At 42.6% G+C, this 56,553-nt stretch carries 60 protein-coding genes (1 of these 60 only partly in view); 27 read left to right on the top strand and 33 right to left on the bottom strand.

Going from position 1 to position 56,553, the window contains the following annotated elements; all coding sequences use genetic code 11:
* Positions 1-421: the 3' portion of a histidine kinase gene (locus V7K27_RS00300; protein WP_334943201.1), read on the top strand. The gene continues 380 nt to the left of window position 1, outside the view; the window shows 421 of its 801 coding nt (coding positions 381-801); its start codon lies off the left edge, out of view; it ends in the stop codon at positions 419-421.
* A gap of 286 nt (positions 422-707) precedes the next feature.
* Here V7K27_RS00300 and V7K27_RS00295 read toward each other — a convergent pair whose 3' ends face one another.
* The 5 genes from V7K27_RS00295 to V7K27_RS00275 form a co-directional block, all read right to left on the bottom strand.
* On the bottom strand, positions 708-929 hold the full coding sequence (locus V7K27_RS00295; RefSeq protein ID WP_334943199.1) for a hypothetical protein: 222 nt from the start codon (positions 927-929) through the stop codon (positions 708-710).
* Between the two features lie 59 nt (positions 930-988).
* Entirely contained in the window at positions 989-1,180 is a 192-nt protein-coding gene (locus V7K27_RS00290; RefSeq protein ID WP_334943197.1) for a YqaE/Pmp3 family membrane protein, read from the bottom strand.
* A gap of 119 nt (positions 1,181-1,299) precedes the next feature.
* Positions 1,300-1,698, bottom strand: coding sequence for a phage holin family protein (locus tag V7K27_RS00285; RefSeq protein ID WP_334943195.1), 399 nt, complete (start codon positions 1,696-1,698; stop codon positions 1,300-1,302).
* 488 nt (positions 1,699-2,186) lie between these two features.
* The gene (locus V7K27_RS00280) at positions 2,187-2,528 is read right to left on the bottom strand and encodes a 2Fe-2S iron-sulfur cluster-binding protein (protein WP_334943193.1); all 342 of its coding nucleotides are present in this window, start codon (positions 2,526-2,528) and stop codon (positions 2,187-2,189) included.
* A gap of 13 nt (positions 2,529-2,541) precedes the next feature.
* Complete coding sequence (locus tag V7K27_RS00275) at positions 2,542-4,701, bottom strand: Tex family protein (protein ID WP_334943191.1); 2,160 nt, start codon at positions 4,699-4,701, stop codon at positions 2,542-2,544.
* Positions 4,702-5,250: 549 nt separating this feature from the next.
* On the opposite strand from V7K27_RS00275, the gene V7K27_RS00270 reads away from it, so the two are divergent.
* The 5 genes from V7K27_RS00270 (at position 5,251) to V7K27_RS00250 (ending at position 10,144) form a co-directional block, all read left to right on the top strand.
* Positions 5,251-5,505: a hypothetical protein gene (locus V7K27_RS00270; protein WP_334943189.1), complete on the top strand. Its 255-nt coding sequence runs from the start codon at positions 5,251-5,253 to the stop codon at positions 5,503-5,505.
* Between the two features lie 1,656 nt (positions 5,506-7,161).
* Positions 7,162-7,545, top strand: a complete 384-nt coding sequence (locus V7K27_RS00265; protein WP_334943187.1) for an EamA family transporter — start codon at positions 7,162-7,164, stop codon at positions 7,543-7,545.
* A 36-nt stretch (positions 7,546-7,581) separates the two neighbouring features.
* Complete coding sequence (locus V7K27_RS00260) at positions 7,582-7,938, top strand: EamA family transporter (RefSeq protein WP_334943185.1); 357 nt, start codon at positions 7,582-7,584, stop codon at positions 7,936-7,938.
* Positions 7,939-8,008: 70 nt separating this feature from the next.
* A complete protein-coding gene (locus V7K27_RS00255; RefSeq protein ID WP_334943183.1) occupies positions 8,009-9,313 on the top strand; it encodes an NAD(P)/FAD-dependent oxidoreductase in 1,305 nt (434 codons plus the stop codon).
* Positions 9,314-9,358: 45 nt separating this feature from the next.
* On the top strand, positions 9,359-10,144 hold the full coding sequence (locus V7K27_RS00250; protein WP_334943181.1) for a glycosyltransferase family 2 protein: 786 nt from the start codon (positions 9,359-9,361) through the stop codon (positions 10,142-10,144).
* A gap of 126 nt (positions 10,145-10,270) precedes the next feature.
* On the opposite strand, the gene V7K27_RS00245 is transcribed toward V7K27_RS00250, so the two are convergent.
* The 9 genes from V7K27_RS00245 to V7K27_RS00205 all read right to left on the bottom strand — a co-directional run bounded on the left by V7K27_RS00245 (position 10,271) and on the right by V7K27_RS00205 (position 18,165).
* A complete protein-coding gene (locus V7K27_RS00245; RefSeq protein WP_334943179.1) occupies positions 10,271-10,873 on the bottom strand; it encodes a HEPN domain-containing protein in 603 nt (200 codons plus the stop codon).
* Positions 10,874-10,883: 10 nt separating this feature from the next.
* A complete protein-coding gene (locus V7K27_RS00240) occupies positions 10,884-11,942 on the bottom strand; it encodes a ParA family protein (protein ID WP_334943177.1) in 1,059 nt (352 codons plus the stop codon).
* 319 nt (positions 11,943-12,261) lie between these two features.
* Positions 12,262-12,564 (bottom strand): hypothetical protein, encoded by a 303-nt coding sequence (locus V7K27_RS00235; RefSeq protein ID WP_334943175.1) that lies wholly within the window; start codon positions 12,562-12,564, stop codon positions 12,262-12,264.
* Between the two features lie 9 nt (positions 12,565-12,573).
* On the bottom strand, positions 12,574-12,951 hold the full coding sequence (locus V7K27_RS00230) for a hypothetical protein (RefSeq protein WP_334943173.1): 378 nt from the start codon (positions 12,949-12,951) through the stop codon (positions 12,574-12,576).
* Positions 12,952-13,536: a hypothetical protein gene (locus V7K27_RS00225; RefSeq protein WP_334943171.1), complete on the bottom strand. Its 585-nt coding sequence runs from the start codon at positions 13,534-13,536 to the stop codon at positions 12,952-12,954. It lies immediately after the preceding gene.
* Positions 13,537-13,631: 95 nt separating this feature from the next.
* Complete coding sequence (locus V7K27_RS00220) at positions 13,632-14,606, bottom strand: hypothetical protein (RefSeq protein WP_334943169.1); 975 nt, start codon at positions 14,604-14,606, stop codon at positions 13,632-13,634.
* Positions 14,607-17,399 carry a hypothetical protein gene (locus V7K27_RS00215; RefSeq protein ID WP_334943167.1) on the bottom strand — a complete coding sequence of 931 codons (2,793 nt, stop codon included), beginning with the start codon at positions 17,397-17,399 and terminating at the stop codon, positions 14,607-14,609.
* Entirely contained in the window at positions 17,396-17,812 is a 417-nt protein-coding gene (locus V7K27_RS00210; RefSeq protein WP_334943165.1) for a hypothetical protein, read from the bottom strand. The genes V7K27_RS00215 and V7K27_RS00210 overlap by 4 nt, the downstream gene beginning before the upstream one ends.
* A complete protein-coding gene (locus tag V7K27_RS00205) occupies positions 17,812-18,165 on the bottom strand; it encodes a hypothetical protein (protein ID WP_334943164.1) in 354 nt (117 codons plus the stop codon). Before V7K27_RS00205 ends, V7K27_RS00210 begins: the two co-directional genes overlap by 1 nt.
* Before the next feature lie 225 nt (positions 18,166-18,390).
* On the opposite strand from V7K27_RS00205, the gene V7K27_RS00200 reads away from it, so the two are divergent.
* Together V7K27_RS00200 and V7K27_RS00195 are read left to right on the top strand one after the other, a co-directional pair.
* Positions 18,391-18,975 carry a tyrosine-type recombinase/integrase gene (locus tag V7K27_RS00200; protein ID WP_334943162.1) on the top strand — a complete coding sequence of 195 codons (585 nt, stop codon included), beginning with the start codon at positions 18,391-18,393 and terminating at the stop codon, positions 18,973-18,975.
* On the top strand, positions 18,944-19,120 hold the full coding sequence (locus tag V7K27_RS00195; protein ID WP_334943160.1) for a hypothetical protein: 177 nt from the start codon (positions 18,944-18,946) through the stop codon (positions 19,118-19,120). The genes V7K27_RS00200 and V7K27_RS00195 overlap by 32 nt, the downstream gene beginning before the upstream one ends.
* 118 nt (positions 19,121-19,238) lie before the next feature.
* On the opposite strand, the gene V7K27_RS00190 is transcribed toward V7K27_RS00195, so the two are convergent.
* Complete coding sequence (locus tag V7K27_RS00190) at positions 19,239-19,493, bottom strand: hypothetical protein (protein ID WP_334943158.1); 255 nt, start codon at positions 19,491-19,493, stop codon at positions 19,239-19,241.
* A 498-nt stretch (positions 19,494-19,991) separates the two neighbouring features.
* Between V7K27_RS00190 and V7K27_RS00185 the strand changes: the two genes are divergently transcribed.
* Entirely contained in the window at positions 19,992-20,327 is a 336-nt protein-coding gene (locus tag V7K27_RS00185; RefSeq protein ID WP_334943156.1) for a hypothetical protein, read from the top strand.
* Positions 20,328-20,405: 78 nt separating this feature from the next.
* On the opposite strand, the gene V7K27_RS00180 is transcribed toward V7K27_RS00185, so the two are convergent.
* From V7K27_RS00180 to V7K27_RS00155, 6 genes are all read right to left on the bottom strand, one after another.
* Complete coding sequence (locus V7K27_RS00180; RefSeq protein WP_334943154.1) at positions 20,406-21,035, bottom strand: DUF4102 domain-containing protein; 630 nt, start codon at positions 21,033-21,035, stop codon at positions 20,406-20,408.
* Between the two features lie 59 nt (positions 21,036-21,094).
* The gene (locus V7K27_RS00175; RefSeq protein ID WP_334943153.1) at positions 21,095-22,081 is read right to left on the bottom strand and encodes a hypothetical protein; all 987 of its coding nucleotides are present in this window, start codon (positions 22,079-22,081) and stop codon (positions 21,095-21,097) included.
* Positions 22,082-22,158: 77 nt separating this feature from the next.
* Positions 22,159-22,347 (bottom strand): hypothetical protein, encoded by a 189-nt coding sequence (locus V7K27_RS00170; protein ID WP_334943151.1) that lies wholly within the window; start codon positions 22,345-22,347, stop codon positions 22,159-22,161.
* Positions 22,348-22,371: 24 nt separating this feature from the next.
* Positions 22,372-22,542, bottom strand: coding sequence for a hypothetical protein (locus V7K27_RS00165; protein WP_334943149.1), 171 nt, complete (start codon positions 22,540-22,542; stop codon positions 22,372-22,374).
* Between the two features lie 102 nt (positions 22,543-22,644).
* Complete coding sequence (locus V7K27_RS00160; RefSeq protein ID WP_334943147.1) at positions 22,645-23,283, bottom strand: hypothetical protein; 639 nt, start codon at positions 23,281-23,283, stop codon at positions 22,645-22,647.
* A 71-nt stretch (positions 23,284-23,354) separates the two neighbouring features.
* A complete protein-coding gene (locus V7K27_RS00155; protein ID WP_334943145.1) occupies positions 23,355-23,768 on the bottom strand; it encodes a hypothetical protein in 414 nt (137 codons plus the stop codon).
* Between the two features lie 275 nt (positions 23,769-24,043).
* On the opposite strand from V7K27_RS00155, the gene V7K27_RS00150 reads away from it, so the two are divergent.
* The 13 genes from V7K27_RS00150 (at position 24,044) to V7K27_RS00090 (ending at position 35,520) form a co-directional block, all read left to right on the top strand.
* The gene (locus V7K27_RS00150) at positions 24,044-24,229 is read left to right on the top strand and encodes a hypothetical protein (RefSeq protein WP_334943143.1); all 186 of its coding nucleotides are present in this window, start codon (positions 24,044-24,046) and stop codon (positions 24,227-24,229) included.
* Positions 24,230-24,381: 152 nt separating this feature from the next.
* Complete coding sequence (locus V7K27_RS00145; protein WP_334943141.1) at positions 24,382-24,711, top strand: hypothetical protein; 330 nt, start codon at positions 24,382-24,384, stop codon at positions 24,709-24,711.
* A 67-nt stretch (positions 24,712-24,778) separates the two neighbouring features.
* Positions 24,779-24,994 carry a hypothetical protein gene (locus V7K27_RS00140; protein WP_334943139.1) on the top strand — a complete coding sequence of 72 codons (216 nt, stop codon included), beginning with the start codon at positions 24,779-24,781 and terminating at the stop codon, positions 24,992-24,994.
* Positions 24,991-25,173 (top strand): hypothetical protein, encoded by a 183-nt coding sequence (locus tag V7K27_RS00135; RefSeq protein WP_334943138.1) that lies wholly within the window; start codon positions 24,991-24,993, stop codon positions 25,171-25,173. Before V7K27_RS00140 ends, V7K27_RS00135 begins: the two co-directional genes overlap by 4 nt.
* Positions 25,157-25,318: a hypothetical protein gene (locus tag V7K27_RS00130; RefSeq protein ID WP_334943136.1), complete on the top strand. Its 162-nt coding sequence runs from the start codon at positions 25,157-25,159 to the stop codon at positions 25,316-25,318. The genes V7K27_RS00135 and V7K27_RS00130 overlap by 17 nt, the downstream gene beginning before the upstream one ends.
* A 108-nt stretch (positions 25,319-25,426) precedes the next feature.
* Positions 25,427-26,638: a hypothetical protein gene (locus tag V7K27_RS00125; protein WP_334943134.1), complete on the top strand. Its 1,212-nt coding sequence runs from the start codon at positions 25,427-25,429 to the stop codon at positions 26,636-26,638.
* 93 nt (positions 26,639-26,731) lie between these two features.
* Positions 26,732-27,187 carry a hypothetical protein gene (locus V7K27_RS00120; RefSeq protein ID WP_334943132.1) on the top strand — a complete coding sequence of 152 codons (456 nt, stop codon included), beginning with the start codon at positions 26,732-26,734 and terminating at the stop codon, positions 27,185-27,187.
* A 2-nt stretch (positions 27,188-27,189) separates the two neighbouring features.
* The gene (locus V7K27_RS00115) at positions 27,190-27,684 is read left to right on the top strand and encodes a hypothetical protein (RefSeq protein ID WP_334943130.1); all 495 of its coding nucleotides are present in this window, start codon (positions 27,190-27,192) and stop codon (positions 27,682-27,684) included.
* Positions 27,677-27,904: a hypothetical protein gene (locus V7K27_RS00110; RefSeq protein WP_334943128.1), complete on the top strand. Its 228-nt coding sequence runs from the start codon at positions 27,677-27,679 to the stop codon at positions 27,902-27,904. Before V7K27_RS00115 ends, V7K27_RS00110 begins: the two co-directional genes overlap by 8 nt.
* 254 nt (positions 27,905-28,158) lie before the next feature.
* Entirely contained in the window at positions 28,159-29,343 is a 1,185-nt protein-coding gene (locus V7K27_RS00105; RefSeq protein ID WP_334943126.1) for an IS110 family transposase, read from the top strand.
* 70 nt (positions 29,344-29,413) lie between these two features.
* Positions 29,414-30,886, top strand: coding sequence for a TldD/PmbA family protein (locus V7K27_RS00100; RefSeq protein WP_334943124.1), 1,473 nt, complete (start codon positions 29,414-29,416; stop codon positions 30,884-30,886).
* Between the two features lie 150 nt (positions 30,887-31,036).
* Complete coding sequence (locus V7K27_RS00095) at positions 31,037-32,377, top strand: TldD/PmbA family protein (protein ID WP_334943122.1); 1,341 nt, start codon at positions 31,037-31,039, stop codon at positions 32,375-32,377.
* 881 nt (positions 32,378-33,258) lie between these two features.
* Entirely contained in the window at positions 33,259-35,520 is a 2,262-nt protein-coding gene (locus V7K27_RS00090) for a cation:proton antiporter domain-containing protein (protein WP_334943120.1), read from the top strand.
* 179 nt (positions 35,521-35,699) lie between these two features.
* On the opposite strand, the gene V7K27_RS00085 is transcribed toward V7K27_RS00090, so the two are convergent.
* From V7K27_RS00085 to V7K27_RS00060, 6 genes are all read right to left on the bottom strand, one after another.
* Entirely contained in the window at positions 35,700-37,127 is a 1,428-nt protein-coding gene (locus V7K27_RS00085; RefSeq protein WP_334943118.1) for a TolC family protein, read from the bottom strand.
* Between the two features lie 118 nt (positions 37,128-37,245).
* On the bottom strand, positions 37,246-37,917 hold the full coding sequence (locus tag V7K27_RS00080) for an ABC transporter ATP-binding protein (RefSeq protein WP_334943116.1): 672 nt from the start codon (positions 37,915-37,917) through the stop codon (positions 37,246-37,248).
* Positions 37,918-37,954: 37 nt separating this feature from the next.
* On the bottom strand, positions 37,955-39,235 hold the full coding sequence (locus V7K27_RS00075; RefSeq protein ID WP_442947570.1) for an ABC transporter permease: 1,281 nt from the start codon (positions 39,233-39,235) through the stop codon (positions 37,955-37,957).
* Between the two features lie 250 nt (positions 39,236-39,485).
* Positions 39,486-41,063 carry an efflux RND transporter periplasmic adaptor subunit gene (locus V7K27_RS00070; RefSeq protein ID WP_334943114.1) on the bottom strand — a complete coding sequence of 526 codons (1,578 nt, stop codon included), beginning with the start codon at positions 41,061-41,063 and terminating at the stop codon, positions 39,486-39,488.
* A gap of 315 nt (positions 41,064-41,378) precedes the next feature.
* Positions 41,379-42,014 carry a hypothetical protein gene (locus tag V7K27_RS00065; protein WP_334943112.1) on the bottom strand — a complete coding sequence of 212 codons (636 nt, stop codon included), beginning with the start codon at positions 42,012-42,014 and terminating at the stop codon, positions 41,379-41,381.
* Between the two features lie 299 nt (positions 42,015-42,313).
* A complete protein-coding gene (locus tag V7K27_RS00060; protein ID WP_334943111.1) occupies positions 42,314-42,952 on the bottom strand; it encodes a TetR/AcrR family transcriptional regulator in 639 nt (212 codons plus the stop codon).
* 297 nt (positions 42,953-43,249) lie between these two features.
* Between V7K27_RS00060 and V7K27_RS00055 the strand changes: the two genes are divergently transcribed.
* On the top strand, positions 43,250-44,137 hold the full coding sequence (locus V7K27_RS00055) for a tetratricopeptide repeat protein (RefSeq protein WP_334943109.1): 888 nt from the start codon (positions 43,250-43,252) through the stop codon (positions 44,135-44,137).
* Here the strand turns inward: V7K27_RS00055 and V7K27_RS00050 are convergent.
* From V7K27_RS00050 to V7K27_RS00040, 3 genes are all read right to left on the bottom strand, one after another.
* Complete coding sequence (locus V7K27_RS00050; RefSeq protein WP_334943108.1) at positions 44,127-44,285, bottom strand: hypothetical protein; 159 nt, start codon at positions 44,283-44,285, stop codon at positions 44,127-44,129. The genes V7K27_RS00055 and V7K27_RS00050 overlap by 11 nt on opposite strands.
* A 119-nt stretch (positions 44,286-44,404) precedes the next feature.
* Complete coding sequence (locus V7K27_RS00045) at positions 44,405-44,809, bottom strand: response regulator (protein ID WP_334943106.1); 405 nt, start codon at positions 44,807-44,809, stop codon at positions 44,405-44,407.
* Between the two features lie 254 nt (positions 44,810-45,063).
* Positions 45,064-45,195, bottom strand: a complete 132-nt coding sequence (locus V7K27_RS00040) for a hypothetical protein (protein ID WP_334943104.1) — start codon at positions 45,193-45,195, stop codon at positions 45,064-45,066.
* A gap of 152 nt (positions 45,196-45,347) precedes the next feature.
* On the opposite strand from V7K27_RS00040, the gene gyrA reads away from it, so the two are divergent.
* Complete coding sequence (gene gyrA / locus V7K27_RS00035; RefSeq protein ID WP_334943102.1) at positions 45,348-47,903, top strand: DNA gyrase subunit A; 2,556 nt, start codon at positions 45,348-45,350, stop codon at positions 47,901-47,903.
* 496 nt (positions 47,904-48,399) lie between these two features.
* Positions 48,400-48,585 carry a chlorophyll a/b-binding protein gene (locus tag V7K27_RS00030; RefSeq protein ID WP_300414870.1) on the top strand — a complete coding sequence of 62 codons (186 nt, stop codon included), beginning with the start codon at positions 48,400-48,402 and terminating at the stop codon, positions 48,583-48,585.
* Between the two features lie 385 nt (positions 48,586-48,970).
* Here the strand turns inward: V7K27_RS00030 and rpoD are convergent, their stop codons facing one another.
* Both rpoD and gyrB read right to left on the bottom strand, forming a co-directional pair.
* Positions 48,971-50,140 carry an RNA polymerase sigma factor RpoD gene (gene rpoD, locus V7K27_RS00025; RefSeq protein WP_069073375.1) on the bottom strand — a complete coding sequence of 390 codons (1,170 nt, stop codon included), beginning with the start codon at positions 50,138-50,140 and terminating at the stop codon, positions 48,971-48,973.
* A 1,600-nt stretch (positions 50,141-51,740) separates the two neighbouring features.
* On the bottom strand, positions 51,741-53,678 hold the full coding sequence (gyrB, locus tag V7K27_RS00020) for a DNA topoisomerase (ATP-hydrolyzing) subunit B (protein WP_292760938.1): 1,938 nt from the start codon (positions 53,676-53,678) through the stop codon (positions 51,741-51,743).
* Positions 53,679-54,027: 349 nt separating this feature from the next.
* Between gyrB and miaA the strand changes: the two genes are divergently transcribed.
* Positions 54,028-54,969, top strand: a complete 942-nt coding sequence (miaA, locus tag V7K27_RS00015) for a tRNA (adenosine(37)-N6)-dimethylallyltransferase MiaA (RefSeq protein ID WP_334943100.1) — start codon at positions 54,028-54,030, stop codon at positions 54,967-54,969.
* A gap of 56 nt (positions 54,970-55,025) precedes the next feature.
* On the opposite strand, the gene V7K27_RS00010 is transcribed toward miaA, so the two are convergent.
* A complete protein-coding gene (locus V7K27_RS00010; RefSeq protein WP_334943098.1) occupies positions 55,026-55,775 on the bottom strand; it encodes a Uma2 family endonuclease in 750 nt (249 codons plus the stop codon).
* 107 nt (positions 55,776-55,882) lie between these two features.
* Here V7K27_RS00010 and V7K27_RS00005 point away from each other — a divergent pair, with 107 nt between their 5' ends.
* The gene (locus V7K27_RS00005) at positions 55,883-56,479 is read left to right on the top strand and encodes a nucleotidyltransferase domain-containing protein (protein ID WP_334943096.1); all 597 of its coding nucleotides are present in this window, start codon (positions 55,883-55,885) and stop codon (positions 56,477-56,479) included.
* Positions 56,480-56,553: the final 74 nt, after the last annotated feature.

Below are 56,553 nucleotides of genomic sequence, written 5' to 3'. Positions count from 1 at the left end.
AGAGACGGGTAAGGAAAAATCTGCTAGTACCAAAACTGCAATTGATTCTGCTGTCAATGCTATTAAAGATAGTGAAGAAGTCGGATTGTTAAAGAAACGTTACGCGCAACTGCAAGCGCAGCTAGCGATTGTCCGAGCTAACTTAGCTGCACGCTATGGCGGACGTACTCTGGAGGTTCAAGATTATCTAGACGAGGCTAAACACTGGTATGATAAGGCTCGTCCCCAAGCAGAGGCTGTAGCTGCACAGGTAGGAGAGAAGCGATCGCAACTAGAAGATCAATTAGGTGAAGCTGGCACATCTCTAGCAAGAAAAGAGCGCCAAATCAAACAAACGTTGAGACAGTTACTCTTAACGGCGGCTGACTTGTTCAAAGATAAGCAACCTGCTGATAAAGAGCGTGAGACTATTCATAAATAGACTGTTTTGGTATTTAATTGATTTAGAAAAGTAGGGTGGGCAATTTCCACCCTATTTTGTTGGATAATAAAAATTTAATTACAGCAGTTTTCATTTAATTGAACCACATTTGTTGTAGGGTAACAGTATTGCTCATTGGTGTCAAATTAAGCCTTGGCGAATAGAATTCGCGGCTACACAAACAAAGTCCACCTTCGTGGACTAATGCAAAATCAAGGGTTCTTAACCCACGTTCGCCCTTGGCGTTCCGTAGGAAAGGTGGGTTTTGTCTGTGTAGACGCGGTTTCTAACCGCCCTTTAGTCTAGAAGCAGCTTTTAGAGATTGTCTCGTTCCCAGTCGGAGACTGGGAATGCATTCCGAGACTTGCGGCAGAGCCGCTATGAGGTGCATTTCCAGCCTCTGGCTGGAAACGAGGTTTGAAAATGGTTTTGCCTTAAGTTGACACCAATGAGCTTTTTCTGTGTCCCTACCAAATCCTTGTATTCCCACAGTAATTATAAAAATCATAAATGGGTAATGGTTGCACACAATTACCATTACCCATTACCAGTAATTAATCTTACGTATTAGTAAATACGTCCTCCTTCATTAACTTGTTCTTCATGCTTGGCAATAACCCAAATTGCATGAATACTACCGGGTAGCCAACCTAGAAATGTCAGCAAAATGTTAATGAACAAGGTGGGGCCAACTCCAACTGTCAGGAAAACGCCTAAAGGAGGCAATAACAAACCTAGAAGAAAACGAACTATTTTCATGATGTTACAACTTTGTGATTTTGTTTAATTTGAAGATGCCGAATGAGGAAATCCACCTTCGGATATTTTATTTGGAGTAGAGACGTGATTAAGATGAGTATTTCTACTCCCTCTAATACTTATCTTGAAGGTAATTCACCTTGGCTTTTTGCATTACTACTGCTGGTTAAAAGGTTTCTTTCAACAAAGTAGTTGTTAATGAAGGTGTTAGCAAAAGACAGAATTACTGGACCTAGAAGAAAGCCAATAATTCCGTGAACTGAGAACCCAGGAATTAGCGCTGATGCTAACCAGAAACAAAAACCGTTGACGATCAGCGAAAATCCTCCAAATGTCACAAAGTTAAGTGGTAGAGAAAGAGTAGACAGAACTGGTTTAAATGAACCGTTAATTAGACCAATTCCTAACCCGGCAATCAAAGCTGCGGGAAAATTAGCAATATTAACGCCTGGAACAATTAAATCAACAATCAACAGGCTCAAAGCTGTAGCTAGCGCGGTTAATAATGGTGTCAACATTGTTTTTACCTAATAAGATATTTTTTGTTTGAGACTTCTTATCTCATCTTTAACTATCTGCTAGGTTTTAACCTCTCTTGCAAGATAGAATTTAGTTCTACCATTAGGTCTATCATTGAGAAAACTATAGCGGTTATAATATAGATGCAATGTTTTTAAGGTTGCGTTATGGCACTTCTCTGTTGAGTCCAATATAGACCTAACCCCCAACCCCTTCCCTACTAGCGTTGGGGAGTAAAATTCAAAGCCTCTCTCCTTTCAATACGGTTCGGATAAGGTTTTTTGATGACACACCCTAGATCGCAAAGACGCGATAAATCGCCGTCTTTACAATAATCAGTCCGTTGTAGAGACGGCGATTTATCGCGTCTCTTGCCTTAACCGAACCGTATTGTCTCTCCTAAAAGGAGAGAGGTCAAGGTATATTGCATACAAACGAAAAGTGCCATAAACGAATTTAAGATTAATTTAATCTCACAGTCCAACAATCACTCCGATTTTCCAGACTCAGGCTGATAGTAAAGGGCTGATTTATACAAGACTTGTTCTTGATGGGTTTCTAAAGTGCAATCAGACAAAGGGTAAGTTACACAAGTAACAATATAACCTGCTTGTATTTCACTTGGACGCAGAAATTTTTGCTCACTTTGATCAACTTCACCGCTAATGAGTTTGGCGATACAAGCTGAACATTCGCCTTGTTTGCACCCAGATGGTAGGCGGATACCAGCTTCTTCTGCCATATCCAGAATATATTGATCATCTGGTACTTGAATGGTGCGATCTAACCCAAGTGTAAGATTGATGAATCGAACTTGATAAACTACCATCTGCTGTTTATAATTATTGTTTAACTGCTTTCATCGACAAACTAATCCGCTTGAGTTTCTCGTTGATTTCTAACACTTGCACTTTAACTACTTGTCCGACTTTGACAACTTTGTTGGGATCGTCTACAAATCTATCAGCAAGTTGGGATATATGCACTAAACCATCTTGATGTACGCCGATATCAACGAAGGCGCCGAAGTTGGCGACATTCGTCACGATTCCTTCTAGTTCCATTCCCACCTTTAAGTCCCTGATTTCCTTAATTCCTTCTCTGAAGGTGGCATACTTAAACTCAGCACGAGGATCTCTACCTGGTTTTTCTAGTTCGCTGAGGATGTCGCGTAGTGTGGGTTCGCCAACGTTATCGGTAACATATTTCTTCAGGTTGGTCTTTTTGAGTTTTTCGGCAATTTGCGTCACCTGATTTAATGGCACATTTAGATCAGATGCGATCGCTTCTACTACAGAATAACTCTCTGGATGCACTGCTGTATTATCTAATGGGTTGTCACCGCCGCGAATCCGCAGAAAACCTGCTGCTTGTTCAAAGGCTTTCGGCCCCAGCTTCGCAACTTTCAAGAGTTGTCGGCGATTTTTAAAGGCTCCATGCTGGTTGCGATAGGCGACAATGTTATTGGCAACTGTTGCCGTAATTCCAGAGACGGAAGTCAGAAGTTCTTTGGAAGCGGTATTTAAATCTACGCCGACGTAGTTCACGCAGCTTTCTATGGTGTCATCCAATTTCTTTTTCAACAGCTTCTGATCGACATCGTGTTGATATTGTCCCACACCAATGGATTTGGGATCAATTTTCACCAGTTCCGCTAAGGGGTCTTGCAAACGGCGACCGATGCTAATCGCACCGCGCACAGTAATATCTAAATCGGGAAACTCTTCCAACGCCACAGTACTCGCAGAATATATAGATGCGCCAGACTCATTTACCATCACCTTAACTGGTTTGCGTTCTATGGTTTCTAAAACTTGCGTCACAAATTCCTCTGTCTCGCGGGACGCTGTACCGTTACCGATGGCGATTAACTCAATTTTGTACTTTTCAATCAGATTTTTGACAGTTTGCGCTGCTTTGAGTCGTTGTTCAGCCGCTTGATGGGGAAATACCGCTTGGTATTCCAAAAATTTTCCAGTTTGGTCGAGGACTGCAACTTTACATCCAGTTCTAAATCCAGGGTCTATCGCCAGCGTTGGTTTCATCCCGGCTGGTGCAGACAGCAGCAACTCTCGCAGATTAGTTTCAAATGTCTTAATTGATTCTATGTCTGCATAAACTTTCTTCTCAGAAATTACTTCTCCCATGAGAGAGACTTTCATCAAACGGTTGAATGCATCCTTCAACATCGCCTGATAAAAATCCCGAATTGTGCGGACTTTGCTTTTAATTTCTTTCGACTCAAGATAGTAAAGTATTGTATCCTCATCAAAAGCAATTTCAAAGCTTAATATTTTTTCAGTTTCACCCCGACACAACGCCAACATATTATGGGGTGCAATATTTTTTACCCTAATTTGATAGTTACGGTACATCTCAAACTTGGTTGTACCTTCGGGATAATCATCTTTGATGCGGGACACAAATACCCCTTCTTCTAAAAGATAGTCGCGGATATATGCGCGGAACTCAGCTTTTTCAGCTACTTCTTCCGCTAAAATATCAGCAGCACCTTTGAGCGCTTCTTCTGCTGTTTTTACTCCCTTAGTTTCCGAAATATACTTAGCCGCCTCTTCTTCTAAGGAAGCCGTTGCAGCATTTTTGACATTTAGCGACTTGATGAACTCCGCCAGTGCTTCGAGTCCTTTTTCTCTGGCGATGGTGGCGCGGGTGCGTCGCTTTGGTCGATAGGGTAAGTATAAATCCTCAAGTTCGGTTTTTTGTAAGCAGGATGAGATTTTGGCTTTGAGTTCATCTGTAAGTTTACCTTGTTGAGCGATCGCACTTAAAATCACCGATTTTCGTTCTTCCAGTTCTGTTAAATAAGTATATCGATCAGCCAGTTCACGTAGTTGCACTTCATTCATCTCATCAGTGCGCTCTTTGCGGTAACGTGCAATAAAGGGAATTGTTGCACCCTCCGCCAAAAGTTCCAGCGCGTTTTGCACCTGATGGGGTTTGAGGTTTATTTCAGTTGCCAGTAATTGAGGAATGTTCAGCATTGGGTGTCTAAAATGAAAAAATTAAAATGCTACTTCTAAAGGTAATATGCTAGATCCTGATCTTGGCGCAAGGCCAAAGTTTTAAGCCAATTTACCAGATGATTGCTCACAAGAGTGCAATTGGCGAAATAGACAAAACCTACCTACGCAAGTTTTAACCCCTTTCAATCCGCGTAGGCGAATGAGAATTTGTATAGCATAGCGCAGCTAAACTGAGTCAGGAGAGCAACACAACGAGCATCACGGAATAAATTGTGTGTTTATATACACTATATACTACGTGTAGCATCTCGTATCCCTACTCTTAAAGCAAGCTTACGCGCAGCATCAATCACAGAAGAAGGAGTTATTCGCCAAGCTTTTCGGTGCTTCATCTGTCGCAATAATTATTCCAATTGGGGTAATATACAACGTTGCGTAATCTTGACTTTCTATAATATTTATTTCGATCGACTGTTGTGGCTAAAACCTGATTGAATGTAAAATTAAGCTTAATTCCAAAAAGTTTGTTTGATAAACACTACGACCTTTAGTTCAGAGGTGAGTAAAATGCCTTTGTTTTTCTTGATACCACTATGCACTGCTTTAGCCACTGGCTACTTATTTAAAAAGAGTCATGATGAAATTGCATATCTTGCAGGTGTATTTGCAGCTGTTAGCTTGATTTTAAGCTTAGTATTAGCACCCTGGCAGATTCAGTTTGGATTGTTAATCATTGTCTTCATCATTACCAACAAACTTTTGCAGCAAAATGAGTTAAAACAAACTGAAGCCAGAAGAAAACAATCTAGAGAAATTAAATAATACCAACTACCACTAAATAATTTTTTCTCAACTTTAAACTCCTGGGAATTTTCAGACACCTAACCCAGGAATGCCTTTAAACACGGAAGTTGGTAATTTTTTATGGGGAATTATTCTGTATGAGTATAGTTTTGGCCATTTAATTATACTTACCAATTGATAATTGACAATTGACAATTGACAGCGAAAAACGCGGTCTTGGTGTCAAACCAAGAGGAGCGATTTTTCAACACAATTGGTTCATTCAAGGTTTAAAGCCTCCCCTTAAAAAGGGGAAAAAGATAAAACTTTTCCATTTTCTCTCTTCATCTCTCTTCAATCAAGAGTGCCTTTTAGGGAGAGGTAACTGTCAATTGTACATTGTTCATTGTCCATTGTTGAAAATCTTCAAATAAACTTTGATGAGAGAATTTATAAATAGGGTTTTCCGACTTACTTAGTGTCTTAATTAACTCTCAACCAAGTCTTGTCTGAGATTTCTAAATTTGAAAATTTTCGTGGATAAATAAAAAACGATTCAGACTTTCGGTTGCATTTATAACTTGCCTGTGCTGTAAATCATGTATTTTTGTAGTACAGTCTGCCACTACTTCCACTGTTGTTCAAATTTCAATTCTGCTTTCTCAAACTCTTAGCTTTGCACTTCTAGAGTCTGAGACTAAATCGCTACTTTTGCAAGTTTCTTAGCCAGAAAGGACTTCAGGGAACATCCCAATTTTGCCAAAATAAAATTTGTAGTGGGAGCATCTTGCTCCCTAATGTCCAGGAAGCGGGCTTCTAGCCCGCACTACAAAAAATAAATTTACACATTTGGGATGCTCCCGGACTTCATCAACCTACAAATCCTTAAAAATGAAGATTCATCTAGAGGAAAGTTTAGATTTGATGAAGTTTCTGTTTAAGTATATTGCCGATAAATGAATTTTTGATGAAGTGCGGCGATAAATTTGCAACATGCTTTTCTCATGGTATTCTAATAAGTAATTACATGTAACAATAAATTTAAAGTAAACCTGTAGTTAAAATTTCATGTAATTAAGAACAAGTTAAGCCAATCTAATACTAAGTAATGTAAAAACATCTCAAATCAGATGCAATGAACATTAACTGCGAGTTGATCAGCCAACGCTAGTTTACATTAGCCGTTAGTGCGATCAAAAATTCAATTTTGACATTCAGTAAAATTCTCCAGAAACCTGTAAAGCGCATTCCTTTAGACTGATTTATCTATGGTTTCCGCAGCCAAGCAGACTTCTGTAATTTATTGTGTTCAAATTTACCAAAACATTACGTATACATACTCAATTTGAGTACAAATTTTTATGAATCGGCTTAGTTCCCAGCCGAGGTTACAGAGTGTGTGAACCTAGAGAAATTCTATGGTGTCAGAGCAAATTTGTAGCAACACCCTCAACCTTGACTATATCTATATCCTTTATAACCTAGATATTGCGATCGCGCCAAAATGTATTCTTGAAGCATAACTGGCTGACACGGAAGATTTCAACAGTCATTTTGATATCAGTCACTTCATAGCTATTTATTGAAGTGGAAGTCGAATTGCACAGAAGGTATTACCGACATCCGAAACGTTCAAAACAACGGGCTGTTTACTGTCAGGTTCATACCTACTATCTCGATTGAGGTAAATGTACTATGAAATCTATTTCGCAAATTTCCAAATTGAAAATAATTCCTTATATCATCCTGTTTGTCAGTATTTTATTTAGTATTTCTGGGCAATTGCTGATGAAGCATACCATGAGTAATCCAAATGAGGGATTATTTACTTGGGTATTTATTCAACAATTAACATTAGCTGTGAGTGTTTATTGCTTGGGAGTAGGAAATTGGATATTGGCTCTGCGTTCAGTTAAATTGAGTATTGCTTATCCACTCACTAGTTTAAATTATGTTGGCATACTTTTCGGTTCATACTACTTTTTTAATGAGGTGATTACACTAACCCGAATAGCAGGAGTTATCACTATTTTTCTGGGTGTTATTTTAGTGGTTATTCCCATGAAAAAATCTATATAAATTTCCTCTAGTAAATTCCACAAAAAGTATTGACAAATGAACATCATTACTTGGCTACTTTTAATGCTTGTAGTTTTATTCGGAACAACAGCTAACTTGTCACTAAAATATGGACTTTACATTTCTAGCCCTACTAAGGGAGAAAGCGCATCTATCAAAAATCTATTATTATCTCCTTATTTTTTGATTTGGTTTATCTGTTATACATTTATGACTATATTGTGGCTTTATGTATTGCGGACAATTCCTCTGAGTCAAGCATTTCCAGTTCTCGGATTAATGTATGCACTTATCCCAATTGCTTCTCACTATCTTTTAAAAGAGGAAGTTATTTTTAGCCAATGGTTAGGAATTTCCATTATTATAACTGGCGTAATTCTGGTTGTACATTAACAGCTTAACAGGCAATTAATCAGGTTATTAATATTAAATCTCAAAAGCATCCCTACAAAAATCTAAATTTATGAATATAGGCATCATTGGCGGAGGCATAACTGGGCTAGTGTTAGCCCAACGTCTTTCACATCAAGGACATATAGTAACTGTATTCGATAGCAACAAGCAGCTTGGTGGACTTACCACCTATCATGATTATGGGTTATTTACCTGGGATCGATTTTATCATGTTATCCTACCTTCTGATACTCACTTAATAAATTTTATCAGAGATATTGGTCTTGGAGATAAACTGCGTTGGCATCGAAGTTTAACAGGTTTCTACGACAATCAAAAATTTTATTCTATTAGTAATACTATAGAATTTCTGCGCTTTCCTCTGTTTGGACTTATAGGTAAAATCAGATTAGCTTTTACTCTTCTGTATGGTTCACGCCTTAATAACTGGCGGCGCTTAGAGAAGATTTTAGTTGAAGATTGGCTATTGAAACTCGGTGGTAAAAACACATACGAAAAGCTCTGGAAACCCTTACTTTTATCCAAATTAGGAGAGAACTATAAGCGAATATCAGCAGTTTTTATCTGGGCTTATATCAAACGACTATTTTCAGCGCGGGATTCTTCATTAAATAAAGAACAACTTGGTTATGTCTCAGGAAGTTACAAAACTGTTTTTGACCACATAGAAAAATTAATTTACGCGGCTGGAGGTCATATTCGCACAGGAGTGACGGTGGAATATATTGCACCTCATCCAGGGGGTGGAATTTGGGTAGAATCTCAAGGGAAAAAGGAACATTTTGATAAAGTCATTTTTACTGGCCCAGTTAATATTTTGCAAAAGGTTGTTGCTGATGAACTGGTGAAAGTTTCAGACAGTGGTGAAACAGTAGAATACCTGGGTGTAATCTGCATGTTACTGATTACTCGTAAGGCTCTAGTTCCTTATTACGTAGTAAATATTGCCGATAGAAATATTCCCTTTACCGGAGTTATCGGTATGAGTAACTTAGTTTCTTTGCAAGAAACAGCAGGATATCACATGACATTCCTACCAAAATATATACTTTCCACTGACCCGTTGTTAAAACAGCCAGATGATGAATTGCGCCAAGTATTTTTCCAGGGTATACGTTTGATGTTCCCAGAACTCAAAGCAGATGATATTGTGGCAGCACACATTAATCGAGCTATTAAAGTACAGCCACTACAAGTTTTAGATTATTCAAGTCTGGTTCCAAAAGTGAGTAGTGAAAACGATGATTTTTTCGTCGTCAATACCTCACAGTTGGTTAATGATAGCGTCAACAACAACGCAGTTGTGCGACAAGTCGATGAATTTCTGAAAAAATCAACATTACTGAATTCTTGAAACTTAAGTAATGATATTTTATTTGCAAAATCACAGGAGGTCTTTATGAGTCTTTATGTTCTTTTACCCGCATACAATGAGCAAGAATCAATTCGCCCTTTGTTCAAAAGGTTTCAGACATTGCAGGAAATCTCTAATATGGAGATAGAACTGATTCTTGTTGATGATGGTAGTAGTGATGCAACTGCTCAGACTGCTTTAGAAGAATCTCAATCACTGGGTATATTACTAAAATTAGTCCAACATCCCAAAAATGCTGGTTTAGGTCAAGCAATTAAAACAGGTTTCACGACTTTCTTAGAAATTTCCCAAGAAGGCGATTTTTTAGCTGCGATGGATTGCGACAACACTCAACCACCAGAACTGTTAATCAAGATGTATGACACCATGATAGCTGGTAGCTATGATATTGCGATCGCATCTAGATATCGAAAAGGCTCTAAAGTCATAGGCTTATCAAAATTTAGAGAGCTGATGAGTTACGGAGCCAGTTGGCTTTTCAGAATTGCAGCCCGTGTATCAGGTGTAAAAGACTATACTTGTGGTTACAGGCTATATAACCGTACTTTCGTTACTAAACTGGATATGTATTATGGCGACAGTTTATTTACTGAAAGTGGATTTGCTTGTATGATAGATTTACTGCTGAAAGCCAAAGTACTCAAACCAAAAATCGTAGAAATCCCAATGGTTTTGAGATATGACCAAAAGCCAACTGCCAGCAAAATGAAAGTTATTAAAACTATTACTCGAATACTAAAGCTCTTGTTTAAGAATCTATTATCGACGGGACAAACTTCCAATTTAGGTGAGACTTTCAATGAGCAATAAATAGCAATAATTCCCTTGAAAATGGCAAATCGTAAATAAACCTGAGAAGGAATGTTTGCTCATTCTCTGGGTCTAAAACATTATATCCAGTATTGCAACTGATTCTCTAAATATTCTATTCATTTATTACCAGGGTGTAACTATGCCATAGAGAATTTGAATATTTTGCTTCATGCCAAGGTCAGTAACAGCGACAAGATATTGTAATAACGCATCAACATCCTTAATAGCTTTAGCAGTAAGCCGAACCTTTCCAGTTGGTGTTTGTGTCCAAGAACATGCGGGAATTGGAAAACCATGAGCAAAACTGTGTCTGACTTGCAGAATATCGTTTAGCATCTGTCGAGTGGCGAGTGCATTCATACTTCTTTTTGACCAAACCCAATCGTTAATAGGGTCATAGCCAGTATATTGAAACAAAAGGTTACGTGAATTATCTGCATTTGGTGTGTTAAATTGTTTAAGCGATCGCTCTGCTGCATTTTTAGCAATAGAATGTACAGCATGAAACTGAGGATCTAAGGGATTTGCAGTTACATCAAAAAAGTTGCGAACTAGTTCCTCAATATAAGCCTCCCATCCAGCAACAAACATCGCTAAAGCTGAATGGTAATAGACTTGAGTTTGGCTATTTAATATTGGACGTAAGCGGGAATCTGTCGCAGTATCACGTAGGACACGAGCCTTAGAAGCCGCTTTATCGTACCTTAATGCTGCTGGTGATGGCACGGCGATGCTCTCAAAGGCAATTCACAAATTCTTCAAGTGCATCTCGATATCTCTGTAATGGCTCTAAATATAATTGTACTTGCTGTTCACCAATTTTTTTTGGGCCTGGTTTAAGTTTATGTAAAGGGGTGCCAGTTGCTGTTGCAACTATAGCAACAGCATGAGAAGCAGGAATCTCAATTAGACTTTTACTGGGAATTTCAATAAAACTATTACTTGGTAAGTCTTTGGGATTAGCAAAAATATGACGATTTTTTTGATGTATATTATTGAGAGTTTTCTGAATCATTTTGTTTATAGCTAAGGATGCAGAGGCAGGTCTACTTTCATACATTGTTACCTGATTAAGAACAAATGCATATAATTTTGGCACAGATACGCCTTCTTCTTTTGCACGTTTAGCAAAGCTAATTTTTGCATATGGTGCAGTATTGGGATCAGTTATGCCATATAAAAGTGCAACCACATTTTCAATCGCATGAAGTGAACTTTCTGCCGCAGTAAATGGAACAACTACACCCTCTGCTCCAACTAGACCAAGCTGTGTATAAATAGCAAAACTAGGGCTACAGTCAATTAAAAATACAGTATCTCTCTCACCACTATATATACGCAGAGAAACTGTTAAATCTCGAATCCAACTAAGCACCTGTTTCCAAGCATCATTTGGTATTTGTAGTTCAGATGTTTGCCTAATTGCTTCAGAAATTATTTCGAGAAGATTGTCTCCACATACGAGTTTCAAATTTTCTGGTATTTGTGGGTTAAATTCTGTTGGCTCACAAATATAAGGAGATACATCGCTAATCATTCGGAAGGGAGAGTTAAGACGTGCTTCCAGGTAGCCAGCCACTGTCGAGCGTGGTGTCTTACTGCTTAAAGAATCTAGTGCCTTTGGACTATTAAGATATCCCCCTAGTAAAATTTCTGAAACGTTGGCTTGGGGACACAGGTCAATTACATAAACATCTGTATCGGGGTAACGGTGAGCATATTCAGCAGCAGCCACAAAGCAAAGAAAGCTCTTTCCCACGCCACCTTTGGTGTTCCAAAAAGCATACGAACTCATTTGATATATTCCTTTTCTAGGTAAAACAGTCCCTGCGGGTATTAGCAATGCTGTGGAACTTTTACCCCTATTGTCGCAAAATGGAACTGTATTCTATCTCGACTCTACATGAAGTGCGTAGTTTAGCGCCGTAGGTCTTACCCTGAGCCTGTCGTTCGCGGAGCGTCTCGTAGAGAAGGGCATCGCTCTTGAAAGGGCGTTACTGACAATATTTCGCTGACGCTTAAGAGGGGGAAGTGAGTTTCCCAGGTGAGGAAACCCCTACTACTTAATTGCCGACTCTGGCTTTCGCTCATTTGTTAGACTGAATCCCCAGAGATTAGAATTTGTCATCGCGGATCTGAAACCCAGTTTTTCGGTGTAGAAACCCGGCGATCTGAGTTATCCAGTTTGCCAGACGAGTAAATTTGTGTTCAATTGTCTTGTCAAGGTCATTCAAGCGGTATAAGTATATGTATTCTTTATCGCCTGCGTACTGGGTCAAAAGTATTTCTAATTTTTTATTAACATCGTCTATTTTGTCATTAATTTTTGCTTCAATTTGGGCAAGACGATAAATTGCTCCAAACACAGCAAGTAAGCCGACAGCAATAGTTAAAGCATTATTGATGTCAATTTTCATTATATTAAATTAAACTAATTCCTCTACCTTTAAATTCCATTTTGCAAACCCTGTAAGGAAATTTATCTTCCCCACCCATCGGGATGAAAGCCTACAGCTAATCAAGCGGATCATGTAACCTTGTTCTTTGAGTTGTGTGGGTACTGCTAACTCGTAAATAATTACATCTTCTGACACTGGGATATAATTTTTTTTTGATTTTGTGAGCAAAGGATCAGGATAAATGAATTGAAGATAACTACCACTTTGTATTCGTTGGGATTCCCAACCTACAATGTCAGTTATTGTTGTTGTGATTCGGAAAACATCAGAGGTAACAGGCAAAGATAAAATCTTCCACGTATCTGTTACCTCAACTTCATCAACCAATGACCACGATATAGTCATTTAAGCTGATTCACGAGCTAGAACAGTGTAATTATTGCCGTAACCAATTACTAATTCTGCTCGACCTTTAGCACCAAGTAATTCTGTTTTCTCTCCAGCAGTATTTAATTTTGCTTTGAAAGCAACAATAGTTGCATGTAGGTCAGGTGTTAGTCCAGAGGCCACAAAAGGGATCTGATGAAAAGACTGTCCACCTTTTTTATCGTAGAACTTTATCCACCGCCCATGCATTGCATTTGCTGCGACTGGTATTGGAGTTTCGTCACCAAAGTACCATCTAACTTTTACAATAGCAATTTTACTTCCTCGCCCAATCTCAACTACTGCCTTTCCTGCTGTTGCTGCTCCTGATAAGCCTGTTTTCGCAACGCCACCCCAAGCCGCTAGAGTTAGATTTCCAACTCTTACTTGCAATTCTCTTTCATTATCTAATGGATCAAGATAAAAAAGACTTGTGTAATCTTCGTCGGGTCTGGCAACGTAAGGGCTTGGATTTGCGGTTTTATGTTCGGCTCTTGCGGCTAATTGCGCTCGTTTGATTTTTAGTAATTCTTCTAATTCTGCAACACTTTTTCGGCGTGACATAAAAAATCTCAATTTGAATACTTTATGTATAGCAAGCTTTTAGGGCTTAATTTTTGACGGAAACCTTAAGGCTTCAGTTGTTTTTTAAACTAGTTTCAACTTGAAATTTTTACCAAAGGATTGTATCTGTACGTTGTATCTACCAAAAACAAAGGCTGTGGTTCGCCAGGAATTAAAGCGTAAGCATACCTAAAGCGAACACTCGCTACACGGCGATAAGCTTTTTTCTTTCGCGTTTTACCCATAATTATCTGGGTTTCTATTACTTCACCCGTAGTACTATTTTTTTTTGGATTTGTAACACTAATTTTATTTTCATCAAAAATTTTATCAATAACATTACACATTCTTTTGTAAATATCTATAGCATCGGCTTCAGTACTGGCGAGTATTTTTCTACCACTAGAAAAACCATTTTTAGTGTCTTTATAAATAATTCCCAAGCTTCCTTTTATTAAAACAATTCCTCGTTTATTTTCAACAAACTGTACTTTTATCTCATTAGCTATTTCTGTTAATTTCTCTTTTAGATTTGTAGAACTATTTTCTAATTCCATTAATCTGATACTGTATTCTGCGTCAGCCTTTCGGCTTTGCTCTGCGGATAAAGTGTGAGAATCTTGAGAAAAATAAAATACTATTTTGGGATGCCCTTCGACAGGGGGATCTATGCTTTCATTTGCACCATAATAAACAACTAAGTTCTTTTTTCCATACCCCAATAAATCAAATAATAGATGATGCCTTAGACTCATCATCGATTGATTGTCATTGTCTAGCATCGTGCAAGCAACCCTTAAGCTGCTGCGAGCCGATGCAATATTGGGCTTCCAATCATCGGCTAAATCACTAAAATATCGCTTGACAAGTGCATTATGCTGGGGGATGTATATTGCTTGCAAATGCTCAAATGGATCAAAATTATCGGGTAAAGCTACCTCCGATGGAGTTTTAGCATTTATTGCAGTTACGTGGGGCGTAAGCGTTCTACCAGTTGTTACGTCAGAAGTGGGGGGAAACTGTCGCCCAAGCTGATCTCTTGGCGGAATAAATTGAGGCGTATCAGTCATTTAATCTCCTCCGTCAAAAATATCTTCTAATGTAGCCTCGATGATATTTGTGCTATCGGCTTTGGCTTGTTCACCCGCTTCAGTTGTTTTTGTAGGATCGGGAACAGTGACACCAGGTTCATGTTTCAATGGGTTGCCAAGCTTATCTTTGAGAGGATGCCCTTCTTTGTCTTTAGGATCTTCCTGGGTTAGGTTTTTTCTCAGGTCTGCGAAAGCGTCATTAACCCCAATCGTCGCCTCTTTTATTGCTATTGGTATGGCGATAACAGCCGCAATAGTCGAGGCAGCTCCGCTAGCATTTTGTAAAAAATTAAAGAATTTGCCTTGCAAATTTGGCTGTGGATTCATATATCCGTAGGCATCTTCAAGTAATACACCGCCCCTTTTTAAAGCATTGCCAATTTTCCCAACGTTCCCGCCGATTACTTCCATGCCTCCAGTCAAAACACTCATCATGTTAGTTAACTGGTTATGAACATTTATAGTTGCTTGATAAATTCTATTGGCTTTAGCCCAATTTTCAGTAATTTGAGCATAGTTAGCAGCGCCTATAGTGTCCTCTATGATTGTTTTAGCGGTTTTACCCAACACTGTAGCAATGCTTATAGATTCACCGTTCAAACCTTTAGGTAATATAAAGCCCGTGACTTGATCGATGATCGTTCCCAGCGTCATCGCCAGATCATTACTAAGCATTGCTGCGTTGTGCATTGTTGCAGCAAATGTCATGATATTTATTGCCGTATTCACTATGGCATTCGCTGCAAATGCTGTAACTAAAGCAGTCAAAGCGGCGAACTGTGCAACCATGAAAGTTTTTACGCTTCCTATTGCGCCGGTAGTCGCAGCATTTACATTTATTCGCGTTGCGGCGTGCTGCTGAACTATCAAAGCTCTTAAGCCCGCATCGTTATATGGCACTGCGTCTATTCCATTTATTCCATTTATTCCATTTGTTCCATTTTTACCCGGTGTGCCAGGGCGTCCAATGCCGCTAATACCGTTAATGCCGTTTGTTCCATCCTTTCCTGGTGTACCGGGAATTTGCACTACTGTTGTTATTCCATTAGTGCCATTAATCCCGTTTGTCCCGTTTCTTCCAGGCAACCCAGGTAATCCAGGGCGTAACCTCAGTAGAGAGATTAACGATAAGGCTGTTAACCCTAGTCCGATTGCCTCACCCGCTTTACCTAATGCTTCACCCGCTTTTATATCTGCTTTGGTAGCAGTTTGTGTAGCCGTTTCAGCTTTTGTGCTAGCTTGGGTTGCGACATTTTCGGCGGTGATCGCTTTCTTATATGCAGTGGTAGCGTTATCATTTGCGGTGCTTGCATTGCGTACAGCACCATCAGCCGTTGTTTGTGCTTGATTTGCTTTACTCAATGCTGTGTTAGCTGTTGTTTGCGCTCCAGCAGCGTCTTGTATTCCCTGACTTGCTAATATTTGCACTCCCTCGCTATGACTTTTCGCGTCCTGTGCAATGCCTCTTACTTCTGTTATTGATACTTCATTTCTGCTAATACGATTTTGTAATCCTAGCAACCTGCCAAGAATGCCTGATATATCAGCGCCAAGCATTACCAAACCGCGTTCTATAGCATCGATTCTCGCTCCTAACAATTCTCTGGTAGCTATCCCGTCAAGGATAGTAAAGATAGTGGCAATGAGGTTAAATATCGTTAATATCTTTCCTCCTAATCCGACTATCTTACTGAGTGCGTTTTCGCTGATACCGATTGCTTTCGCCGCATTTACCGCAACTTCTCCTACAGACCTCTCAACTTTTCCGATTGCCTCCCCAAGGCTGTTAATTCTAGATCCAATCCCGTTCACGACACCCCGCAGTCCTCCTACCTCATTAGCAGTGTTCAGTGCGGTTGTGGTTGCTTTGGATGCTTCCGATATTGCTGTGCCACTTTGATTAACGGCTTTCCCTGCTTTAAAGTCGGATTGATTGGCAACACCCGTTGCCAATTCTGATTCTATAGATGCTCTCCTGGCAACATCCATCGAACTAGTGGCTTTTTTGTCGGCTGTGAAAGCATCATTCTGAGCCTTATAGGCTGCATCGTTGGCTCGATTAGCGACGTTAGTAGCTGTCCCGGCGGAGTTCACAGCATTATGGGCTGTAACATCGGCTGCGCTGGCTACGTATCCTGCTCGGTTTGCTGCCACCTCTGCTGCCCCTGCTTTTTTGCTTGCGGCTATGGCTTCCTGGGCACTGTAGTCAGCTTTATTAATCGCAGTATCCGACTTTGTTATCGCCGTCGTCGCCTTGATGCTAGCAGTACTGGCGGTCGATTGCGCTGTATTCGCTGTAGATTTGGCAGTAGTTGCGACTACCTCTGAAGACATCGCCTTGTCATAGGCGCTGACGGCTATTCTATCTGCTTTAGTTGCAGTCCCGTCCGCTATATTTGCTCGTTTCAAAGCAATATCCGCGTCACGGATACCCTGCTGCGCTTTCAAATCAGCTACCGTTGCTCGGCTCCCTGCGCTAGTTGCATTCCCGTCAGCAGTGGTTGCAAGGCTAAAAGCCGAAGTTGCCTTAGAAAAAGCTTCAGATATTTGTGGTTGCAATTTATTGACTACGACAACAATACCCCCTGCCACGGCGGTAGTGATATCTGGCTGTAGAGCGCTTCGTGTAGTTGCTACGATTCTCGCTTCATCTATTCGCGGAATCCGCGCAATCTCAGCTTTTAAATCATTAATTTGTGACTGCAACTTATCGCAACAGTCACACTTTCCAGCACAAGCCAAAGCTTGCTGGAGATTAGAAATAGCGCTCATGTATTACAATTTCTATTCATTATTTGATTAGATAAACTTTCGATTTGCGCCCAGTCAGCATTGCTTACACACTTGCCACTACAGCCAGTACCACAGGCTACTTCGCAATCACTCAAAGAAGCATATAACCCATTTGTGTTGTGAATAGTAGCTAGGGTGCAAGCTCCATTAATGCAGTCGTATTTTGGGACTACTACTACACAAGTTGTCGAGACGACATAAGCATCAGGATAAAAAATGTAGCCATTTCCCTGATCTACTCCATCCAAGAAAAAACGTTTACAGGGACAACCAAAATAAGAAGAATCCTGAAACGTTGCTAATCCAGAGAACGTATAATCGCCTTCGTTCGGTAATTTGCCGCAGCCATTTGTATTCAGTCCTGCCCCGTGAACTGTGGTAGTGCAAGACATTAGTAATCATCCGGGTCAATTGTCGCGCCGCTATCAACCTTTGAAAGGCTCAAACTTATTTGGTCTTGCCTATATTCAATATTGTCGGCTCCCCTTGTCGTAAAACTTGAGAATCCTTTTGCAACTGTTAAAGATTGGTCGATATTTGCATCAAAATTAGCTTGAGTAAGGTAACTTTTGGCGTTAAGTGTAATTGCGACTAAAACCCCTTCAGCAGTTGCTGTTGAAGGGGTAGCCCCTCCAGTTGTTAAAGCTGAATCAGGAATGAATAACCCAGAGGTTGATGTAGTCGCGCCACTAGCTAGTCGGGTTGTTCCCGTTCCAAAAACTTGTACTAGAGTTGGTTCTGCCATTTGAAAAAGAACGGATTAGTGAGGTGTATGAATCCGTTGTATTGTTTATTCAAACTTCTGTAAATGTTCCAGTTTTATGTAGAAGTGGTACATTCTCTGATGCCGTGTATCCTTTACTGGGAATAGTATTGAGCCAATCTTTACTAATAGTGAATATTTAAGGAATTCCGCTTTTACCTTTGATTCAGGCAAAAGCGGAATAGACAAAGTTCATTTTTTATATCTATGGCAAAGACTAACAGAAAAGGAAAAGCTTCTGTAATTACAAATGGTGAATATTCCAAAATCCGGCAACAAATTTTAACAGAAAAATACAAATTGCTTTTAGACATCGGATGGTTTACCGGCGAACGCTGGGGAGCTTTGGTGCAGCTAAAAGTAGCCGATGTTTATCAGGAACTAGGCAAAGCTAAAACAGATATCATCTTCCCTGCAATGATCAGAAAGCATAGACCAGACGGGTCAGCGGATACTACAGAAATTCCGGTACATCCAATACTGAAGGAGTCTTTGGAACGATATCAACCACAAACAAGTAGCGAGTGGCTGTTTCCTTCAAGATGTGGCACAAAGCCAATTTGTTGGAAAAATGCCTACAACATTTTGATGGCTGCGGTAGAAAAAGCAGGATATGAGGCTAAGGGTATTTCTACCCATACCATGAGACGGAGTTTTGTAAACCGATTGAGAAAAAATGGAATTCCAAAGGAAACTATCCGCACCTTTACTGGACACCGCGACAATAAAGGACTTGACCCCTACTTTGAAATAGAGACGGATGAAAGAAGAGGAGCGATCGCAACCCTATGAACGCCAAACTCCTATTCCTCCAAATCGAAATCTTCTTTGGACGTTTGCAGGAGGGGGAATACGACCTCTCTACCTAGCTATGGCACTGGAAAATCTTGCTAGTCAGGCTTGGGATGAAGTTGATGCGGTTTATCCCAACCTATGACAAATTTCACTGTGGCGGATAGGCTGAGATCGGAAAAGCGCGTTTGTTAGAACCCTTTAATTTATGCGATCGCGCTTTTTGTGGCTAAGAGCGCGATCGCATTTTTCATGCATTGCTTCTAAGCAGCTGCCGGCACAGGCCCAGGAGGTAAAACCGCCAACGCTTCATCAATCAAGGCTTGTATCTGTGGGTTGTTAGCCAAGATTGCGCTAGCTGTGGCTTCATCTACTTTTAGTAATGCAGCCACTTGCACAAAAGCCTGATCTCTATCAGCTTCAGCCGCAGAAACACGCTGAATGGAAGCGCGGATAATTTGCGAGAAGCTATTAAGTAGCAGGGCTTGAGATGCCAAGGCATCGTCTGTTTTACTCATATTCAGAGAAATGATTGGACGGCTCTGTTGTAGCATATTAACTGCGATGGCACTTTGATCAATGGCTAGTGCGAGTAGAACGGCATCAAGGATGCCACCGCATTTTCATTGGTGAGGTACTTTCTTCAGCTCGACAAACTCTTAAAAAGTATTGAGCAAATAACTATAAGCCCGATGGCTTCAGCGAAGTCAATTTGGCGAACTGATGGGAATATGCTTGGGATAATTAGATTCCAGAGAATCATCAGGGGCAGACCTGAAACTAAAGCTATAAATAATGCTCCTCCTATGAACACTAACGCCGCAAGTAAAAATTTTTCCATAATTGAGTTGTCACCCAACAGTTGTCAGTCCTATCATTCCCCATTTCTGGTAGCAAATTGGGCATTAGGCATTGGGTACTCCCCACTCCCCACCATTAACTCCTAACTCGGAAAAATTGCATTTAATTTCAAAACGCTGTATCCTGCCTTGACACAGGCATTTCAGGAGACAGACATGGGGCAGCCGCCGGGAAAGAATAACACCAGCTGGCAACCAGCTTGGAATAATGGCAAGACCAGAACCATCCGCGTACCGATCGCACTTGCAGAACAAATTTTGGATTACGCTAGAACGGTAGATGCGACTTTAGCAGAGAATACACCTGAAACCATCCCCGAACTCCTGCAAGGCGATTTTTTACAGATAATTGACCGCTACATCGCCTGGAGAACCAACAACTACCGCTCTACGCAGCTTTTCTTAAAACCAGACATTACCGCTCGTACCTGGGATGAACTGCGGAAGCTTCAAGACCTACTGCGGCAATCTCCAGAACTGTTGCAGGACTGAAGCCTTTGCGACATCTTTGACAATACCATCTTTGAACCAGGGTATTGTCTGATAATTTATAGCTACCGTTTTTAAAGATTAGTGTTTGGTGGTGGCATCTTGGGCATGGGGGGGCGCATTCTTCCAACCTCGGATCAAGTCCTTTATCTCACATGGTAATTTACCATCTGCGATCCAAACTTCTACATCTGCTTTTCTCCGTTTGGCGATGATACTGCTCACGCTACCAAGATGACACCGCTTTTTCTTCCTGCCAGACATCCAGCAATAGCGGTAGTACCAATATTTATTGCCTGACCTTTCTACCCAGTACTTCTCTACCCAGTGGGTAATGTGTTCGGGCGCAATTTTTTTAGTATCTAATTTGACTTGCGCCCCAACAGGTGATTCTACTGTGCTTGAGGTAACTTGCGCCCGAACAAGTATTTCCCACTGCTTCAAAGCTTGTTCGTAATCATCTAGGTTTAAATAGTCGTCTGGGTCTGGTGGCTCATGACTGTCATCATAGAAAATTGTCAGTTGTCCATCTGAGTCTAATTTGTGCGGGACTTCCCCAAAGTCAGCTTCCTTCCACCTCTGTTCTGGTTGGGGATGTTCGGGCGCAATTATTTCATCCCAATAAGGATCGTGAATGGCAGTTCTCGGTTCAAATGCTGGGACAACAGTTAACAGTGTCAACTGTCCCGCGACTTCTTCTTTATGTTTCATAATGTTTGTGGATTAATAGAATTCCCGGCCGTGACAGCGGCCTTTTTTTGTATCAACTATCAATCAGGTTGATGATTGATAGTTGGTGAACTGATAATGCTGATAATTCGATCGAATATTTCGGGTAAATTGTTACGGTAAATTCCGTATAGATTCTCGAATTTCTCAAAGAATAAACGCTTGCATTCTTCGGTTAGGTTTTGAACAAGTCTTAGTCTTGCATCATCAATTCTCCAGTTATACGTTGTAATAAATGATTCCTTGAAACCCAGGTCAGGATTTTGTTGTTTACTTCTTTCTAAGCTGCGTTCATGCACTCTTGCTAGTCGATCCGCTTCTTTAGTGCCACAAGAACGCAACTCAAGAATTTTCGCTGTAGTTTCTTCTTCAAAAGTTGGTGCAAGAGTTGGAACTTGCTCCACAAGTTCCGACTCTTGCATTACAACTTCATCAGTAACTTCTTTGAGAAGTTCCTGAGAAGATCCTGAAGAGTTACTGAGAGGCTCTGAAACCCCAGTATTTACAAGGGTTTCACTAGAGATAGGCAGCGGATTTGCGCGGGATATCGTCAAATTTGCGCGGGATATCGGCGTATCTGTGACGGATATCGTCGCGGATTCACCGTCTATCGGTGTATCTGTGACGGATATCGGATCAGAATTCCAAAACTCTTTTATTCGCCTAGCACCATGTAAATTTATGATTAACCAGCCTGCTGTTTTCCGAGTGTCTTGTGTACAGGTATCTCGCTTAAATTCAAATAGTCCGGCGGCGTATAAAACTCTTCTTGCTACTCTGAAAGCTGTATCTTTTAAACTGGTTGTTAGCTTGACAAATCGACTGCCATAAGGGTCTGATTGCCAGCATTCATTCCATAAACTTTGTATGGTCTTAGCTTGATTTAACACCCATGTCATATCCGCTACTGGGATGATGCAGTGGGGTTTATTGTATTTAGGTTGTTCTCTTGAGGGGGCGTTCTTAGAGCTAGAGACAACTTGAAGCCGTGGATAAGATGCTTGATTTTGTATGCTATTTTCTGGCATAATACTATTAGTTATTCTTCAAGGAGCCACCACGATCGCTAAATCTAGTGGTGGCTTTTTGGTTTTCTTTGGGTCAATTAACTTTTCGCTAATTCTTGATCAATGCGGTCTTTAGCTGCTTGTAAAGCTTCAGTCTCTGAATCTGAACCCAGATGATCGCGCATTTTGACTTCAGGACTGCGGGGATAAATATCGTAGAACCAGCCAAAGCATTCTTGCTCCCAAAAAATCTCAACAGTGTAGTCTTTGTATTGAAGTTTAGTCATTGGTCATTGGTCATTGGTCATTGGTCATCGGTCATCGGTGAGGAATAGCGCCGCCACCAGATCCACCTCAAGGGTGGCTTGAGCGGTTTTCTTTGAAAAAGCAACCGCCGTGTCAATAAAGAAAGTTTCCGAATATTGGTCATTAGTTACCCCGATCCCCCACCGCGATCGCGCTCCAGGTGGTAACAACCGCACAGAAAGCACTGAACAATAGCTAAAAGGCTTTCATGGTATAGGTTTTACGGGCGCACAAATTGAAGTTGACGCCCCCCAAGGAAGCGCGATCGCTTGGGTTAATCAAGCACGCCGATCGCGTTTTAAATCGCCAATAACTTTTTCTAAAATCCAGTTATCTAACCTGTCTGGGTTTAATTGCTGCTGACGTGTAATCAACCGATTGGCAGTTTCTTCATTACCGTTGAGTAAGTGAAGAAATTCTTTGTACATTGGGCTATTTTTGGATACTGCTTTTGGTTTACTAGGCTGTCTCTTCGTTGGTAATGGCATATCTTTAGGTGGAAGCGGAGAAAGTTGGGTTTGTGGTGTTTTTGATTGTCGTTGTCTGTATGGATTGAATTGGGGTGGAGGTGGCGGTATTAGTTGTTGGGTCGGTTCAGCTTTGGGTTTATCTATTCCGTGTTCTTTGAGTAATAATTCGTACTCTGCTATGTCTTGTTTAAAAAGCTCTGTAGCTTTCTGGTATCCGGCTATAGCTTTCTGGTATCCGGCTATAGCCTCCTCGTAACCGTCTACAGCTTCTTGGTATTGGTCTACAGCCCGTGTAAACACTTTTGTAGATTCTGCGTACAGTTTCAAAGCTTTCTTTTGTCTAGCCAGGAAGAGGAATGCAATAAATAAAGCAATCGTGAGTAAAATTTTCATGGTGTAGTGAGTTGGTACTCTCTCCACCATGTACGGGTTCGCTGATGCTTGCATCAGAGGATACCCGTATCTTTGCTTGATAGATCGCCCAAAGCAAAACCGCCCTAACCACAGTGAGGACGGTTTTATTCAGGTTCTTCAGGATTATCTGATTCGTTTTCAATTTGCTGGATCGCAAGTGCTTTTCTAAGCCTTAGTTCAAGCCCTTCAGCGTTAGTTAAAAATTTCTGTTCTTGCTGCTTACTTTCGTCGAGCCTTGCTTCTAGCCTGCCTTGATGTGATTTTACATAGTCGAGAAATTGCTGTTTTAGAAGCAAAACCTCTTCTAGAATTTTCCCAGCATCGCCGTGTCCATCCCAGGCGATGGTTGTCCTAAAGATATCTTCTCCTGAGCTATCAGCCGAAGTAGCTCCGATCTGTTCAGTCCCATTGATTGGGCTATCTTGTCCATGTTTTCCCAGTCGTACTGACTCATCCTTACGTTTACCGTTTTTGCGTCGTCCGCTAAGGTCTTGGGTCGTGCCATTGCTTGTTTTCATAGAATTATCTCCATTTTATCTTTACAAAACTTTTTTGTATAGACATAACGTTGACACATTACGTCTTTGCGTAATACGATATTAGTGCAAAGACAAAACTTTAGCAACCCGCTCCCCCACGCCTAACCCTTTGCGTGGCATCACCGGAGCAAATCACCCGCGCCTAGACCTTGCGCGGAAACACCCTAAAAATCACCTGTAGCGATCGCGGAGAATGAGTTTTCCGCATGGTGATTCGTTTTGACCGAACGCAAACTTATAAACCTAGGAGAAACATGACAACGACAATCCGAGAATTGCTTCACAACCTGAAAAACTACCCTCTTGAGACGGTGGTAAATATCCAGGGTGCCGACAATGCGGAATTTGCGATCGATGATTATAAGTTTTCAGAAAACGAGCTAACTATCGAGATCCGCGAAAAGTCAGATGACGACGAAGACGGGGAGGATGGCGAGTAAACCTATTACCCCGTAAGCGTTTCATTAAAATGACGCGGCGCGATCGCAGTAGTTAAACACCTGCATACACGGCTAACAGTGCCACTTAAGACCTATTTAAGTGCTACTTAAGCGTGACTATACAGGGACTTCAGACCCACTATGCAAGGACTATGGAAACACTAGAAGCTATTACTAATGGCACTAAAGCAGTAGTAAAGACCGAGGATAAGCCCAAAAAAGACAAACAAAAGCGGCACTTACCGTCTTTGCCAAGTGCCGCCTCTGCCGCAGACATGAACCCAGTAACTTTTTCTGGGTTGTCAGACAAAACTGCTGTGGAATGGAGTTCTTTAAGAAATTACGAGATGTTCAGCTTATCGCCTGACGGCTCGTTCCCCATGATGAAAGTCAGCCGCTCGAAAGCAGTCAGACTCGCCGACCGTCAAGTGATGATGGTCGGCTCTGGACGCTGCTACCGCGTTTCACTGTCTAACCACTGATACCCAAGCCCCAGTACAGCGCTAGGACTTGTTCTCAAAAATCCACTACCTAACTTTTGACTTTACCATGACTGACACCCGACCGCTAACACCCAAACAACAAAAAGTAGTTGAGGAATTTGAAAAAGCTCGTCCGGGACTCGGCGCGATCGCAGAAAATAACATTCGCCATAATGACAAAACTGGCTGGGCTGACGTTATCGCCGACACTCCCGAATCCGAGTTAGTAGTCCGCGACGGTTCCTCTAGAAATTCCTTCATGTACCGGAGGATCGGCGGATGAAACCACTTATCAAACTAATTAATGAAGCCGCACGGCTAATGGATGAAATAGCCATTCATCCAGACTACAAACTGCTTGTAGCCAAAGGATATTTGCCAGACCTGACTTTGGGTGATGCCCAAACAGCACTCGATTACCTTCGCTGTGAAGTTGAGGTGAATAATGACAAATCAGCGTAGTCCGTGGTTAGAAGGAGCGATCGCGATCAGTGAAATGCTCAAACTGGAGCCACCAGAGGTACAGGAATCAATTCGCCGGATGAATCGCAAAACCTACCCAGAAACGAGTAAGGCGATGTTCGAGAAAGAACTGGAGGGTAGATGAACCAAGTGATAATGCTTTTCTTCACCATCACCGCTTTGATACTGTGCATAATTGCGCTTTGTAAGCAGGAAAGCGATCGCCCAATGTACCTAAAAATAGAGGTGCAGTATGGGAAATGATCTAATAGATATAAAAGTTGCTTCCCCTCCCAGAACTGCCAACGCACACACCTGGGTAGAGATGGACTTGCCAGACGGTAAAACCTTAGTGCGTTACTGTGCCTGGGGAATAGGTAGGTTATGTTTTTCTGTGTCTTTATTCACCGTAAGCATTAGCCGGAATGCTTTTAAATTCGGCATTTGGCTATGTGACGGCTTTGAAGCTGGGGTCAAGCGCTTGCTGAAAGTGTATGATGCTCTCCCCTACGCCGGAACTCCGATGACCCAAGTCATTGAAGCAAGCGCTGCTGTGGTTGAGGAACCATTGGAAATCATCACCGATATCATCGCCGCGATTGAAGGTAAACAGGTGATGGTGATCGGTGAAATGGGCACCGGTAAATCAACTCTGGCTCAGTACCTCGCCTACACCGTGGGCGGTCGTGTTCGCGTCTATGAATGCGAGGGTACACCGACCGACTGGCAAGGGCTTGAGGTCACTGGTAAGGGCGAGAACTGGGTTGCTATTGACCGAGGAATGACTGAGGATCTTGAAGACTTGTCTAAGCAGATGAAAATCCGCGAGGAGCGAGGCGATGCTGCTTTGGTTGGCACCGAGCGCGTGATTATCGTTGAGGAATACCCCGAACTGGTTTCAAAAGTAGGTAGTTCCGGCGAATGGCTGGAACGTCACGCCCGTAGAGGTCGTAAAGCACGGCGCTTTACAATCTTGCTCTCGCAGTATGACCGCGTGGCCGCCTGGGGTTTGGAGGGTAAGAGCGACTTAGCCGATGCTTTCTTCCGTATTCGCCTGGGTAAAAAGGCTATCGCCCACGCCAAATCCTTGAAAAATGAACAGCTTATCAACTGGTTAAAAGCTGACCAGTCACACTGTTTACTCGACGATCAGCCCTTGAAACTACCGCCATACAGGGAGATGAAAGCCGCAACACTTCGCGGTGGTTCAACCATAGTACAACCATACCTTGACTTCGCGATCAACCCCCAAAAACGGGTTGAAAATGACCTCAAACCCGCTCCAGAAGCGGATTTAGAAGAAAATTGTTCGGCTAACGATCGGGTACTTTGGCGAATAATTCAACGCCTGGGGGGTGAGAAAAGTGATAGTGCGATCGTTACTGAGGTGCTTGGCTTCACTGGCAAGCGCTATGGGGAGGGAGCCGCGCTGCTGGAGCGGTTAAGGAAGCAGTTCGGGGGATAATTTCAAAAGCGATCGCGCCCATCCCAAGAACGCGATCGCTTTCTCGATCCAAACACTCGAAACTGTACAAGTCAAAAATATCACATAACTGTTATGGGAGCTATTGACCGAGGAAAGGAAATTATCAAGGAGGCGATTCGAGCGACTCCATCAGGTAACGAGGCTCGAATCCCGGTAGAAGATCAAGCCAATTCAGCTGTATTTCAACAAGCGTTAAGGTCGGCAGATATTCAGCGAATGCTTGTACAGAAAAATGTGTCAGTTGAGTTCTACATTCCAGAACCGCCAATTGAGCAAGGTAAAAAATGGATGCTGAAATTTATTAATGAAGCTCCAGCAGATATCCGTGAAATTGTTTTTCCGTACAGATCGCGTGACTGTGCTGATGCACAAGCCGCCTTGGAATCGCCTGAAGTACAAAGAGCCTTAACTCGTCGTGGCATTACAGCCTCAATACAGCGAATTGATGACAAGCCATCAATTGTTATAGCCAGCATTGACCAAGTGGTAAGCGGTGAATTGGACAGATATTTAAGGGGACGGGAATAAATATGACAGATAATTCATCATTCAATCAAGAGGAATCTGATAAATATAAAGCTGCTTTTAAACAGCTTAGTAATACAAATACCATTCCTCTACTAATTTCTGAACTAGCTGCTTTTATGCTAATTGCTCAACTTCAATTAGCATTTCGGCATCCAAATAATATTGGTGCAAGTAGGGATGTAGTAAGAGAATCAATTCAGCCAATAGTTGATTACTTTACTGGTGATGTTAGAGAAATCTTAGAAAGAGGTTTTCATCCAGAATTTGACATAGACAATACACCACAACCCGATCCAGCATGGGATTATTACGAAATCTGGCAATCATTGCACACTATCAAAAATAAAATTGATGCCGGAATAAAGTTGATTTCTGGTGAAGAACAGGCAGACGATACAACTGATGAAAAGCTCAAAGAAATACTAGAGCCAGTTTTAGAGCAACTAGAAAGACTTATCGAAAATGATTTAACAAATTATTCAGACGACGATGAGTAAGCCATCAAATGATGAGTCCGTCATTTTGCCCAAGGATTTATATGTTCTAAACACTTTAGCTATGGGAGTAGCGATACAAATTCTTGCCAAACTAACTGGGGAATCTATAGAAGACTGGAAAGCGTATGTAGGGGCAAAAGCTAGCGAACAATACCGTGAATTATCTACTGAAAGAATTCAAGAAATAGTTAAGTCTCTGGATGACGAAATAACCGCCTGATGAATCCCAATTGCGATCGCGCACTTCTGCGCGGGCTACTTGACTCGGTAGCCGAAACGTGATCGTGTGGATCACGTCGCGGACTGGAGTCCAACCCAGACGCAACAGCTAGCGGCTTTGAGACTGAAACAAGCTCTCTGTGGCTTTTGTGTGTTCATAAGCTGCTGTGCTGTTTAATTGCTTTGAGAGTGAATTAGGCCATGTGCCTTTGGGCGATTCCTAAGCACAAAATCAAATCGCCAAACAGGAGGAATATGCAAATTTTAGGACTTGATGTCAGCAAGTCTTCAGTTTCTGCTTGCTTAATTTCTAGCAAGCCAGACAACCCACGTCAATTTTATTATGAATGTCCGTTTTATCGCTTTAGCGCTGATGCAAAAGGCATCAAAGAAATGCTCGCGCTCAAACCGGATATTGCAGTAATGGAACCTACCGGGGTAAATTATGCCCGCTTGTGGGGAACGCACTTGGCACGAAGCGGAATAGAGGTGCGACTTGTGGGACATAAAGAACTGAGGAGTTACCGTGCTTATCATCTGGCATTACCAGACAAGGATGATGATGCTGATGCTTTAGCGCTGGCCTGCTACGGGTTGGAATATTTCAACGATCGTCGCCGCTTTGTGCAAATTCGAGATTGTCTAACAGCAAAGATCCGCGAGTTAGTTTTGCGACTGGCACATTTAAACAGGGTTCAATCACCAATAATCAACCGCATTCGGCAAGATTTAGCTTGGCAATTTCCAGAGGTAGCCCTAGTCAGATCACAAAGAATCAGCGCTAAAGTTCCCCTGCTTTGGGGATGGCTAGCAGAAGAACGCAAAAGCACCAGGTACGAACGACTTTATCAAAATAGTGTTGGCTTAGGTATTTCCAGCACTGTACGATATCATGCGGAGCGCATTTGCAGCCTGCAAAGGGAAGAAGACGAGATAGAGCAAGAGTTGATTCAAATGCTTGCAGAACCTTGTTTTTTACCTTACCTAAAGGTTTTTGCTAGTTTCAACTTTGGCGATCGCCTAACTGCGGTGCTTATTTCTCAGATATATCCGTTTGAGGGATATTTGGGAGAGGATGGTAAACCAGAAATAGCAATTGCTACTGGTAGAAAATCAGGTAAGCTCACGAAGCGCCATTTGTCAGAACGTCGGTTTTTAAAGAGTCTTGGTGTAGCTCCATCGCTGAATTCTTCTGGCGATAGCCACAAGCACCGCGTTATCGGTGGGTCTGATTTGTGCCGCCGCGCTCTGTGGCAGTGGGTGTTTAGTTGCATTGAACCCAAGCGCCGACGACCTAAAAACCCAATTGTTGCCCAATTGGGTAACTACATCGATGCTGAAAAAGCAGCAGGTAAGCCAGTCCAACTTGTGCGATCGCGGACTTCTGCCAAAGGCGCAAAGCTGCTTTTCAAGGAGTTGGTCAAGATGCCATCCGAGTAAATTTGCTAGAGTGAACACACCACGATTTTTCAGTCAAATCTCTGAATTACGCCAGCAGACGAGGCTACCCATGCTTACAAGTACGCTACTTCTCTCGAATCAACTTCCGACCCTCCAATATTCCTCCACACCAGAGCGTTTCGATGAAACCTGGGAAGCCCCCCTGGCTACCCTCCTGGGACTAGGACGCGCGGCTGGTGCTGACTTCATCGAATTATTTTTAGAGCGTCGCAACTATATTAGTTGTCTTGCAGAAGACGATGCCATCACCAGTATTTCACCGAGTCTGTCTACAGGCGCGGGAGTCAGAGTATTTCGCGGCAAAGCTGACTGCTACGTTAGCACCAATGACCTTTCTTTTTCCGGTTTGAAAGCAGCCTTAGAAAAAGGTCTTTCTATCTTGGGATTGCAGCTACCCACTCCGAAAGCTTTCATTCCAGAAATCAACCTGGAATTATTGAGAGATTATGCGACCAAAAGAGGTAAAGATGTTTGGCTACCAGCGTGTAGCTCCATCCGAGAAATGGGAGAAGTCCTCCTTGATGGTACTGCCAACCTGAAGCAAAAAGCTAGCCACGTCCAATCGCGCCGTGCTACCTATTTTCGGGATTGGCAAGAAGTTTTAATCGCCGCCAGTGATGGTACTTTTGCCCGTGATATTCGGCTTACACAATCAGTAGGATTTAACTTGTTGTGTGCCGATGGTGCTAATCGTACCTCAATTGGCGATCGCGCGGGTAATACTAGCGATGCCAACTTCTTGAGAACTTGGGATTCTCAACAAGCCGCCGAAAAAATCGCCGAATCTGCTGGAAAAATGCTCTACGCAGATTACGTGGAATCGGGCACTTACCCCATCATTATGGCCAATCACTTTGGCGGCGTCATCTTCCACGAAGCTTGCGGACACCTGCTAGAAACCACTCAAATTGAACGCAATACCTCTCCCTTTGCAGACAAAAAAGGCGAAAAAATTGCCCACGAAAGTTTGACTGCTTGGGATGAAGGGCGCTCAGAAAATGCCTTCGGGACAATTGACATGGATGATGAAGGTATGCCGGCTCAAAGAACCCTATTAATTGAAAAAGGCGTTCTGAAAAACTTCTTAGCAGATAGAACAGGTTCTGCACGCACCGGACACCCCAGAACTGGAAGTGGACGCCGCCAAAATTACACCTTTGCTGCTGCTAGCCGGATGCGTAATACTTATATTGATTCTGGCGAATACACCACTGAAGAATTATTTACCTCTGTTGATAAAGGTATTTACTGTAAAAAGATGGGCGGTGGTAGCGTTGGTGCTACAGGTCAATTTAACTTTAGTGTTGATGAAGCTTATTTGATTGAAAATGGCAAAATCACCAAACCGTTAAAGGGAGCAATTCTTATCGGTGAAGCCAAGGAAATTATGAATAAAATTTCCATGTGTTCCCAAGATTTGGAACTTGCACCAGGTTTTTGTGGCTCCGTCAGTGGCAGTATTTACACCACAGTCGGACAACCCCACATCAAGGTTGATTCTATTACCGTAGGTGGACGATAAGAATTTTAGATTCAACTCGTTCCCAGGTTCCACCTGGAAACGCCTTCCTTGTGGCTCTGCCACTTATTTTATTTAGGAGGCAGAATCCCTCCATTATTACACTCCCAGACTAAAGCAGGGAGCGAGAAAATCCAAAATCCAAAATTGACTATGCCGAATATCAATGAGATTGCAAATTCTGCCAAGGACAATGCTGATAAGCTTGGTATTAAGAAATTCGACATTTATGGCTCAACAGTAGATGACACTAGCGTGCAAGTAGACCAAGGTGAGCAAAAACAAGTCAAAGCCTCAAATCGCTCTGGTGTTACTGTTCGTGTCTGGAATGAAGATAATACAATGGGTGTCACCAGCACCACAGATGTAGATTCCAAGGGACTGGAATTAGCTTTGAAAACTGCCTATGAAGCCAGTTTCTTTGGTGTTAAAGAGAATGTTCCTGATTTTAGTCCCGAAGCTACTGTTCCGATTCCAAATAAACCTCACGATAAGACACCCCAAGCACCTGTTGCTGAACTCATAGAAAGACTGTTGGTAGCTGAAAAAGAATTACTGGCAGCTCATCCAGCAATCAAAGGTGTACCTTATAATGGTTTATCCCAAAGAGATATTGACAGGTTTTATCTAAATAGTGACGGTGCAGCGAGAACTGAATCTCACTCTTTAGCATCAGTTTATCTTTACAGCAAAACTGAGGAAGAAGGAAAAAAACCTCGCAGTGCAGGCGCTTATAGAATCAACCAAAGTTTAGATAATCTAGACATCAATGGTTGCATCAAAGAAACTGCCGATAAAACTATCAGTCACTTGAATTATGAAAAAATCAAAACTGGTAAATATCGAGTTGTTTTCTCAGCAGAAGCTTTCTTAAGTCTGTTGGGTGCTTTTTCTAACTTGTTCAACGCCCAAAGTATTTTGGACAATCAAAGCCTATCTACTGCTGATGATTTAGGTAAGCAAATTGCTTCTCCTCTGCTTTCAGTTTTTGATGATGCACTGCACCCAGCTAACGTTGGTGCAGAAACTTTTGATGGTGAAGGAACTCCTACTCGTCAGATTTCGCTGATTGAAAATGGTGTTTTAACAAGCTTTCTCCACAGTGCAGGTACTGCTAAAAGGTTTAATGCCCAGCCAACAGGTAATGCCAGTATTGGTGCAAAAGTTAGTGTGAGTCCCAATTTTTATCACGTTTTTACAACAGCAACTCCTGAGCAGGAGTTGAGCTTAGAAACGGCTGAAAATGTGATTCTTATCGATGATTTACAGGCTCTCCATGCTGGAGTTAAATCTTTACAAGGTTCGTTTTCTTTGCCGTTTGATGGTTGGCTAGTTAATAAGGGTGTCAGGACGAGTATTGAGTCAGCAACAGTTGCTGGCGATTTCTTGGAACTCTTGAAGTCAATTATTTATGTAGAAAAAGAGCCAGAGTTAACGCCAGGGGGAGTTTGCCCGAAAATCTGGGTTAATGAACTGTCGATTACTGGTGAATAAAAGTTAAAAAGTGTAGAGTTAGGAGTTGAATATAACTCTTAACTCATCACTTTGAAAACTCACCATTAGTATTCACCACCGACGCTAATAGCAGTATTAAATACATCAGCACCGCTTAAATCAATCCTAGCTAAAACAGCGCCATCTACGTCAGTATTATATAAACGGGAATTACTCTAAATTTCGTGCCACTTGCGCTGTCGTTTCTGGAATGGATGACCAGTCTCGCGGATGAAGAGTCATATTTGATTATTTATCGAACAGAATTCAGGAGTCAGTCGTCAGAATTCAGTTGGGTATTCTGACCGAAAAAGCGGATGAATAACCGGAGTTTTTGCACCCCCACCAAATCATAGATTTGGTGGTCAACAAGAAAGTCGCGGGTCTCTCTTACAAAGTTGCACAAGAGGGGAGACCCCAAGACCGCAATGCAGCGCTGAATCCCCGACTGAAAGATTGCTGAATTCTGAATTCTGGATTCTGCATTCTTCTTCAAACCACTTTTGTTACACAATCATTCTGGTCACTAATTACCGCCTTGTTCTATCAGGGGTCTTACCCCTCACTTATTCGCCAACAGTCTCATAGAATTCGCCCAATACTTTTCAAACAATCTCTTAGGGCGATCGCGCATGATCATCTTGGCGTTAATAATAATAATGGGGTTTAATTCCCCTACCTCTACAGGCAGCAAGTTTTGTGGCAATGAGTCTTTATCCCTGTTGCAAAACTTAATTACGAATTACGTTCGCGTAGCGTGCCGGAGGCTCTATTACGAATTACGAATTATTTTAAGCTCCTAGGCCGATGTGGAAATAAACATTTTCAGATTTACTTAAACAGCCCCTTGAAAAATTTGTAATCCACCTTTGGACGCTTATATGCCAAACCTGTCCCTAATGTTAGTGCCTGTACTCGCTGCACAGAAAGTAGCAGGTGACGGTTTAATTAAACCTCTCGGTCATCATGAACTGCTGTTAGTGCTGGTGCAACTGTCACTGTTGCTTCTTGTAGCGCGGGGATTAGGTGAGTTGATGCGTCGGATTAACCTACCGCCTGTTGTTGGGGAATTATTGGCGGGTGTGTTGCTTGGTCCTTCTCTGTTTGGTTTACTTCTTCCAGACTTACAGGCACACATCTTTCCCAAAAGTCAAGAACAATCTAATTTACTTTCGGTGATTTCTTGGTTAGGCGTGTTATTTTTGCTGATTGTAACTGGGTTGGAGACGGATCTAAAGCTGATTCTTCGTAAGGGGAAAACGGCTCTGCTGATTTCACTGGGCGGAATTATTGTCCCGTTTATCACCGGATTTGGATTGGGTTGGCTATTGCCAGATAGTTTTTTAGCCGACCCAGATAAGCGACTGGTATTCAGTCTGTTCATCGCCACAGCAATGAGCATTTCGGCAGTACCAGTGATTGCTAAGGTGCTGATGGACTTAAACCTGATTCGCCGTGACATTGGTCAAGTCACCTTAGCAGCTGGGATGACTGACGACACCATCGGCTGGATTTTACTTTCTGTGGTTTCAGGTTTAGCTAGTAGCGGCAAATTTGACTTTGGGACAATTTTCCATTCCGTGAGTGCAGCAGTATTGTTTCTAGCGATCGCCTTCACAATTGGGCGTACCATCGTAGACCAGATTTTACGCTGGGTTGATGACTACGTTGGCGGAATCTCCGCTAGTATATCGGTTGTGCTGATTCTTTCGCTCTCAGCAGCAGCACTTACCCACGCATTAGGTCTAGAAGCAGCATTAGGCGCTTTCGTGCTGGGGATTCTCGCAGGTCAATCCCGCCGCTTTAGCAATGAAGCTGGACATCTGCTAGAAGTCTTCACGGCAGCCTTTCTCGCGCCAATTTTCTTTGCTTCAGCTGGCTTGAAAGTTAACTTGCTAACTTTGTTAGTGCCCCAAACCTTGATATTTGGCTTGATTGTTCTCACTGTCGCCTGTGTTGGTAAATTTACAGGTGCTTACCTTGGTTCTCGCGTCGGCGGCTTGACCCATTGGGAAGGTTTGGCGATGGGTTCCGGGATGAATGCTCGCGGGGCGATGGAAATTGTCGTGGCGACGATTGGTTTATCTTTGGGAGTGCTGAATCCCCAGATGTACTCGATTATTGTTATGGTGGCGATCGTCACTTCCCTAATGGCTCCACCCCTTTTGCGCTGGTCTTTGTCGAAGGTGGTTATGGGTGAAGAGGAAGCTCGACGTTTGGAACAAGAAGAGCAAGATAGCCAGAGCTTTATCAAGCAAATCCAACGTGTTTTAATACCGACTAGCGGTGGCCCAAACATCCAACTCGCAGCGCAGCTAGTCGGTTACATGGCTCACCAAAACTCGATAGAAGTTACATCTTTATATGCCCTGAGTGATAAGCAGCCCCAAAAAAAAGCACGTCGAACAGCAACCCAGTTTAAAGACACCGCCGCCGAGGAAGCTCTGACGTGTGTCACTGAGGAAATGCAGCTACCTGCTGATACCATCCTGCAAACAAAAACGGAGTCTGGGCGTAGTAAGGCGGAGGTAATTCTGAATGAAGCGAACAAAGGCTATAACTTAATTGTACTAGGAGCTTCTGAACAGATCCGCCCCCAGAAAGCACTGTTCAATTTGCTTGTAGACCGGGTAGTACAAGAAGCACCTTGTGCAACGATGGTGGTGAAGTCGCACTTACCCCAACCCAAAGGCGAGATATGCAAAATCGCTCAACAACAGTTGAAAAAGATTCTGGTGCCAACGGTGGGGACAGAATATAGCAAAAATGCTGTAGAGATGGCAAGTACGATCGCTGCTCAAACAGGGGCATTAGTGATGATCGTTAACGTGATTAATTTGCCACAGGTTGAGTATATTCTTTACGAACAGCGATCGCTAACTCCAGTCAAGGAAATTGCCCACGATCTGCTCGAACAGCAAGCAGCAATTGGCCGCAATCTGGGTGCTGATGTCAAAACCTATATTTTGCAAGGAACCAGCCCAGAAAGAGAAATCCTCAAGTTTGCCCAAACCAATCAAGTTGACCTAATTATTCTCGGAAGTAGTATCCGAATGGTTACGGGTCGCGTTTTCTTCGGTCACAGAGTCGATGCAATTTTGAGTAAAGCCCATTGCCCAGTAGCGGTAATTACTACGCCATAGTCCAAATATGTATCAGGCGAAAAACCATATCTTTCGTAGGGGTAATTCATGAATTACCCCTACAGCATCGTCTATTTACGACCAAAGGATAATTAAGAAAAGCCTGAAACAACCTAAATTCAGCGCCCCTCAGCGCTTCTCTGCGTTTAAAAAAGCTACGAATTTCGGAAATGCTGTACTTAGCGCGAAGCCCTGTAAGTGACTGATGTTTGCAAATTAGCTAGAGCGATATTGTAATTCAAAATAGCTGTGACTCGATTACCTTCTGCTGTTGTCAGGTCATTTTCAGCATCAATCACCTCTGTTTGAGTGCCCACACCAGCTTGGAACCTCAGCCTTGCTAAATTTAGAGCTTCTCTGGCTTGATTTAAAGCCACACTGGAAGTTTGCACATTATTTAAATTGGATTGCAATTGAAAGTAGTACTGTTCTACATTAAAGCGAATTTGGTCGCGCTGGCTAGCAAATTGAGTCTCGGCGATCGCAATATTCGCTTTCGATTGAGCCGCACTCGCTCTTGCTGCGCCCCCATCAAACAAAGTTAGACTTCCTTGAATTGCTGCTGAATAGCCATCAGTAACGCTGACGCCATCATTATACCGATCTAGCAGGTTGTAGTTGGCTGCCAAACTAATTTGCGGCCCTAGCTGTGAAAGCGCCTGTCGTCGCTGTTGCTCGTAAATATTACGTTGTGCCAAATACTGTGGCAATTCTGGACGATTTTGAAACGCTTGGATAATAGTTTCTTCCAGTGTTGGCTGCCAAATACCTGCTAATTGTACAGGATCTGCGGCAGTGATATCAACTGACTGCGACAAACTTAACAGAGTTGCAAGCTGACGACGGGCAATTCGCTGCTGTGAAATCGCATTAGTCAGGAGTTGTTGGAAATTTGCTAAATTTACCTGAGCTTGCAGCACATCGAACTGCGTACCGACTCCAGCATCTAGTCGAGCTTGAGTATCCCGCAAACTAGCCTGGGCATTCACCACAGCAGACCGATTAATTCTGACTTGTTCATCGGCTTGTTGCAAACTGTAGTATTGAGTGGTGGCATTCAACCTAATTGTCAAAGACTGAGTTTCAACATTAAATTCATCTACACGTAGTTGTTCTTCAGCTGCTTGGATTGCCGCTTGTCGATTCCCGGAGGTATAGAGGTTATAATTCAGTTGTGCTGAACCATTGAAAGAACTCCTGCCTTGAGATTGACTGCTACTAAAACCATTCCCACTGTTAGTCACACTACCGTTGATTCCCAGAGTCGGAAATAAGGCAGCTTGAGACTGACGTAGGGCTGAACGACTGCGTTCTAGTTGCAATATGGCTACCTGTAAATCTCGATTGTTGCGTTGTACTAGTTCCAAAGCTTGTGCCAAACTGATTGACACAGTTTTCTGAATCTTCACTTCCTCCGGTTTGGTAGGAAATTGCAGAGGATTGGGATTGGGGTTGAGATAATCGGGAGCCTGTACAGAGCTTGAGGAATTCTGCGGTTTGAGGGGAGTTGCTGCATCTGCTAAAGTGGGAGCGATGCCTGATGGCAATGCTACGGCCAACGCGAGGCTAACCCAGGTAGAATGCACGAAGACTAAGCTAAAATTCATAAGATAGATGTAGTCATTAATCGGGCTTCTTTGAGGATACAATCAAAAGTTTTCATCCTGATTGCCCTGACAATGGTTTAAATTTTAAATTCCCCCTCAAAGGGTTGATGTTAACAAATTAACCTACAATCAAACCATCCTGAACTCGAATAATCCTTTGAGTTTGAGCAGCAATATCTGGCTCATGAGTGACAATCACAATCGTGATTCCTTGGTCATTAAGTTCTGTCAGCAAACTCATCACCTCACGGGAAGTTTCAGTATCTAAAGCTCCTGTTGGCTCATCTGCCAAAACTAACGCCGGTCGGTTAACCAAAGCGCGAGCGATCGCTACCCGTTGTTGTTGTCCGCCAGACAGCTGACTCGGACGGTTAGCGATGCGTTCCCCTAGTCCTACCTTTTCCAAGGCTTCTAATGCCCTTTCACGGCGTTTTGACTTAGGTAAATTAGCGTAAACCATTGGTAACATAACGTTTTCCAAAGCTGTCGCCCGCGCCAATAGGTTAAATTGTTGGAAAACAAAACCTATCCTTTGGTTACGGATATAAGCTAATTCATCATCATCAAAAGTCGTCAAGTTTCTGCCTTCAAAAATATAGTCTCCAGTTGTGGGACGATCCAGACATCCCAAAATATTCATCAGCGTCGATTTACCCGAACCTGACGCACCCATAATAGAGACATATTCCCCCTCCTCAATAGAGAGTTCAATTCCCTTGAGTATTGGAACACTAACTTCTCCCAAATAATAGGTTTTGGTAATAGATTCCATCCAAATCATTGTTGTCATATAAATTACGAATTACGAATTACGAATTACGAATTATTTAGTCACTACGTAAAGCGGTGATTGGATCTAATTTGGATGCGTTCTGTGCTGGAATCACCCCAGCGATTAAGCCAACCGTTAACGACAGTCCAAAACCAGCAATGATCGATAAGAAAGAAATGACAAACGGAAATTTGAAAATGTTTGCAGCTGCAAAGGCTAATAAAACGCCAGTCGCCATGCCAATACATCCGCCGACAATGGAAATCACGATCGCTTCGGCTAAAAATTGATTAAGTATTGCCGAATTAGTGGCTCCTACGGCTTTGCGAATCCCGATTTCTCGCGTCCGCTCAACCACGGAAACTAGCATAATATTGGCAATACCAATTCCACCAACCACCAGGGAAATTCCCGCGATCGCTACCACCATTACTGTAAATAAACCCACAATACTAGTGAAGGTACTAACAATATCAGCTTGATTAGTCAGCCGAAAATCATCAGCTTGTGGCGGATAAATGTTGTGACGCAACCGTAAGAGATTGGTGACTTGAAACTGAGCGGCTTCTAACTGCTCCTGATTCGCGCCTTTGACTAAAATTCCATTTACAGAAACGCCTACCAGGGCATTGTTACCAACCAGTCTCTTCGACATACTAGTTAGAGGGATGAAAATCTGGTCATCTCGATCCATCGGGCCTTGAGCGCCTTTAGGCTCCATCACCCCAATTACTTCATAAGCCTCTCCCTGAATCCGAATTCGCTCACCGATCGGATTTACACCCTGTCCAAAAAGTGTGGTTTGGACTGTGGGGCCAAGAATAGCCAGCTGTGCGGCAATATCTAATTCTTCTTGAGTAAAATATCTTCCTTGCTGAGGGTGAGTATTTCTGACTTCTGGGTAGTTTAAATCTGTGCCATAAATGGTTGTTGAAGTGTTCTGTCCTGCATATACAACTTGGGCGCTGCGTTGGAGATAAGCAGAAACCATCTGTGCTGATGGCGCTTGTGTAGCGATCGCCTTAGCATCTTCCCAAGTCAAGGTGCTGCTAGAACCTACCCCTTGACGGACATTCCCACTTCTTGCCGCACCCGCCAAAATTTGGATAACATCTGTACCCAATGCTTGTATCTGTTGCTCAACTCCCTTTTGCACTCCCTGACCAACAGAAGTAATGGCAATAACTGAGGAAATCCCAATAATCACACCCAACATAGTTAGACCCGTGCGTAATTTATTACTCCACAGAGTCTCTGCCGCCATTGTCAAGATTTCCAGCAACGGTACTGTGCGGGTATTTTTAACTTTGTAAAAGCCCTTAAATATCTTAAACATAAAGTTTTATTTAAAGAAGAATGGAGAATTCAGAATTCAGAATCAATTAGTGGGAGAATTAAACCCACATATTTATCTGCAAGTCGGACTCGAATTCATACTGAATTCTCACTCCTGACTCCCGAATTATTTGTTGTTAAATAAAATGCAAAACTTCATCTTGTCTCTAGCCTCCCTCTCCTTTATAAGGAGAGGGATTGAGGGTGAGGTAAGTCCCGGACATAAATTGTATGTTATTTAATTCTTATTCCTAAGGCGAACCACCGCCTGAACGACCTCCACCGCCACCGCCACCGCCACCGCCACCTCCGCCTGCTCCTCCTCCTAGACCCGGAAAAACTCCTCCTCTCGGTGTTGATTGCGGACGTGACCCTGCTGGGAAACTGAGCAATACCCTTTCGTTTCCTGTCAATCCAGACTTAACTTCGGTAAAGTTATTCACGGTAACGCCAGTCTCGATGGGAGTAAACACAGGTTTGTTATTCTTTCCTGCCACAAACACACCCGTAGCATTTTGTTGGCGCACTACTGAGGCCGTTGGCACTACTAAAACATTTTCAACTTGACCGACTTGAAAATCTACTTCCGCATTCATCCCAGACCGCAGTAGCATTTGAGGATCTGAAAGTGATACTCTCACTTCAAAACTGGTGACGTTTTGCGTTACTACTGCTTGGGCAGCAATTTGGCTGACTTTACCTTCAAAGGTTTTTCCTGGGTAGGCATCTGCTTTAATCGAGACTTTTTGACCAAGGCGGATTTTGGAAATATTTGTTTCCGCTAAACTTGCGACAACTTCATTTGTGGAAGCTAGAGACAAGATTGAAGAAGAAGAAGAAGAAGCTACTTCACTACTGGCAGTTGTAGGTGTCACGAAAGCGCCTGGATCGGCAAACTTCTTTGTCACCACACCATTAAAAGGGGCGCGAATGATCGTGTCATTGATTTGGGCTTGGATGTTTTGCAGCGAACCACGAGCAGATGTTACCTGGGCGCGGGCTGCGTCAATATCTTCTTGGCGCGTTCCGGCTTTCAGAAGTGCCAAAGCTTGCTGTCTCTGTTTCACCACAGCTTGTGCTTGCCCGATGTCTTCTGAACGTGACCCGGCTTTTTGCAACGCTAGTGCTTGCTGTGCTTCATTTACTTGGGCTTGGGCAGTGTCACGACTGGAACGGTTTTGGTTAAGAGTCTGAAGGGAAATACCGCCTGCATTGTAAAGTTGCTGATTACGAACAAAATTATCTTCTGCTTGGCGAAGGGCGGCTTGAGCGCTTTGCAACCGTGCCTGTGCTTGGCCAATATCTTGAGAGCGATTGCCTGTTTGTACCTTTTGTAGATTCGCCTGGGCTTCGTCTAATACTCCCTGTGCTTGAGCAATATCTTGAGGACGATTGCCTGCGATCGCTTTTTGCAAATTCGCGTCGGCTTGTGCCAATTGTCCTTGAGCTGAGGTGAGTTGCCCCCGCAGGTTGGAATCATCCATGTAAGCGACAATCTGCCCTTGTTTGACGAGATCTCCTTCCTTTGCCAACAGGCTTTTCAGGATGCCGGAGTTTTTCGGGCTGAGGTTGATTGACCGTTCAGGCTTCACTGTTCCGTTCGCTGAAACTGTGATTGTTAAACTCTGCCTTTCTACAGGCTTTGTCAGCACCCGGCGTCTGGCTTCTTGACGTGAAACAACCGTTACTTGGTAATAAACGGCATAGCCAATTCCACCCAATAGGCAAAGAGCAATTAGCCAAGAGAGCCAATTACGCCTGACCTTTTTTTTCTTTACCTCTGGAACCAAAACTGATGAATCTACGGGGTTTAATGTATCAATTTTCATATCGACTTTTTTATCTATAAAGAACGGCTACCGAGTCAGTTATTCATGCCTAAACCTATGCGTGGTAGCCCTATACTGACAATTTCTTGAGTTTTTAGTGTTTTCACAAAAAAGAATTCAGGAGCGGAGCGTCTGGAGTCTCCCCAAGTAGAGCAAGTGGCGTCAACTTGTGTTCAGAATTAAGCATGAATTGGAGTCCGACTGGCTCCTGAATAAAGGGTGAAAAACTATACTAAATTCAAGATTTAGTGGTCAACTCTCGTAGTGACGGGTCTGAATACCCAAGGAATTACATTCTGAATTCTGACTTCTTATTTAAAAAAGGTGTATGTTGATTAGCGATGGTCTCTCAGCAGGAATTACGTAGCCAGGAGCATAAAATTCCTGCTGTGGCCCAATAATAACCCCGTCGGGAAGTCTGGAATAACCATTACGAAGTCTAACTACGTCTCTAGCAGAAATAATTCTCCCATTAGCCAATCTGAGATCACCATTACGAAGTCTGGCTGCTCTGCTATTGTATTGGTTGTCGCGGTTCCAATTGCTCCTGTCTCCAACGTTTCTAACTTCTCCAGTATTGGTTCTGCCGTCGCGGTTCCAATTGCTCCTGTCTCCAACGTTTCTAACTTCTCCAGTATTGGTTCTGCCGTCGCGGTTCCAATTGCCCCTGTCTCCAACGTTTCTAACTTCTCCAGTATTGGTTCTGCCGTCGCGGTTCCAATTGCCCCTATTTGCGCGAGTTCTGACTTCTCCAGAATTGTTTCTGCCGTCACGATTTGAATTGCCCCTGTCTCCAACGTTTCTGACTTCTCCAGTATTGGTTCTGCCGTCGCGATTCCAATCTCGATCGCCTTCAACGGTCTGGGCATTTGCAGGTGCAGTCAAGAGAATGGGAGCAATGATCAGGGCAGCAGCAGCTAAGACTATTGATAGGCGGTTTGGTTTCAGCATGGAATTGACTCCTTGTTTAGATTAAAGTTCTATTCTTTCTGCTTAGGTTCGGATTCAGCAATTTAGACAGTTGCTTTTGTTTTGGCATCAAAATGTCTAATATTTACGTAATCGTATAATTTCATACATCCTAATTATGGCTTAAAAATTCCAGACTGATGTATAACCAAAGTCACTAGTAATTCCAGACTGATGTATGACTAAAGTCACTAATTTTCTTTCTAATGGCGAGTAGGGCTAAATCCCCGCTACAAAAATTAATTCTGTTAGCACCGTGTCATTACGAATTACGAATTATTCTAATCCTGGCTTGGTGCAATTCCTTGCCAAACAATATCCACAAGACTCAGGATAAATACTGATACTTCCGTGGTAGGATGTCCAAAATTTAAGTAAGTTCCTATTGCTAATTGGGCAGTTGGCATACTGACTTGGGACGACATCTGTTCTAAGAAAACGTAGTTCATCACCGATCCGACTAAGATATGAGCCACTGTCTGGGGATCGCAAGGGCGAAGGCGATTTTGGTTGATCTCACGCTCTAAGAAAGCAGTCAGTATTTTGACATCTAGCATCGGTCTTGGCTCTTTACCTCCAAGTTCTGGCATCGCATTGCCTCGCGATCGCAGCATCATTATCTGAGGTAGCACCTCACGATAGAATTCCATAATCTGAAGACAGATATTGATCAGGTTTTCTTTAAGATCGCCTTTGCCACAAAGAGATTCCAACTCGTTCACCCAGAGGGGTTTTTCTGGAATTCCCATCGCCGCAAAAAATAACTCTTCTTTCGTTGAGAATCGCTTGAAAATTGAAGCTTCAGAAATACCAGCCTGTTGAGCAATTTCTAAGGTTGAAGCACCAAATCCTTGTTGTAGGAAAACTTGACGAGCTGCTTCTAAGATTTGCTGATTGGTGATTCTGGGTGTACGAGCCATAAATCAATTCAAAATTCAAAATTCAAAATTCAAAATTAAAGACAGACAGACACTTCGGGGTGGGGTTTCTACCTACCTTGGGAAACAATGATTCTTTCGGCCACGCTCAGGGCATCGCAAGGGGTGAGGTTTTAAACCTCGCTTCTTTTTATAAATAAGTAAGTGGATACTTATTAATATATTGCCTTTGCGATCGGGATGTCAAGAACTAATCACGTAAGATTTTGCTACCGTCAAGAGCGGAGATCGTTTAAGCTAGCTGAAAGATTCTTTGATTAGTGGCTTAAAGGCGGTAGTGTGCCTAAATATGTTCGTTTGATTTCTTTTCTAATGGTTTGTAGTTTGTGCAGTATGCCAAAAGCCGCTAACGCGCAGGCATTAATCCCCCATACATTGCAACTAGATGCGACAAAGTTAGAGAAGCAGGGGTTGAGCTTGGCACAAGAGGCGGCTCAACTAGCTCAGTTTCAACAGATTGATTTAGCTTTGCCACGAGCGCGGTTGGCTAGTCAGCTGGCTCCGAAGAATGATAAGGTGTGGTTGCTGTTAGGTGGATTGCAACTGCAAACTAAAGAGTTTGATGGGGCGATCGCTAGCCTGAAAAAAGCGCAATCTATCAACCCTAAAAATGGTGATATTTTGTTTGCTTTGGGTTCAGCGAATTTTCAGCAGAAAAATTATCAGGCTGCTGTTGTCAATTACCAAAATGGTTTGAAGTTAAAACCCAACGATCCAGAGGGGTTATTTGATTTGGGTAATGCTTATTATTTGCTGGGTAAATTGCCAGATGCGATCGCGCAGTATGATAAAGCCGTCTCCCAAGATAAAAAATTCTGGCCAGCGATCAACAATATTGGCTTAATCAACTACGAACAGGGTAATATCCCCGAAGCAATTAAGCGATGGCAATCTGCTGTAATTATTGATAAGCAAGCCGCAGAACCCTTATTGGCCTTGGCAGTGGCACTGTATACTAAAGGCGATCGCCAACAAGCACTAACCTTCGGAGAAGCAGCACTCCGCATCGATCCGCGCTATGCTAGTTTGGATTTCCTCAAAGAAAATCTCTGGGGCGATCGCCTCCTGTCTGATACGAAAAAATTCCTAGAATTACCCCGTATTCAAGCAGCCCTACAGCAACGAGAAAACTCATCATCAGCCCCAGGAAAACAGCCTACGCAATAGGAGTGGGGAGTGGGGAGTAGGGAGTGGGGAGTAGGGGGAAGAGGTAATTTTTCATTTTTCCAACTCCCCATTCCCCATTCCCCATTCCCCATTCCCCATTCCCCATTCCCCATTCCCCATTCCCCATTCCCCATTCCCCATTCCCCATTCCCCATTCCCCACTTGCCTAACAATACCTTTTCATAGTACATATATACTAACTAAATACAGGAACTAGTCGCCCAAAAACATTGGCGGGCGAATATTCCTGAAATAAGTCGTTAATTCTCAGTGGTCGTCTGGGGGCAGAAGTGCAATGATTTGGTCAACAAACTGTTGATGGTCAACAACTGGCTTAGAAATGTAGCCATCAGCGCCGCTTTGCTTGAGAAAGTTCTCGCGATCGCCTTCCATAGCATGTGCCGTTACCAAAATAACAGGTAATTTTGCTGTTTTTGGATCAGATTTTAACATTTGTGTAATCTTGATTCCATCAACAGACTTACCTTGATAAACACTTCTAGACAGAGAAACATCCATCAAAATCAGGTCTGCTTCTCCTGATTGGGCAATTTTTATGACTTCTTCGACATTTTCAGTGTGTTTCACACCCAAGCCGCCACGCTTGGACAAAATTTTGGAAAAAACACGAGCATTAATTAGATCGTCTTCGACAATTAAGACAGTTTTCATGAGAATTTTAGTTATAGAGGTGAGAGGATTCAAGAATTCCAGAATTCCAAATTAAGAAATGCAATCATGATCATAAGGAGTCAGAAGAGAGAATTCAGAATTCAGAATTCAGAATTCAGAATATCCCAGCAGTCAAGTCAGGGCGAAGAGTCACGGAAAGAATTTAATATCACGCGCGTTTAAAATCGCTTGCTCTAAACCTCTGTTATACATCCAGTACTTCGACCCTTCGGCAGGCTCAAGGCAGGCAAAGCTCAGTAACCATCGCACAGAATCCATTCTGGCTCCTGAATTCTGACTCCTGAATTCTGAATTCTTCTTCGGTAAGTATCATGGCTACTAAGTTTATGTAGATTATAGTCGTCTGCATCCTTTTTAATAGTCAATGTACATCCTCGTTATCAAGGATGATACTACTGCTTTTTATTCTATGGCTATCAAAATTTTGTTATGAATCCTATTTGATCCGTTATGCTGTGGTTGCCGCAGTGTTGAGTTCCATCGGCTTTTGTGTAGTTAAATTTCAGGGAAAAAACTCATGGCAAAACAGTTAAACCTGCTCTCAACGGGACAGGTAATTACAACAGCCCTGCACACTGAGATGCAACGGTCTTATCTAGAATATGCCATGAGCGTGATTGTCGGGCGAGCGCTACCAGACGTGCGTGATGGCTTAAAACCAGTGCATCGGCGCATTCTGTATGCAATGCACGAACTTGGTTTAGTACCAGATAGACCTTATCGAAAATGTGCGCGTGTAGTGGGTGATGTGTTGGGTAAATACCATCCCCACGGCGACCAATCAGTTTACGATGCCTTAGTGAGGCTAGTGCAGGATTTTTCTAGCCGCTATCCTTTACTAGCAGGACACGGTAACTTTGGCAGCGTCGATAATGACCCGCCAGCAGCGATGCGCTACACAGAAACGCGCCTTGCACCGATCAGTCATGAGGGAATGCTGACAGAAATTGGCGAAGAAACTGTAGAATTTGTCGGGAACTTCGATAATTCCCAGCAAGAACCAACGGTGCTACCTGCTCAATTGCCGTTTCTGTTGCTTAATGGCTGTTCTGGGATTGCCGTGGGAATGGCGACAAATGTACCACCGCACAACTTGGGGGAAGTTGTCGATGGGTTAATTGCCTTAATCGATAACCCAGATTTGTCAGATGAAAAGTTATTCGAGTTAATTCCAGGGCCAGACTTTCCCACTGGTGGGGAAATAATTGGTCAGGCGGGAATTCGGGAAGCATACACCACAGGTAAAGGTGGGATTCTGCTGCGGGGAGTTGCAACTCTGGAGGAGATTCCAGCCAGTAGAGGAAGCAAGCGCCGGACGGCAATTATCATTACAGAATTGCCTTATCAAGTGAATAAGGCGGGCTGGATTGAGAAGGTAGCGGACTTAGTAAATCAAGGTCGTTTGCAAGGAATTTCTGATCTTCGGGATGAGAGCGATCGCGAAGGGATGCGGGTGGTAATTGAACTCAAGCGCGATACCAATCCCCAAGAAATTCTCCAGAATTTATATCACCAAACTGCTTTACAAATGACTTTTGGGGCAATTCTCCTAGCGATAGTGGATGGACAACCCCGCCAATTAAGTTTGCGTCAAGTGTTGCAGGAGTTTTTGAGTTTCCGAGAACAGACGCTGAACCGTCGCTACAATTACGAGTTGGGGAAGGCTCAAAGTCGTGTGCATTTGGTAGAAGGTTTGCTGAAAGCGCTGTCTAATTTGGATGAGGTAATTGAAATTTTGCGCCAAGCTGCTGATGGAAGTACGGCAAAAATTAACCTTTGTAGCCAACTAGATTTGAGTGAGGTACAAGGAGATGCAATTCTGGCTATGCCGTTACGCCGCCTCACCAGTTTAGAAAAGCAAAATTTGCAGCAGGAATTTGAGCAGATAAGTCAACAAATTAGCTTATTGGAGCAATTACTCAACGATCGCCGGGAATTACTCAAGGCGCTGAAAAAAGATTTGCGATCGCTCAAGCGCAAGTACAATGATCCCCGGCGGACGAAAATAGGAGAGGAGCAGAAGTCTAAGGCAGAGGATCAGAAGAACAGAGGAGCAGAAGATGATGAAGACAATCCAAAATCCAAAATCCAAAATCCAAAATTAGAACAGCCAGCAGAGTCAGCGATTTTAGAATTTACCCAACGGGGTTATGTCCGTCGCACCCAGCCATCTGGGAAAAAGTCAAAAGCTGAAAATGGTCTGCATGATAATGACTTCATTATCCAAACTGTGTTGACCAATACCGAGAAAGACTTGCTAATACTAACCGGTGGCGGCAAAGTCTATCCTGTGAACGTGGGAGAAATTCCCCCAACTAGTGGACGTTCTCCACGGGGAAAACCTTTGATTACTATGCTCAGTAGTACTGCTCAAGCTGCTCAAGAAGCTGTGGTCAGCCGCTTTTTGCTGCCGGAAAATCTCGAAACTAGCCAAATGATTCTCGTAACAAAACAGGGAAGAATTAAGCGTCTATCTCTGGAAGAATTTACTAACTTGACTCGGCGCGGAATCACGATTTTGAAGCTCAAAGACGATGATGAATTGTCATTTACCCACTTCACCACTCCAGGGGAGCATCTGATTTTAGCTAGTTCCGGTGGGCGATTGTTGCGCTTTGCAGTCAATGATGAACAATTACCGATTATGGGTCGCGCAGCGATGGGTTTACAAGCATTTCGGTTATTGAAAAATCAGCAAATGGTTGGCTGTGCCACTGTCGGTAAAGATGACCAACTGCTGCTAGTTACTCAAGAAGGATATGCCAAGCGGATAGCTGCGAGTCAGTTAAGAGCGGCTAATCGCGGCGATTTAGGCACGCAAGCGCTGAAATTTGCCAGCAAAACTGACAACTTAGCTGGTATGGTCATAGCGATGCCAACTCTTGGAGACGCTACGCGAACGGCGGGCTACGCCAACGCATCTGGCGAGATCGCTTTAGTGACGAATAAAGAACGGGTAGTGCGAATACCTGTGGAAACAGTGCCGCTCTTAGGTAAAGATGTCAAAGGTGAAAGCATCCTCCAACTTAGCCGCGATGAAAAAATCATCACCGTCGCCGAAGTGCGATCGTAAATTATGTCGGGCTGATCTCGTTCCCAGTCTCCGACTGGGAATGCCTTCCAAGAGGGCTGCCGCCTCACGAATTGGCGGCAGAAAATATTGGGATGGTGCTTACTAAATCGCTGGATTTAGATCCCCGACTTCTTGAAGAAGTCGGGGATCTGGACGGATCGGGACAGTATTTTTAACTCCAATATCTCCATTAATTATCAATAATTTTCATTTAAAAATCACAAACTCTATATAAAATCAACCAATACAAACAAAATATTTGACAATTAATCTCAATAAATATAGGATTGTCAATGATGTTAAAAGTCTAGATAACATTTCTTCTACCTCAGTAAATCTCACTGAAGGCCGATGTTCTAATCTGTATAAATAGCTATTACTATTTATGTCAAGGTATGGAAACAAAAGTATAAAAAATGTTGCCTTTCTAAAAATATTTGTTATATTAGTTTATATAAGGCAATAAACCTTAAGAATTAAATTTGGAGTCCTAGCCATGACAAATGTAAGCACAACAAAAGTTACAACTCCCGTAATTGAAGATCGCAACGCTTGGCGTTGGGGCTTTACCCCACAAGCAGAAATTTGGAACGGTCGCTTGGCAATGATTGGCTTTTCAGCAGCCATTTTGGTTGAACTTTTTTCTGGTCAAGGCTTCCTGCATTTTTGGGGCATCCTATAAGTTTTAATATCTAAGATGACCTATAAATAAAAAAACCTGGAGTGCTAATTCACTACCAGGTTTTTTATTATTTTGCCATTAGTCAGTTGTCATTTGTCCTTTGTTTATTTACTAATGACCAATGATAAGCTGTTGCGTATTTAATTTGTATATTGGACGCGGGCTTTTCGGCCCGCACTACAATATTTTTGGGTTTTCATGTTATACAATTTAGCTGCACATCAACTTATCATGTCCGGGTGCTTACCCATAATAAAAGAACCCCACCCCCAACCCCTCCCCGCAGGCGGGGAGGGGAGCTAAAGCGCAGCTTTGGCGGGGTGCGGTTCCGGGTATTATGCTTAATTACCTGGACATGATATGACTAATGACAAATGACTCTTGATTAGCGAATATATTCCTTGAGAACGCTGTTACGATTTGGATGGCGTAACTTGCGGAGTGCTTTCGCCTCAATTTGACGAATCCGTTCGCGGGTGACATTGAAAATCTGGCCGATTTCCTCAAGAGTTTTCATCCGACCATCATCCAAGCCGTAACGCAGTCTGAGAACATCGCGTTCACGAGGACTAAGACTATCGAGGACTTTTTCAAGGTCTTCGCGCAGCAGATTTTTGGAAACTTGGTCTTCTGGTGTCTCACCATCGGATTCAATAAAATCGCCTAATCGAGAATCTTCTTCTTTACCAATGGGCGTTTCTAGTGAAATCGGTAACTGGGCGGATTTAGCAATAAACCGCAACTTCTCAATGGTCATTTCCATGCGAGTGGCGATTTCTTCTTCAGTGGGTTTGCGACCCATTTCTTGAGATAGCAGCTTGGTAGTTTTCTTAATCCGAGAGATGGTTTCGTAAAGGTGAACTGGAAGGCGAATCGTGCGAGATTGATCGGCGATCGCGCGGGTAATTGCTTGACGAATCCACCATGTAGCGTATGTAGAGAACTTATAGCCTTTTTCGTGGTCAAACTTTTCAGCGGCACGAATCAAACCGAGACTGCCTTCCTGAATTAAGTCTTGGAACGACAAACCACGATTCATGTACTTCTTAGCAATTGAAACCACAAGACGGAGGTTAGATTGCACCATCTTGTCTTTCGCCCTGCGACCAACATGGAGGCGATAACGAAAGGCTGGTAGTGGAAGTTGTACTGCTTCTGCCCATTCACTATCACGAGGATCGCGATCTAACTGTTCACAGAGTCTTTCGCGTACCCTCTCTAATTCCAGCAAATCGGCTATTTTCCGCGCCAATTCGATTTCTTCGTCTGCCCGCAACAGCCGAATTCTACCAATTTCTTGCAAGTAAAGCCGAATTGAATCTTCGGTATAGTGCTTTTTCTTGCTTTGTGTCCGACGACGCGATTTAGCGGCTTTTCCAGACTTTGCGTCGTCCTCATCAGACTGAGGCTCTAAAAATTCCTCGTCACCTTCATCGATGATCAGCAAGTCCTCTTCATCGTCTATTAAGAGTTCTTCTAACTCGAGCTCAGGCTGATTTATTATTTCTAGGTCAGGCTGATATATGCTTTCGAGTACGTTGTTAGCCTGGTTCATGCCGCGTTCCTCATGCTCCTTGCAGAATCAATTACTCAAGATGTGTTTACTGCTCTTTTAAACGAGCTAGTTGTCAACCGAAAATAAGCTTTTTGGCAGATTTGCCAGAGATATTTTCGGACGTTTTGCACCTCCCGTCGGAGGGTTTTTACTTTAGTTTAAGCAATTACTAAAGGTGACTTCTTCACTTTAGTAAATGTTATATGTGTTGCTATCACATATTGCTTTCAACTAACTGGTCAAAAAAAGACTCGCCTCGATCAAAAAATTTGCCACTCTATACAAATGAGTTCAGACTGTTGGCAGATTTTCCTATAAAGACTCTTCCGATTGTAGCCTGTTTCACAGAAATTGCACTCTTTTTGTGTATTAATCATGAACTCCCACAGCAATTTTTAGCCACTATTACCAAAAAGACATTAAAAACGGGAGTTATACCCGGAAATTTTTTCTCCACTTTTCGGAATTGCAGTGACGCTCTGATTACATTACAAAGTAAGTACGCTTGCTTTTGCCGAATTTCATGTATTTTACACAACATTAATTACTGAGAAAGAGTGCATTGTATGTTAACTCAGACAATTCCTCTTAACCTACCCATTTTACATTTCCTTCATAAATTACGCATTCCTGAGATTAAAGTGGGTCTTGACCTTGGGTAAATACAACAAGGGTGGTGGTGCTTGCCTGAAAGCAGTTAACCTTCTGCGTACTAATTACCTGAACTGAGGAGTTGAGGCGGTGGCAGAATCGACCTGATAGCAGATCAATTTAGGTTTAACTAATTTGGTCTTATTCACACGTTAGCGCACTGTGGCGATTTCAGCCCTATGAAAGTTGACAAACTTTTCTTATTGTATACAAGGATATTTTAATCAATTCAAAAACAATTTGTGTTGGGAACTCACCAATTTAGTCTTATCTTAGGCAAAAGTACATTAGATACATACAATGCAATCGCGATCGCCACGAGATTATATGAAGATATTAACAAGTTTTCAGTCAGATGGTGTTGGCTCCCAGTAGGCATTATCTCGAATCAAGAGAACCCAGAAGATTGCCTGATGATTTGGTGACAACGGGTTTTTCCGTAATTTAACTGTAAACTTAAATACTTTTGTTTCCGTAATTTTTGGTCATCTTAATTATGAGAAATCCTCAAGATACTTATTAATTGCTGTTTGATAGATGATATTCAGTTATTTGCTTAAAGCATAACAAATGTGTTTCTAGCTGGTGGGCGAAATTATTCAGTGAGTCAGTGCAAAAAGTATTATCTAGACTAAATTTATAATAAAGTTGGTAGTTTTGCTAACATTAGAATATTGAATTTTTGTAAATTGTTGACAATAAGCAAATTATATGGTTTTTTGCTAAGTGAGAAATTTAGAATTTTTGCAGTTATGTAGCAATAAAAAAGATAATGGGTGAAAACGTATCACCCATTACCCATTACCAACTTGACAAATTATCAGGGCAGTGTTATACCGTTTTTTTGTGAAGCTGCATATAATTTACCCCCCGGCTACGCCGTCCCCCCTTGTTAAGGGGGGACTTATTATATGCGTCTTCATAAAGAATTGGTATTAGGGAATTGATATTAGATATCGAGATCGGTGAAGTTGAGTTTAGAACCATAGGTTTCGATGAATTCTCGTCTGGGTGCGACCCGATCGCCCATTAAAATTGTGAAGATGCGATCGGCTTCGGCGGCGTCCTCAATTTCGACTTGCTTCATTTTGCGGGTTTCTGGGTTCATTGTGGTGTCCCAGAGTTGTTGTGGCATCATTTCACCCAAACCTTTGAAGCGTTGGATGGTATAGTTGGCGTTAGCAGGAAATTTGGCGATCGCTTGATTTTTTTCGCGATCGCTATAGCAATATTCATGATTACGTCCCCGTTCTACTTTAAACAGTGGGGGACAAGCAATATAAATAAAGCCCTGTTCAATGAGCGCTCGTTGATATCGGTAGAAGAATGTTAACAACAATGTACGGATGTGCGCTCCATCTACGTCAGCGTCAGTCATGATGACTATGCGATGATAGCGCAGTTGGGTGGAATCGAATTCATCACCTTTGACACCTAAACCGAGTGCTGTAATTAACGATTGAACTTCGTTATTTTTATAGATTTTAGCGTCGTCGGTTTTTTCAATGTTGAGAATTTTACCACGTAGAGGCAAGATCGCTTGAGTGCGGCGATCGCGTCCTTGTTTCGCACTCCCCCCGGCTGAGTCGCCTTCCACGATGAATATCTCGGATTCGCTGGGGTCACGAGAACTACAATCTGCCAATTTCCCAGGTAATGGCGAAGATTCCAGCACAGATTTGCGCCGAACTAATTCCCGCGCGTGACGGGCTGCTTCTGCGGCTTTGAAAGCTTGGATAGCTTTATCTAAAATTGAGTCTGCGATCGCGGGATGAAATTCTAGGTACTCGGTGAGGACTTCTCCCACCAGAGAATCGACAATTCCCCGTACTTCGGTGTTACCGAGTTTGGTTTTGGTTTGTCCTTCAAATTCTGGGTCGGGGACTTTAACGGAAATAACGGCTGTCAAACCTTCGCGGACGTGTTCGCCACTGAGGTTAGGTTCATTCTCTTTAATTTTATTGCGCTTGCGAGCGATCGTATTTAATGTCCGAGTCAGAACCGCTTTCAACCCTTCTAAGTGCGTACCACCATCCACTGTGCGAATATTGTTGGCAAAACCCAGCACATTATCCGTGTAAGCATCAGTACACCATTGCAAGGAAACTTCCACTTGTACGTTGTTTCGTTCCCCCTGTACATAGATAATTTCTTCATGCAGGGGCTGCTTCTCACGATTCATGTAGGCGATATATTCTTTAATGCCACCCTTGTAATCGTAGGATTCTACCTTGGGTGTATCGCTTTTGAGTAATTCCAGACGGTGGTCAGTAAAGGTAATTTTGACACCAGCATTCAGATACGCCAATTCCCGTAGGCGACCTGATAAAGTGATGTAATCAAACTCAATGCTAACAGTGAATATTTGGGTATCTGGTTTAAAAGTAACAGAAGTTCCGGTTCTATCTTCTTTATAAGGCTTGACTTGCAGTTCAGTAACTGGGATACCTCGTTCATAGCGCTGGATATGAACTTTTTTATCTCGCCAAACTGTAACTTCTACAACCTCAGATAGGGCATTAACAACAGAAATACCAACCCCGTGCAATCCTCCAGAAACTTTGTAGCCACCGCCGCCAAACTTACCACCGGCGTGCAATACCGTCATCACGGTTTCCAAAGCCGATTTCCCGGTGCGCGAGTGAGTATCGATGGGAATACCGCGACCATCATCTGTTACAGTCACCGAACCATCAGCGTTGATATCCACTTCTATATGAGTGCAATAACCCGCCAAAGCCTCATCAATTGAATTGTCCACCACCTCGTAAACTAAATGGTGGAGTCCTCGCGGTCCAGTGGTACCGATGTACATTCCTGGTCTTTTGCGGACGGCTTCCAGACCTTCCAGAACTTGAATCTGATCGGCACTGTAACTGCTCGTCATGTAAACTCTCCTGATGTGTGGGGTTTAAGTCGCTAAAAGGCAAACAAAAGTAAAAACACTCCAAAATTTTAACACAAAAGCCTTGTTAGCGTCTGTAGGGCATTTTCAAGAGAAGTTTATACTGGGGTTGCAGTCCCGTGTCTGAGGGTCAAGGGAGCAGACGAGTAGGGTAAGTAGGGTAAGTAGGGAGAGAATAGCTTAGGAATAAGAATAAATAACATACAATTAATGTCCCTGGCTTACCTCACCCTCAATCCCTCTCCTTATAAAGGAGAGGGAAGCTAGATATAGGATGAACTTTTGCATTTTATTTAATCCACGTTCCTTAATGAATAATGACTAATGACTAATGACTAAATTGATTGTGATTTGTGGGGCGACAGCAACAGGTAAGTCGGGTTTAGCTTTGGCTTTGGCGATGCGTTTGGGTTCTATAATTCTCAGTGCTGATTCTCGTCAAGTTTACCGTGAGTTTGATATTGGAACGGCAAAACCAACTGTCGCTGAACAAAAATTGGTGCCGCACTATTTAATAGATATCTGCGATCCAACAAACATGATGACAGTAGCAGACTATCAACAACAAGCACAAGCCTTAATTAATTCTCCCCCATCTCCCTCATCTCCCTCATCTCCCTCATCTCCCTCATCTCCCCCACTTCTAATGGTTGGTGGTACGGGTTTATACATCCGTTCCATTGCCCAAGGGATGAAAATTCCTAGAGTTGCACCGCAGAAAGAATTGCGATCGCAACTTGAATCTCTTGGTCAATCTCAACTCTATGCAATGTTACAACAAGTTGATCCTGTTGCTGTACAAAAGATTCATGCTAATGACTCAGGGCGGACTCTAAGAGCATTAGAGGTATATTATGTCACTGGTTATCCGATTTCTGAACAGCAAGGGGAAAATCCACCAAATTATCCGATTTTGCAAATTGGTTTGGATTGCGATGTTGACAAGTTGGGCGCTCGTATTCAACAGCGTACTGAGCAAATGATCGCAAATGGTTTGGTTGCTGAGGTGGAGTATCTTTGTCAAAAATATGGCGCTGATTTGTCTTTGTTAAATACTTTGGGTTATCAAGAAATTAAGCAATATTTGGTTGGGGATATTTCTTTAGATGAAGCGAAAGAATTAACAATTTTGCATACACGGCAATTTGCCAAACGACAACGTACTTGGTTTCGAGCATATCCACAAATTGAATGGTTTGATGTCGATGATCCTGATTTATTAGAGAAGGTTTGGTATCGGATAAATGAGTTTATTAGTTGGACAATTTCGTGAGATTTTTTTTGCTCATGCAAAGACGCAAAGTTTTTTGCGTCTTGACAGCGAGTGTCTTATAAAGTGTCGGGATCTACGCCCATAGCCCGTAGCCTATCTGCTAGTAATTGGGTGCGTTGTTCTGCTTGTTCAGCACGTTGTCGTTCCTGTTCAGCACGTTGTCGTTCCTGTTCAGCATGTTGTCGTTCCTGTTCGGCGCGTTCATCTCCAGTCAGCAAAACAGTACCATCTTGGTAGCACCAGCGTAACCAAGTATCCTGTCTATCTTCAAATTTGCCTTCCCACAAAGTTACGCCTAAACCAACTTGTTCTAACCAAATTTCTGAAGTTTCAAAGTAGCGTGTTCCCCTAAGTTCATAAACGCGCAGGGCTTTTTCTCCTAATTGCTGATTTGGGTCATATACTATGTAGTAACTAGCCCGCATATGTTCATAAATTTTCAGCTTTTTGCCCAGTTCATCACCTTCTTTATTAGAGACAATTTCGAGGACGACTTCTGGAGGTTTGCCAAAACGCCAAACCATATAACAACGATTTTGTTTTTCCCACCAATTTTCAGGTATTTGAACATCGAAGCTGAGAAAAACGTCGGGTACAATTGCGGGTTGACCGTCTGTATGGTAAACTCCGACATTCGCTGCTGCTAAATAAGTCTGGCTTTGTAAAGAACTGTAAAGAGAGCCAACCAAAAGACGTTGTTGTTTTTCAGAAGCAAAATTGTCCACAGGCGTATCATCTTCAGTGATTAGCTGGTTGGCATCTGGCACATAGTAATCATCATTATTGATTAGAACTTCCTGAACCATGATTTTATCCAGTATTTGAGAGCGTTATTTCTAGGTTAATTGATTGGGGATGGAAGGGTGCATTCACTCAATATTTAATACTGAAAAATTCTGAGGAGTAGTCATCAATGGAATCTTTTTCAGAACTTGTGGAGCTTTCTGGGCTACTAAATGATTTCAGACAACCCTGGTTTGTAGCAGGTGGATGGGCGATAGACCTTTTTATAGGAGATGTAACTAGGGTACATAAAGATATAGAAATCGCAATATTTAGGAAAGATCAGAGCAGTCTGCGAGAATATTTATTTGGCTGGGAATTTACCAAGGTTGTTAATGGAAAAATGGAGCCTTGGAATGAAAACGAATGGCTAGAGTTACCGATACATGAAATTCATGCTTATGCTAAAAATACCTTATTCTCGGAACTAGAGATTCTCTTGGATGAGTCTTCACAGAGCGAGTGGAGGTTTCGCAGAAATCTTGATATTGCACGTCCATTATCAATGATTCGATTACGTTATGATATTGGTGTACCGTTCCTTGCTCCAGAAATTGTACTCTTATACAAAGCTAAGAATCCCAGGTCTAAGGACGAAGATGATTTTTATCGTGTATGCAGGTTACTTGATGAAGAACGTCAAGTTTGGCTTAAGCAAGCAATAACAGTGTGTCACCCTGGACATCATTGGCTTGCAGAACTTCATCCTAGTAGTCTATGTCATTAGTTTTGATGGGTTGGATAGATTCGTGAAAGTTTAATTCTCGCATCATCTATCCGAAAGCGCCAATTAACACAAAC

Origin of the sequence: Nostoc sp. (assembly GCF_036919575.1) — a bacterium.
Taxonomy (GTDB): Bacteria; Cyanobacteriota; Cyanobacteriia; order Cyanobacteriales; family Nostocaceae; genus Nostoc.
Note: the sequence above shows the minus strand (reverse complement) of the source record. Positions and strands in the feature narration are given on the sequence as shown.

What these genes read in the sequence shown, in the direction of transcription:
- V7K27_RS00030 (WP_300414870.1), top strand. Translation starts at nt 48,400, where the DNA reads ATGACAAATGTAAGCACAACAAAAGTTACAACTCCCGTAATTGAAGAT.
- V7K27_RS00250 (WP_334943181.1), top strand. Translation starts at nt 9,359, where the DNA reads ATGAGTCTTTATGTTCTTTTACCCGCATACAATGAGCAAGAATCAATT.
- V7K27_RS00295 (WP_334943199.1), bottom strand. Translation starts at nt 929, where the DNA reads ATGATTTTTATAATTACTGTGGGAATACAAGGATTTGGTAGGGACACA.
- V7K27_RS00050 (WP_334943108.1), bottom strand. Translation starts at nt 44,285, where the DNA reads ATGGGGAATGGGGAATGGGGAATGGGGAATGGGGAATGGGGAATGGGG.
- V7K27_RS00180 (WP_334943154.1), bottom strand. Translation starts at nt 21,035, where the DNA reads ATGAAACATAAAGAAGAAGTCGCGGGACAGTTGACACTGTTAACTGTT.
- V7K27_RS00080 (WP_334943116.1), bottom strand. Translation starts at nt 37,917, where the DNA reads ATGACAACAATGATTTGGATGGAATCTATTACCAAAACCTATTATTTG.
- V7K27_RS00085 (WP_334943118.1), bottom strand. Translation starts at nt 37,127, where the DNA reads ATGAATTTTAGCTTAGTCTTCGTGCATTCTACCTGGGTTAGCCTCGCG.
- V7K27_RS00150 (WP_334943143.1), top strand. Translation starts at nt 24,044, where the DNA reads ATGACAACGACAATCCGAGAATTGCTTCACAACCTGAAAAACTACCCT.
- V7K27_RS00240 (WP_334943177.1), bottom strand. Translation starts at nt 11,942, where the DNA reads ATGAGTTCGTATGCTTTTTGGAACACCAAAGGTGGCGTGGGAAAGAGC.
- V7K27_RS00110 (WP_334943128.1), top strand. Translation starts at nt 27,677, where the DNA reads ATGAGTAAGCCATCAAATGATGAGTCCGTCATTTTGCCCAAGGATTTA.
- rpoD (WP_069073375.1), bottom strand. Translation starts at nt 50,140, where the DNA reads ATGAACCAGGCTAACAACGTACTCGAAAGCATATATCAGCCTGACCTA.
- V7K27_RS00140 (WP_334943139.1), top strand. Translation starts at nt 24,779, where the DNA reads ATGACTGACACCCGACCGCTAACACCCAAACAACAAAAAGTAGTTGAG.
- V7K27_RS00285 (WP_334943195.1), bottom strand. Translation starts at nt 1,698, where the DNA reads ATGTTGACACCATTATTAACCGCGCTAGCTACAGCTTTGAGCCTGTTG.
- V7K27_RS00190 (WP_334943158.1), bottom strand. Translation starts at nt 19,493, where the DNA reads ATGAGTAAAACAGACGATGCCTTGGCATCTCAAGCCCTGCTACTTAAT.
- V7K27_RS00255 (WP_334943183.1), top strand. Translation starts at nt 8,009, where the DNA reads ATGAATATAGGCATCATTGGCGGAGGCATAACTGGGCTAGTGTTAGCC.
- V7K27_RS00235 (WP_334943175.1), bottom strand. Translation starts at nt 12,564, where the DNA reads ATGAAAATTGACATCAATAATGCTTTAACTATTGCTGTCGGCTTACTT.
- V7K27_RS00260 (WP_334943185.1), top strand. Translation starts at nt 7,582, where the DNA reads ATGAACATCATTACTTGGCTACTTTTAATGCTTGTAGTTTTATTCGGA.
- miaA (WP_334943100.1), top strand. Translation starts at nt 54,028, where the DNA reads ATGACTAAATTGATTGTGATTTGTGGGGCGACAGCAACAGGTAAGTCG.
- V7K27_RS00230 (WP_334943173.1), bottom strand. Translation starts at nt 12,951, where the DNA reads ATGACTATATCGTGGTCATTGGTTGATGAAGTTGAGGTAACAGATACG.
- V7K27_RS00070 (WP_334943114.1), bottom strand. Translation starts at nt 41,063, where the DNA reads ATGAAAATTGATACATTAAACCCCGTAGATTCATCAGTTTTGGTTCCA.
- V7K27_RS00125 (WP_334943134.1), top strand. Translation starts at nt 25,427, where the DNA reads ATGGGAAATGATCTAATAGATATAAAAGTTGCTTCCCCTCCCAGAACT.
- V7K27_RS00280 (WP_334943193.1), bottom strand. Translation starts at nt 2,528, where the DNA reads ATGGTAGTTTATCAAGTTCGATTCATCAATCTTACACTTGGGTTAGAT.
- V7K27_RS00220 (WP_334943169.1), bottom strand. Translation starts at nt 14,606, where the DNA reads ATGACTGATACGCCTCAATTTATTCCGCCAAGAGATCAGCTTGGGCGA.
- V7K27_RS00045 (WP_334943106.1), bottom strand. Translation starts at nt 44,809, where the DNA reads ATGAAAACTGTCTTAATTGTCGAAGACGATCTAATTAATGCTCGTGTT.
- V7K27_RS00005 (WP_334943096.1), top strand. Translation starts at nt 55,883, where the DNA reads ATGGAATCTTTTTCAGAACTTGTGGAGCTTTCTGGGCTACTAAATGAT.
- V7K27_RS00210 (WP_334943165.1), bottom strand. Translation starts at nt 17,812, where the DNA reads ATGTCTTGCACTACCACAGTTCACGGGGCAGGACTGAATACAAATGGC.
- V7K27_RS00200 (WP_334943162.1), top strand. Translation starts at nt 18,391, where the DNA reads ATGGCAAAGACTAACAGAAAAGGAAAAGCTTCTGTAATTACAAATGGT.
- V7K27_RS00060 (WP_334943111.1), bottom strand. Translation starts at nt 42,952, where the DNA reads ATGGCTCGTACACCCAGAATCACCAATCAGCAAATCTTAGAAGCAGCT.
- V7K27_RS00195 (WP_334943160.1), top strand. Translation starts at nt 18,944, where the DNA reads ATGAAAGAAGAGGAGCGATCGCAACCCTATGAACGCCAAACTCCTATT.
- V7K27_RS00275 (WP_334943191.1), bottom strand. Translation starts at nt 4,701, where the DNA reads ATGCTGAACATTCCTCAATTACTGGCAACTGAAATAAACCTCAAACCC.
- V7K27_RS00145 (WP_334943141.1), top strand. Translation starts at nt 24,382, where the DNA reads ATGGAAACACTAGAAGCTATTACTAATGGCACTAAAGCAGTAGTAAAG.
- V7K27_RS00225 (WP_334943171.1), bottom strand. Translation starts at nt 13,536, where the DNA reads ATGTCACGCCGAAAAAGTGTTGCAGAATTAGAAGAATTACTAAAAATC.
- V7K27_RS00115 (WP_334943130.1), top strand. Translation starts at nt 27,190, where the DNA reads ATGACAGATAATTCATCATTCAATCAAGAGGAATCTGATAAATATAAA.
- V7K27_RS00205 (WP_334943164.1), bottom strand. Translation starts at nt 18,165, where the DNA reads ATGGCAGAACCAACTCTAGTACAAGTTTTTGGAACGGGAACAACCCGA.
- V7K27_RS00105 (WP_334943126.1), top strand. Translation starts at nt 28,159, where the DNA reads ATGCAAATTTTAGGACTTGATGTCAGCAAGTCTTCAGTTTCTGCTTGC.
- V7K27_RS00175 (WP_334943153.1), bottom strand. Translation starts at nt 22,081, where the DNA reads ATGCCAGAAAATAGCATACAAAATCAAGCATCTTATCCACGGCTTCAA.
- V7K27_RS00065 (WP_334943112.1), bottom strand. Translation starts at nt 42,014, where the DNA reads ATGCTGAAACCAAACCGCCTATCAATAGTCTTAGCTGCTGCTGCCCTG.
- V7K27_RS00215 (WP_334943167.1), bottom strand. Translation starts at nt 17,399, where the DNA reads ATGAGCGCTATTTCTAATCTCCAGCAAGCTTTGGCTTGTGCTGGAAAG.
- V7K27_RS00130 (WP_334943136.1), top strand. Translation starts at nt 25,157, where the DNA reads ATGACAAATCAGCGTAGTCCGTGGTTAGAAGGAGCGATCGCGATCAGT.
- V7K27_RS00135 (WP_334943138.1), top strand. Translation starts at nt 24,991, where the DNA reads ATGAAACCACTTATCAAACTAATTAATGAAGCCGCACGGCTAATGGAT.
- V7K27_RS00290 (WP_334943197.1), bottom strand. Translation starts at nt 1,180, where the DNA reads ATGAAAATAGTTCGTTTTCTTCTAGGTTTGTTATTGCCTCCTTTAGGC.
- V7K27_RS00010 (WP_334943098.1), bottom strand. Translation starts at nt 55,775, where the DNA reads ATGGTTCAGGAAGTTCTAATCAATAATGATGATTACTATGTGCCAGAT.
- V7K27_RS00100 (WP_334943124.1), top strand. Translation starts at nt 29,414, where the DNA reads ATGCTTACAAGTACGCTACTTCTCTCGAATCAACTTCCGACCCTCCAA.
- V7K27_RS00160 (WP_334943147.1), bottom strand. Translation starts at nt 23,283, where the DNA reads ATGCAAGCATCAGCGAACCCGTACATGGTGGAGAGAGTACCAACTCAC.
- V7K27_RS00075 (WP_442947570.1), bottom strand. Translation starts at nt 39,235, where the DNA reads ATGTTTAAGATATTTAAGGGCTTTTACAAAGTTAAAAATACCCGCACA.
- V7K27_RS00170 (WP_334943151.1), bottom strand. Translation starts at nt 22,347, where the DNA reads ATGACTAAACTTCAATACAAAGACTACACTGTTGAGATTTTTTGGGAG.
- V7K27_RS00265 (WP_334943187.1), top strand. Translation starts at nt 7,162, where the DNA reads ATGAAATCTATTTCGCAAATTTCCAAATTGAAAATAATTCCTTATATC.
- V7K27_RS00155 (WP_334943145.1), bottom strand. Translation starts at nt 23,768, where the DNA reads ATGAAAACAAGCAATGGCACGACCCAAGACCTTAGCGGACGACGCAAA.
- V7K27_RS00185 (WP_334943156.1), top strand. Translation starts at nt 19,992, where the DNA reads ATGGGGCAGCCGCCGGGAAAGAATAACACCAGCTGGCAACCAGCTTGG.
- V7K27_RS00095 (WP_334943122.1), top strand. Translation starts at nt 31,037, where the DNA reads ATGCCGAATATCAATGAGATTGCAAATTCTGCCAAGGACAATGCTGAT.
- V7K27_RS00120 (WP_334943132.1), top strand. Translation starts at nt 26,732, where the DNA reads ATGGGAGCTATTGACCGAGGAAAGGAAATTATCAAGGAGGCGATTCGA.
- V7K27_RS00270 (WP_334943189.1), top strand. Translation starts at nt 5,251, where the DNA reads ATGCCTTTGTTTTTCTTGATACCACTATGCACTGCTTTAGCCACTGGC.
- gyrA (WP_334943102.1), top strand. Translation starts at nt 45,348, where the DNA reads ATGGCAAAACAGTTAAACCTGCTCTCAACGGGACAGGTAATTACAACA.
- V7K27_RS00090 (WP_334943120.1), top strand. Translation starts at nt 33,259, where the DNA reads ATGCCAAACCTGTCCCTAATGTTAGTGCCTGTACTCGCTGCACAGAAA.
- gyrB (WP_292760938.1), bottom strand. Translation starts at nt 53,678, where the DNA reads ATGACGAGCAGTTACAGTGCCGATCAGATTCAAGTTCTGGAAGGTCTG.